Origin of the sequence: Halomonas sp. MS1, from assembly GCF_024182575.1 — a bacterium.
Taxonomy (GTDB): domain Bacteria; phylum Pseudomonadota; class Gammaproteobacteria; order Pseudomonadales; family Halomonadaceae; genus Vreelandella.
The window spans coordinates 3,627,180-3,684,850 of record NZ_CP098926.1 but is presented as its reverse complement, the minus strand read 5'-3'; the positions used below and the strand labels follow the sequence as shown (position 1 = coordinate 3,684,850).

The window sequence follows — 57,671 nt, the reverse complement described above, 5'->3', positions numbered from 1 at the left end:
ACCGGTGACGCTGCCATTCGCTTTCAGGCTCGTTCAACCTGAGCACGGCATCAATCACCTGCTCTTCCATGTTATAGCGACACCTAAAGCCCAAGTGCTTCATCAAGGCGCGCATGGGATGGTTATCTACCATAATTTTGCCGATCATTTCGAGCGTACCAATGTTGGTGCAGTAATCGATCATCTTGTTCATTAACAGGCTACCAATACCCAGCCCCTGCAAGTCGTCACGGATAATGACCGAAAATTCCGTGCGAATATTATCGGGATCATTCCATACCCGAACGACACCCAACATCTCTTTACTCCCGTCATCGTGCTGATGTTCGGCAATAAAGGCCATCTGTCGGTCGTAGTTGATATGCGACAGAATCGACAAATCACGCTGGGTTAGGTTGGATTTATTGTGGAAATAACGAAAACGAATGCTCTCCTCTGATAACTGTCGGTGGAACGTCGTAATCAGAGGCGCATCTTCCGCGCGGATGGGGCGAACCTCTACCCGCCATCCATTTGTCAGCGTTACCCATTCACGTAGCTCTTCAGGGTAAGGCATGATGGCAAAACGCGCCGGCGGCCCTAAATCCATGGCAAAATCCACTGCTAACATCCCATCACGATTCAGCAGCAAAGGATTGAGTTCAAGCCCCCTCAAGTCGCCCAAGTCAGAAGCCATTTGGGATAGCTTGACCAACAGTTGGCAGAGCCGCTGGATATCTCGTTCGGGGTCGGCCGAATGCTCGCGAATCAATGAAGCCGCATGGGTTCTACCCACCACGTCAGCGGCCAAGCTCATGTTCAGCGGTGGTAGCGCAATCTGACGATCCGCTAACACGTTCACTTTATAGCCACCTATCCCGAAAACAATCAGTGGACCGAACACAGGATCACGAGTGATCCCGGCACAGATCTGCATTGAGTGTTTACCACGCTGCATTGGCTGCAAACAGTATTCGCGAATAGCATATTCGGGGAATTTGTCGCGCACTTTATCGCCTAGCTGACGGATCCCTTCGGCCACTTGCTCCGGCGTTTCTAAATCTTGCAGTAGGCCCGCGGATATTTTATGGGGGTGTTTCCGGTAGCGGTAAGGGCGGCAATTGCCCTCGTGAATGACTTTTAGCGCCTTAGGCCCTGGGAAATGATCCGCCATCGCTAAGGCATCTTCCGGATTAGCCAAATAGACACTAGGTGCGGCAGGAATGCCATAGGCTTCTAGCACTTGGGCCGTTTCGGAATGGGTCAACGTTTGTCGCCCCTCCGCTTTGGCATTTTTAATCAGCGCGCGACACTCCGCACGAATCTCTGCGCTGGTGGAAAAAGGTAAGCTAGGCGGAATTTCATGCAGCAGCGCCTGAACACGCTGATAGTCCACCATATGCATAAATGCTTTCACTGCCTTTTCCGGCGATGTATAGGTGGGTATACCCGCCAAATTGGACACATGCCTAGCATTCAGGGCTTCCTTCAGCCCCATCCAACTCGTTAGTAAGTTACGTTTAAATGTCTTTCGATGATCAATCAGCGCCTGAGCGGTGGCCAATGAAGGCGCTAAACGAGTAGGCGCGTGAACCACCAGTACGGCATCCACATTTGGATCGGCAGTGACAATTTTTAGCGCTTCTACAAAACGCTCTGGCGTCGCGTTGCCGCCTAAATCCACTGGGTTCTCACCGGGTTTGCTCATATCTACCTGGCTTTTATGCAGCACCCGCTGGGTCTCTTCGCTAAACTCCGCCAGTTTACCGCCCGCACTTATCAGTTTATCGATCGCCAGCATGGCAGGCCCTAAGCCATTGGACACAATAGCCAATCGGTCGCCGCGAAGCGGCTTCATGCGCGATAAGGTTTCCAGCGCATCCAGCAATTCATCGTAATCATTGACGCGAACAACGCCCGCCCGTGCAAAGGCCGCGTCAAACACCACATCACGATTAGCAATACCTGGTGTGGGGGCCATACCCGAAATATCTGACTGCGGCGTTCGCCCACTCTTGATGGCGACGACCAAGCGGTTACGCGATGCATCACGCACGGAGGTCATAAAGTGCTGAGCATCCATCACGCGCTCAAGGTGCAGCAGAATCGCTTGCGCTGGGGAAAACTGATTCACATAATCAATCAAATCTGGCAATAGAACATCAACACTGTCACCGACCGTGATCAAGTGTGAAAAACCAACATCGCGGCCTGCAGCCCAATCGATCATGGCATTTGCCAACATGCCCGATTGCCCTAAATAGGCCACTTTGCCCGCTTGAACTGGCTGGCTGGCATAGGAAGCATTCAGTTTCTTCCCAGGCACAATCAGCCCCATGCACTCGGGCCCTAGCACCCGGATACCCGACTCTATCGCCGACTGCAACATACGTTGCCGGATTGAGCCTTTGTTGCCCGTCTCACGATCAAGGTAGGCACCACCGGAAAGCACCAACGCAGCTTTAACGCCAAACTGCCCAAGTTTTTTGATAAGACTAGGAACACCATCGATTGGGGAACAGATAACCGCTAAATCAGGGATTTCTGGCAGTTCATTCACGGTGCGGACGCAATCCACGCCGAAGACTGTGTCATATCCTTTCAGATTGACCGCCCATATTTCCCCCCTAAAACCGCCCTCTTGGAGATTACTGAGCACTAAACCACCCAACGAGGCTGGCTTTTCAGAGGCACCGAACACGGCCACTGTGCGCGGTTCGAAAAAATGATGCAAAAAACGTGTGCTCACGAATGCGTCTCCCCTGAAATTAATAACCACTGTGTACGACTTATTGACACTGTCGCGCAAGCCCCTGAGACGATTAAGGTGGCGATATTGTCTTCGGAGCGCTTGCATGATTACTGCCTACCTTACTCACCCAGACTGCGCATTGCACCATATGGGGCCTGAGCACCCTGAAAGCCCTCAACGGCTTGAAGCGATTCGTGCGCGCCTATCTCTAGCAGGCCTTCTTCAACAAACCATGCAGGCGGACGCCAAAGAGGCGTGTGACGAGGCGTTAGCAAGAGTTCACCCAACAAGGCACCTTAATGCGTTAGCAAAGTGTCTGCCGAAAGAAGGCATCGTTACACTCGATAGCGACACAATGATGAACCCCGATAGCCTAAAAGCGGCCAGAGTGGCCGCAGGAGCCGTCATTCGCGGAGTTGATCAAGTGTTTAAGCGCCAAGCTGACAACGTATTTTGCGCAGTACGGCCGCCAGGGCATCATGCAGAAGCGGCTGATGCGATGGGGTTTTGCTTCTATAACAACATTGCCGTCGGTGCGGCCCATGCAAAAGCAAAATATGGAGCTAAACGCATCGCAATACTCGATTTTGATGTTCATCAATGCAACGGCACGATTGATATCTTCAAAAATGATCCAGAGGTACTGGTGTGCACGAGCTTCCAGTATCCGTTTTACCCCTGGCGATATTTACGCAGTGAATGGCAAAATGTGGTCAATACGCCGCTGGAAGTAGGCACTGATAGTAAAGAGTTTAGACGCATTATCGAACGACAGTGGCTTCCCGCTCTCCATGCGTTCAAACCAGACTTAGTCATGCTTTCTGCAGGCTTTGATGCTCATCGCGACGACCCTATGGGAGACATCTGTTTAGAAGATGAGGACTTTTATTGGATAACCCACTTAGCAATGGAGATTGCAGCCCTCTATGCAGAAAACCGAGTAGTTTCAGTACTTGAGGGGGGATATAACCCGAAAACGCTCGCTAGCGGTGCAGAAGCTCACTTAAAAGCGCTATTGGGTTTGCCCTTTACGGATGTTCCATGACGTATGCCACTCACTATTGTGAAACGTCATGCGACGGCGACCTTGATACAGAGCGTCTGTGATAACATGCGGTTTTATTGACGTTTACTCACGTGGCTTTTTATGACCGCTACTACTGAAGAGCATGCTGCGCTGCGCATAGCCTCTGGGCGAAAGCCCTTTGTCGAACCTTTACGCCTGGGGGAACGTTTAAAACAGATTCGCCTTGCTAACCAGTGGACATTGGAAGACGTCAGCCAGCGCACAGGCTTAGCACGTTCAACACTCTCTAAGATCGAAAATGACCAAGTGTCGCCTACGTTCAGTGTGGTTCAAAAACTTATTACCGGCCTGAACATCGACCTGCCCCAGCTATTTACGCCGCCGAAGCGTGAGCGCTATACCATGGGGCGTAGAGATCTTACCCGTAAGGGCAAGGGCCAAGTGCACCCTACCCCTACCTACGAGCATGAGCTGCTCGGACATCAGCTTGCTCAAAAGCGCATGATTCCTTTTAAGACCATTGTTAGAGCACGCAGCTTTGATGAGTACCATCAGTGGGTTCGACACGACGGTGAAGAGTTTTTGATGATTTTAGAAGGCGATATTTTGTTATACACAGAATTTTATGCGCCACTCATGCTCGCCGAAGGCGATAGTATTTATTTTGATAGCGACATGGGGCACGCTCTTGTTTCTACCAGCCCAGAAGATGCGGTCGTACTTTCTGTTTGCACACGAGGCGACTCGGTCTAACGCCCACATATTCGTGCTGCTAAAACTAACAAAAATAGCTATAAACAGTTTGTGGGCTTAGGAAGGCCAGCGATGCGAGCAATACGCTTTGGTGGACTCCCCGGAAACAGCGTCATTAGATAAATTGAATTCCCCTTCTCATCACCCAGCGCCTGTTTTGTGGCTTTCACTAAGGGCCGCATTGCAGGCGCCATTTCATACCGACGATAAAAATCGCGCACCAGCTGAATAATTTCCCAGTGTTTTTCTGTGAGAGTTAACCCTTCATCCTCAGCGAGCAACTGAGCAACCTCATCGCTCCACTGATCCTGTTTAACGAGATATCCCTCAGGATCTAGTTGGATCTTTTGCGACGAATCAAGATAACGGTATAAACTTTGATTACTCATATTCAATACCAGGAAATGATCTTTTCATTTTGCTCAGTCAACCTAATAAAGCCATCCATCTCTATCAAAGGCAGCCCATGGCTTGTGGCAACAGAGTGAACCCCTCTTGCAATAGCATCTTCAGCTAGCAAAAAAATCGACGCTGTATTGACTGCCCAGCCTTGCCATTCAGGATAGAGCGCAGCCTGCACGCCGTCTTCTATCAGCACAACAGAATCGCCATTGCTGAGTGCGTTGAGCATTTGCACAGCAGCATCGCTATGGGGAGGTTTATTCAGAATATGCAGCATAGTTATTGGCTACTCTGCTAAAAATTGAGCGTAAAATTAAAAATTAAGAACATAATTATAACGCTGGAACAGGTCTGGCACGTCTGAAGCCGGGACTAGGGTAACTCCCTCAACCAGCTGATCAGTGGCTATATTGAAGGCTTGTAGGGTCTCGGTAGGGACTAATAGGTTTTCTATATCGTACATTTCTAACATATTAATTGTCGGTAGCGTGGCTTTTTGGCCTGGCGCGCCAACCTGTTGCTCTTTGAGTAACGCGAATATCCCCTGCCCTAAAAACAGCAGATCAACCGCTTGCCCAAAGGCAGCAGACACTAGCGCAACATCCAGCCCTTCCCGCAACTCATTTGAGCTATAGGGCGCATGTCGTATAACGATAAGTCGCTCATTTGCTTCAGCCATCTTAGTCCTACCTATCTACTCCGGTCGCCCTGTTTTCAGCCCTGTTCTCACTACTAAGCAAACGTAATCAAACGATCACAGCGCTGCTGTAGCTCAAGCAGTTGCCCTAGCCCCGTTAATTCAAAGGGTGGCTCAAGATTGAAGTTCACTTGCCCGTGCCGCTTTGCTTCTGCTTCACTCACCACACCACGGCGTAACGCCGCCGCGATGCATACATCTAATGCCACCCCGTGCTGATGATGCAGGTCAACCCAAGCGTCTCGCATATTGAGCTCATCCTGTGGAGGAGTCATTAGTCGAGAGGCATTATGAACGCCATCTTGATAGAAAAAAACGCCCTTGATGTGGTGTCCTTCATTTAGCACTGCTTGGGCAAATCGCAGCGCGGAATGAGGGGCGGCACTACTATACGGCGCCCCCATGACCAATAAGCCATACTCCATCGGATTATCTCGATACAGTCCGCCCTAAAAAAAACAGACCCTAGCAAGTAGGGTCTGTCGCGATAGTACTGCAGGGGTTGATCAGTCGTTGCTCATAATGCCTAAAATCGAGAGCAGACTGATGAACAGGTTATAAATGGAAACATAAAGCGTAATAGTTGCGAGAATGTAGTTGGTCTCTCCCGCCCGGTGAACAATTTCACTGGTTTGGTAGAGGATCGCCGCTGATGCAAACAGCACAAAACCAGCGGAAACCATCAATGAAAGCGCAGGAATGTTGAAGATCAGCCCGGCTACCATGGCCAAAATCAACACAATGGCACCAGCCATTAGGAAATTACCTAAAAAGCTGAAGTCTTTCTTGGTGGTTAATGCAACCGCAGAAAGGCCGATAAACGTCAAGCCAGTCATTGCCAATGCATTCATTATCAAAGCGCCACCGTTAGGCAACGTAAGATAGGCGGAAATGATTGGGCCAAGCGTGAAGCCCATAAATCCGGTGAATGCAAAAGTCGCCAACAAGCCAGCTGCCGAATTGGCCGTTTTGTGAACCAGGAACATCAGCCCGTATGCACCGATAAAGAACACAAAAATGTTCATTTGTTGGATGCCCATTGCGACAGAGGCACCAGCGGTGACCGCAGAGAATAGCAATGTCATGGCCAATAGCGCGTAGGTGTTACGCAGAACTTTATTAGCGCTAACACTACTTACTTCGCTGCGCGCTTGCGCTCTCGCCGTGTTCGAATCGTTAAAAGCCATTTATCTATGCTCCCTAATGGTAATACTAACAACGGACAAGGATGCCGTTACCAAGTTCCAGACGCAAGTATTTGTCTTCCACGCAAACAACTGCTTTTTAAGGCACTTGCTCCTCAAGCGTTGACTATGCTTAACATTCCACACCACTTTGGACATAGAAATGCGCTATAAAATTCCCCTGACTGTGCCACATTTGGCGTGATTACCTTCGCTTCTTCTGCTTACAGCTTCACTGCTGGCGGTGAAACGTTATCGTCGTCTTCTTCCTTGTGAGGTAAATGCTGCATTGTCGCTGCTTGACGCGCATCCTGAGCGTTATAGAGACGTGCATCGATCACGTTCAGCACCGCCAACTGTGCAAATAGCACGGCAAAACAAATGATCAGACCTTTTAACATGGCACTGTTCCTTAGGGGGCTAACAACTTAGAGGGCTAACAACATCGTCGTTGGTAGCGAATAATAGTCCTCGGCGGAAAGAAAGCAACGGGGTTTGGTAAAATCACCATTTGCCCTATCAATTTACTCTAACAATCCGCAAATTCTTCAGTATCAACATCAGCTTGTTGCGCGTCGCTATAACGAGCGCCAGCGACTTGGCTCGGCAACAGCATACCGTTGAGCTGAGTCACTGTTGCGTCATCCAACACGACCGTTTCAGCGCGTAAGTTCTCGCGTATATGCGTCACTGAGCAGGAGCCAGGAATAGGCACAATATGATGCCCCTGGGCGTTTAACCAAGCTAGCGCCAGCTGTGCGGGTGAGATCTCAAGACGCCTAGCCATTGTCTTAACGTCATCCAACAAAGCTATATTGTGAGGTAAATTGTCTTTACTAAAGCGAGGCATTCCGGCGCGCATATCCCCTGTCGAAAACTGGGTACTTTCTTCCACTGCCCCCGTCAAAAAACCGCGCCCAAGTGGGCTGAACGCCACTAAGGCGGCACCGAGTTCCGCACATGCATCCTTCAGAGCAATGTCGGGATTACGTGTCCAGAGTGAGTATTCTGACTGTACTGCTGCGACTGGATATTCCGCATTACCTTTACGAAATGTTTCTGCCGATACCTCAGATAAGCCAACCGCACCAATTTTACCCTCCTCCACTAGTCGGCCCAGCGCCCCAACACTCTCTTCAATAGGAACACTACGATCTAGGCGATGCAGGTAGTAAATATCCAAATAATCCGTTTTCAGTCGTGACAGACTCTCTTCACACTGGCGACGCAATGTGTCAGGGCGACCATCGATAATGCGCTTCCCTGTTTCAGCATCCAATGCCATTCCACACTTGCTGGCGAGAAACAGCTGGTGCCTTTTTGTTTTTAAAGCGAGCCCCAACAACCGCTCATTTGCTGTTCCACCATAGAGCGTCGCCGTATCAAAATGGCGGTATCCCATCTCAAAGGCTTCTTCCAATACCCGAAGCGCCTCTGTTTCTGGCACATACTGCCCATAGCCATGGGAAAGATTCATGCATCCCAAGCCAATACGAGGAGACGAGACACCGTTTAATCGGTCAAAGAACGCGGACATAGCAACCTCTGGGGTGATTGACGTTAATTAGATAGTAGTGCGCTAGTGTTATGCGTTTTACCCTGGCTACAAACCTGCGACTGCAGCCAGTCAGGCAATCGGTGTTCAAGATAATAACGCGGCCGCCACGGAGGCCCCTCTATAAAGCCCACATGGCCACCCGAGGCATGAAGCTCCAGGGTGACATAGCTTGGCAGAGTTTCCGCATTAGGAACGCTCTGTGGGTAGATAAAAGGGTCATCTAGCGCATGCACAATGAGCGTTGGAATACGAAGGTGCTCCACGAAGAAAGCACTGCTACAGCGGTGGTAATAGTCATCGGCGCTTTCAAAGCCATGCAGTGGCGCAGTAACGCGGCCATCGAAGTCCCAAAACGTCTTCATACCTTGTAATGCTTCAAGCGCCGCTAAACGCGCCAGTTCTTCCCTTCGCTCTTGGCGTACAAACGCCTGCTGCTTATGTTCAACATACTGGCGCAGGTCTCGCAGGAAGCGGGCCTGATAAATCCTGGAGAAGCCTTTACTTATTCGGTCTGCGCAGTGGTCCAGCCGAAACGGTACCGATACCGCTGCCTTCAACGGCGTATTGCTACCCTCTTCGCCCAAATACTTGAGCAACACATTGCCACCCAATGAGTAACCAATCGCGGCAAACAATTTGTTTGGATAGCGTAACGTTAGTTGCTTAACCACATCCGCCAAGTCCTCACTCGCGCCAGAGTGATATCCCCTGGCGCGATGGTTTGGCTCACCAGAGCAGCCACGCCAATTGACAGCCACGCTCTGCCAGCCGCGCGCCGCTAACGCTTGTTGTTGCCCTAGTATATACAGTGAAGAAGAGCTGCCAGTTAGGCCATGAAGCAGCAGTACGCAATTCGCCGACTCACCCTCAGGGCCATACCAATCAAGATCGATAAAATCACCATCTTGAAGCGTCATTCGCTCACGCCGACGTTGTAATTGAGGCGATGTCCGCCATAGCGGGCTATAGAGCGTTTGCAAGTGTCCGCCAGGCAGCCAGCGCGAAGATCGAAATGGAGGCATAGGTGAAGACAGGGTTGAAGACGAGCTTGAAGACATGGAGGAAAAGCGCCAGCAAAAAACAGCTGAGTAGCTTAGCAAAATTTGTAAGCAGATTTGGTTGTGGCAGAAATATCGCCTTGGATATCAGCCTTGGGGCTGACACTGGCCCGCCTAAAGCAGTCGCCCCTTGTATGCAGCGTTTTCATAGATGCGACAATACGCCATGCATCACTGGATACTTTCAACTTACGTCGCAGAGTGGTTTCAACTACTATTATTAATGATTAAAGAAATATAGCCATAGCCTTTAAGAATATAGCTCCTGCGACAACTACTGATTTTCAATACTTTCATGCCACACGATCTAGGAGGTCGCCATGGAATTAGATCCTCTGTTGCTTTCAAGGCTACAGTTCGCTTTTGTTGTCTCTTTTCATGCCATTTTTCCGGTGTTTACTATCGGTTTGGCTTCCTACATCGCGCTACTGCATGGACTGTTTTACAAAACGGAAAACCCCGCTTGGGATCGCTTGGCGCTCTTCTGGACAAAAGTGTTTGCCGTTGTGTTTGGCATGGGCGTCGTATCAGGCATTGTGATGTCGTTTCAGTTTGGTACTAACTGGAGCAACTTTGCCTACGCCACATCTAACTTCTTAGGCCCTGTCCTCAGCTATGAGGTAGTAACGGCCTTTTTCCTAGAAGCCGCTTTTCTAGGTGTGCTGTTATTTGGTCGCAATAAAGTACCTGAAGGTGTGCATTTATTTGCTGCCATCATGGTTGCTGTAGGCACGTTTATATCTTCTTTCTGGATACTTTCTGCCAACAGTTGGATGCAAACCCCGGTAGGTTACGAGCTGATCGACGGTCGGTTCCATATCACTTCCTGGATGGAAGCACTCTTTAACCCCTCCTTCTGGTATCGCTTTGTTCACATGGGCATGGCTTCCTTCCTAACCGGCGGGTTCGTCGTTGCAGGGGTTAGCGCCTGGTTCTTACTGCGCAAGCGTGATGTTGAAGCTAACAAAAAAGCGCTATCCATGTGTTTGTGGTTACTGCTGATATTAGCGCCTGCGCAAGCGGTAGTCGGCGATTTTCACGGTCTGAACACCTTGGAGCACCAGCCAACGAAAGTAGCCGCCATGGAGGGTAACTGGGAAACGCAAACCCATGTGCCGCTTCTGCTTTTTGCTATCCCTGATAAAGAAGCCCAGACCAATCATTTTGAAATTGGCATCCCCAACCTTGCCAGCTTGATTCTGACGCACCATGTCGATGGTGAAGTTCCCGGGCTTAATGCAGTACCAATAGAAGAGCAGCCTCCTGTCATCATTGTATTCTGGGCTTTCCGCGTCATGGTAGGCATTGGCGTGCTGATGATTGCTGTTGCGCTGACTGGGTTGTTTCTGCGTCGTAAGGGGCGTGTCTATGAAAACCCACTTTTCTTAAAAACGCTTACCGTCATGATTGCATCCCCCTTCCTCGCGGTTCTGGGTGGCTGGATTGTTACCGAATCAGGACGTGCGCCTTGGTTAGTGTATGGCGTCATGACTCACGCGGAAGGGTTAACGCCGTCCCTTACTGGCGGCATGGCACTGTTTACCTTGATTGGCTATATCGCGGTTTACAGCGTGGTGTTTTTCACCGGTATTTATTATCTAACGCGAGTTGTGCGCAATGGCATGAAAGAAGAAACACAGGAAGAAGTTGGAGGCGAGGTTGAACGCCCGAAACGCCCCCTATCCGCAGCACACACCCCCTTTGATGATGACTTGGAAGGAGCCAACACATGAGTATTGATCTTTCACTCATCTGGGCTGCCATTATTGGCTTTGGCGTCATTATGTATGTCTTAATGGATGGCTTCGATCTAGGGTTGGGAATTTTGTTTCCCTTCGCGCCTGATGAAGAGTCACGCGATGTGATGATGAACTCTGTTGCTCCCGTGTGGGATGGCAATGAGACGTGGTTAGTACTGGGCGGTGCTGGGCTGCTCGGCGCCTTTCCATTAGTTTATTCTGTGTTTTTGCCCGCGCTCTATATCGGTGTTTTCCTAATGCTGGCTGGCTTGATTTTTCGCGGCATCTCGTTCGAGTTTCGCTTCAAATCTAAGAAAAATCGCCGTTGGTGGAACCGCGCATTTTGTTGGGGTTCTGCCATTGCCACCTTCGCTCAAGGCGCGGTCGTCGGCGCTTACATCCAAGGGTTTGCTGTCGAAGACTTTCGCTATGTCGGTGGCGCACTGGATTGGTTGACGCCCTTTACTGTATTGACGGGGCTTGGACTAATGGCGGGCTACGCACTGCTTGGTTCTACGTGGCTGATACTGAAGTCAGAAGGCCATGTCCAGCAGTGGGCCTATCGCATCACACCAAAATTACTCTTAGCGGTATTGGTGGTATTTGGCATTGTTAGCCTGTGGACACCGCTGGTTAGTCCAGAAGTGCGTGACCGCTGGATGAACCAGATCCACCTAATTTGGCTGTTCCCCATTCTTGCCATGGTCTGCGCTGGAGCTCTTTATCGTGCCGTAAAACGCCAGCAGGAAGGCTTACCGTTTGTCTCAACACTGGGCCTATTTATCTTTACCTACCTAGGCCTCATCGCCAGTAAATGGCCGGTTATCGTACCGCCCAACTATACAATTTGGGATGCCGCTTCAGCACCTGAGTCGCAATTGTTTTTGCTGATCGGCGTGCTGTTTGTAATCCCTATCGTATTGGCCTACACCGCCTGGTCTTACTGGGTATTCCGCGGCAAGGTAAAAGTGGGCGAAGGGTACCATTGAGGCTTTACCAGCTAATCTGCTGATTGCTTGTCACAAATTGCTTGTCACAAAAAAAGAAGGGTGCCATTTAGGCACCCTTTTTTTACTTCTTTGGACGTGAGACCTCACTGAGTGCGATCTAAAGCTTGACCGTAGGATCAGCAAAACCATGCGGCACATAAAGATTATGCGGGCCTAAGCGGCTAACGTCTGTTTCTCCACATAGCGCCATTGTGGTATCAAGCTCTTTATGAATAATCTGTAGCGCGCTGGTGACGCCCTCTTCACCGGCAGCCCCTAACCCATAGGTAAAAGCACGCCCAATGTAGGTTCCCTTGGCCCCCAGCGCCAGCGCTTTCAGCACGTCCTGGCCCGAACGGATACCAGAATCGAGATGAACTTCTATCTCGCCTCCCACTTCATCGATAATACTTGTCAGCATTCGGATCGAGCTCATTGCTCCATCAAGCTGACGTCCGCCATGATTAGAAACAATAATGGCATCAGCGCCTATCTCTACGGCACAGCGCGCATCCTCAGGGGTCATAATGCCCTTCACAATCAGCTTACCGCCCCACCACTCTTTAAATTGCGCAATACGCTTCCAGTCCAGCGATACATCGAAGGCTTCTGCTGTCCACGCTGACAATGAGGAAGGGTCAGTAACTCCTTTGGCGTGCCCCACAATATTGCCAAATGAGCGACGCTTGGTTTTCAGCATCTCCAGACCCCAAGGAATTTTCGTCGCCATGTTGGCAATCGATTTTGCGGTCAATTTAGGGGGTGCAGAGAGTCCGTTTTTGAGATCTTTGTGGCGCTGCCCCAGTACTTGCAAATCGACAGTGACCACAACAGCTGAGCAGTTAGCCGCCTTGGCACGCTCAAACAAGCGGCGCATAAAATCATCATCTTTTAAGGTATACACCTGGAACCAGAACGGCTGCGTAGTGTGTTCTGCGACGTCCTCAATCGAGCAAATCGACATGGTCGACAGCGTAAACGGCACACCAAATTTTTCAGCCGCCCGTGCTGCTTTAATTTCGCCATCTGCCGATTGCATTCCCGTTAGCCCTACGGGTGCAAGCGCAACCGGCATAGCCACATCTTCACCCAGCATAGAACTTCGCGTAGAACGCCCTGACATATCGACCGCAACACGCTGTTTTAAATGAATATGCTGGAAGTCACTGGTATTTTCACGGAAGGTTTGCTCTGTCCAACTGCCTGACTCAGCGTAGTCATAAAACATTTTTGGCGTGCGGCGGGCGTAATGGCGACGCAGGTCTTCAATGTTGGTATAGATCGGCATAACACATCCTTAAGAAATATTGTTCTCATTAGTATCTAGAACAGACGGCCTCTATATTGTTCTCCAATACTGCACAAGTAAACGCTCTGTTTCGCTCTCTTTACTCAGCAAACTATTTCAGCATAACCAGTAGAGATTTGCAGAAATGGCAGGGCATTAAAAGGAAACAAGTTACTCGCTGAACGCCAAAATTTGCTCCAACAGAGCACGCTTACGCGGCAGCAAGCTCACTTCTAACCCTAGCGGACGGAATACACGATTCTTAACCTCTAGGGTGACATTGTTTTTATCGCCTTCCAGATCCGACAACGTTCGTCGACTGATGCCCACCAAGGCGGCATAACGTGTTTGGTTTAATCCCAGCACATCGCGGCGTAACGCACGCAATAATGCTCCGTCGGTGATTTCCCCCGCATAGAAGCGTTTCAACAGAGCCACCAGGGCCTCTTCGCGATCATCAGAATAGCGCTTCATAGCAACCCCCAGCGCTTGAGTCGAGTGTTGATAGTGCGTAGGCCGACTGCAGGCATATCAAGGATTCGGGGTGGAACTCCACGGGCAGCCAAGCGTTCATCGACGCCCTCTAGCTTCAATGCAAGCGCACGGAGCTCTTCCATCACTCGTTCTGGATCGACAACGTCTGCCAGGGTGTCGGCAATTCCTCGCCAATCGTACTCCCCGCCAACTTCCAGGGGCGTTCCCCATTGCGTTGTCCGTGTCACCCCCTCGGGGTCAGCCTTCATGGGCGCGAAGTCATATACGGGGGCAAGTTCAATGCCTTCGGGGCGCTTCAATAACGCCGTATTCCGGCCATGATTGTCAGAGTTGCCGAAAGCGATATTCAACAAATCACGCTTAATCCACTCCAAAACAAAGCGCTCACCCTCGAAAACGGCGCCTTGTTCTTGCACGCGATATTGAGCCCTCAGCAAACTAATCAGTTGGCGGATTGTTTCGCCATGATGCAAAAAGGTGCCCGGCGCGGCGCCTACCAAGGAGTAGACTGACTCCAGCCCATAGCGAACCCAAGTGCCGTCGAGGTACTGCATGTCGAAACGGGGTAGCCACAGGGACGGGTAACGCTCTCCCTCCACCAAACGCATCTGTTCGGTATCTATCGTGGCCACCCCTAACGATGCAAGCTCCTGATAGTAGTGATATTCAGCTCTCAAGATGTCGCAATCGTCAGTTGAACGTTTACCGCGTGGAAATTTCACCAGCATGGGTAGGTCAGGTCGATGGTTTTCATCCTGCCAAGTATCAATCCAGACGTGGTCGTCGTTCGTCAATCTGAGCAGCAATTTTGGCGCTTCACCGCCAGCCCCAGTGGCACCACCACTGGCCGCCCCCATCTGCTGGGCATACTCTAAAAAGTCCACCTGGCGCTCTACAACGCTTTGCAGCGGAAACCGTCGCTCCTCTAAGGCTTTCTTTACAGAGAGGTCAGGCACTGATTCTTTGATTCGTAAGTTGCCGACCGGCGCGATAGTGCCACGTGCCAGCAATTCAGCATCCTGTTGCCCAACCGGTAAATCGTGAAGCCCTAAATAATCCACCCAAAAACGTCGGCTAGCGCCCGCCGGCATAATGTCTTCCAAGAAACCAAACCAGTGTGGCGATTCATGGGTCAGCATTAACTCGATAGGCAACCGCATACTGCAAGCGTGCAAGTCATCTTGAAATAGCCACTCAACGGCATAGTCAGTCGCATAGCGCAGCCGAGATTCCCCGCGAGTACCCTGCTCAGGGTCAGGCAACGACAATTCAGCCGCATCATGCCACGCTTGTTCAAAATGAACCTGTATCGTTAACTTCACGAATCACCCATGTCGAAAGCCGCTGATGTCCGAAATTACTGATGCGCAGTAAAGTGCTCAAAAACTCTTCCACCGATTACTTATGAGCAGTTTAGCGCACACAATAACTACAAAAAAGAATTAATGAGCACTATAGTGCACACTGAATTATCCACACGAGCGCCATATTGGAGCCTAATGTGAATATTACCCATTTAGAGCATGTGTTTATCGCGCTGCTGATTCAAATGGCTCTACTTCCTTTTGCAAACGCAAGAGTCACCGGCGCCATCGCAGTAGCACTGTTGCTTGGACGTGAAATTGCACAACATGAATACAGGTTAGCCGTTCAACGTGGTTGGGAATGGGGGCAAACATTACCGGTGGGCATATTTGAAGGTGTTTGGCGTGGCTGGACGCTGGATTCGGTATTAGACGTTGTTTTACCTGCCCTGGCATGCACAGTAGTGGCCATTACGATCAAAATCATAAAGCCAAACGGCTAAATCGCGAAAGCTAAGTGTTTAGGAACGACAAAAGGCCCTGACTCCTCAGAAGCTTTTAACAAGCCTTTATAAAGCACTTTACCTATTACGCGAATCATGCAAAATTGCTTAATCAACACCTTATATAAAAACGAAAAAAGGAAAGTCTATGCTCCGCAGTCACATAGGAATAGCAACGGCGCTTACATCACTGCTATTTGCCGTTCCAGCCTACTCCGACGATCCACTTCGCCTCGCTGTTGATGTTCCCTTCGAGCCTTTTGAGTATCGCTTGCCCGACGGCACCCTAACAGGCTTTGAGGTGGAGCTGGGTGAAGAAGTATGCCGACGCATCGAGCGTGAGTGCGAATGGGTAGAGCAAGGCTGGGACGGCATCATCCCCGGCTTATTAGCACGCAAATACGACGCCATCATGTCCTCAATGGCAATCACCGATGCGCGCCGCGAGCAAGTGCTGTTCTCAGAACCCTACTACAGCAACCCTAGTGTCTGGGTGACTCAGGAAGGCAAAGAGATCGATATTGAGGATCACGACGCCCTTGAAGGCATATCGGTAGGCGTTCAGCGTGGCACCATCCGCGATGAGTACATCACCGACACCTATGGCGATCTCGTTGACGTACGGCGCTATGCAACAGGCGAAGATCTCGCGGTAGACATTAGAACAGGTCGTTTAGACGCAGCTTTTATGTATTACCCATTAGCGCTGTCATCGCTTGAAGTTAACGCTGAAGGCAGTGGGATTGTTACCAGCTCGCCACTGATCCGCGAGCCCAAGCACTATTTCGGACATGGCGTGGCGGCAGCCTTCCATCCTCGCAATGAAGCCCTGGCGGAGCAGTTCAATGAGGCACTGCGAGAAATCAAGCAAGACGGTACCTACGACGAGCTAATGAACAAATACGTCGACTACGACATCAAAATCTAAGACTGTCACTATCTCACCAACTATACCCCCAGGGATAACACGCTATGCTTACCCCTGGGGTCGTTGTATTAAGTAGAGAACAACCTAAATCTAATTCCGAGACAGTGCTTCATTAAGAATGGGCACTTGTACTCTACTCAGCCCAGCTAATCGCCACGTCTCAACGGGCTCGCTGCCTTCTGGCCCCTGAATTGAGCCCCAAGCCACTCGAATCGACGTTGTGTAAACAGCCCCGTCTCCCATCACAATATTCGCGTCAATTAAATACCGCCGCTTCTGCTCTTGCATGACGTCATCATCAAAATCCGAGGTTACTTCAATCTCCGCAATACCCGCATCGTTACATGCTTCATGGAAGATAGAAAATTTCTCTTCATAATAGGGATCCGGCTCAATTTTCCGTTGATGCATCCCAAGGTGCCTTTCTATATCACCATCACAGATTGCTTGAACAACGAGCTCAACCATCCCTGTTGCCGTCTCGCTATACACTCCATTCGCCTCACTAGCCTCACTAGCCTCACTAGCCTCACTAGCCTCACTAGCCTCACTAGCCTCACTAGCCTCACTAGCCTCACTAGCCAGCGTAGAGGAAACTAGCAGCAGAGAAAGCGCCGCAGCGGTCGAAATAGAGAATAAATTGATTTTTTTAAACATGCTTACTTCCCTTTTTTAGCGCTACTCAACGTGACTTAAGGTCGAAACCAGCCCATCGCAATCACTCACAATCCTTAAGATGACAGTAGCTTAGGAAGCGAAACCTGTCACAAAAAATCACCCCACATCTCACTCAACTAAAAAAGCGCTTGAGAGCGCTTCGATGGAACGTTATGAGTGAATAGGCCGTGGGGAGTAGTGAGCGAGGCCTAGCGGTTGCTTAGGTGAGGATAAGAGCCGGTAAAGGCTTTACATGACACTTGGGCGTATCTTTTGGCATAGGCAGTGAACGGCCATAAACGGCGCGAGGAACGAGCGTCCGGCGACCGAAGGGAGCGTATTTGATGGTTTGGTTATGCATTAACCGCTCGTTCTACCTGAGAGAAGCTGCTGCAAACTACTATTTTATGAGCTTGAGCTTTGGAAAACGCATAAAACCGCACCAGATTGTCCCGGTCGTACTTTTGGTTCCAAGATATCAATTCAATAAGGTTTGCAAACGTTTCGTCTTTTTCGTGGCTGCGTGAAAGTTTGTAGCCCAAAAAGCGCCGCAGAACCCTCCATTGCCTCAGCAACACTGGCGTATTGAGAACAATTATCTTATCGGCGCCCTCAAAGGACTTCTCTAGCCATTTATAATAGACCCCTTCAATTATCCAGGTTTCATTCGACAGGATTGAGTCTAAGTTTCTTTGCCGTGCCTCGTCGCTAGACCTAATGTAATCCGTATGGTTTCGGTCCCAAAATATGTCATCTAAATCGTGCTGAGGCAGACCATATTTCTCTGAAAGCCTTCTAGCAATATATGATTTTCCGCTTCCCGGACCACCAATTATGTGCAGTTTTTGATATTTCATAGCTTCATTGCATAACAGTTTATTAATGAACATGCGTGGTTTTCTGGTAACAATCATTCTGACTAAACGGCCGTAATTTATTGAAACTTATAAAAACGCAGCTCGCCTGAGCGATGCGTTTTGCCAGAAAAATGCGCATCAGTATACAACGCCTTATCATAAACAATTGTTTTACCGAAACTCACAGCATGCTGCCCCAGAAATATGAGTGCTCATATTACAACTGTCAGTAGAAAAACGCGCAGTGGTCATGGTTGGGCTAAGCTGGCTAAACTAGGTTCCGTCGTTTGGGGTAGGCGCGCCACACCCACGTGATGGAAAAAAGGCCACTTCCATCACTGAGAATCCCCTAAGGAAGATGTATCGCAAGCCTTCCAGAGTGCTTAGCAGGTCGAGCACTGCACAGTAGAACTTTTCCCTCTGGTACTAATATGCCTTCTGGATAGGTCACCTCCCCCTGATCCAATAAGCAGGCGCACTCTCCACAGCTACCGCTGCGACATCCATAGGCAGGATGAAGTCCCGCTTTTTCAGCAGTTTCCAAAAGAGTCTCACCAGGTTGCCAGTGAGCTACCACACTAGAATTGGCAAAGCTTACTTCTACCGCTTGTTCAGCGGATGGTACTGCGTATGTTTTTGCTAGCGCCGAAGGGCCGAAGGCTTCTGTGTGTATCTGATTGGGTGCGAGCCCTAGAGCCAACGCCTCCTCATGGTAATGCTGGACAAAGGCAGCGGGGCCGCATAAGTACAGCTGTACTTCGGAAAGGACTTTATCAGCCAGAACCTCCACCAGCGAAACCCGACCTGGAATCCAGCCGTTGGGGACATTGGCAGATCCGGTAACGTGGCGCTGTAATCGTAGCCCCTGCTCGCTCAAGTCTAGTAGCTCTTCACTAAAAGGCGCCTCACTGGCATGTCGCACGCTATGAATTAAGGTTACGGGGCCCCGGTCTGCGCCGGTTAGCTCATGCGCCAAACTCAGTATCGGCGTAATACCGATGCCACCTCCCAGCAGCACCCAGTGAGCACGGTCTGAGCCGCTAGCATGTGCAGTAAACGAGCCACTCGGCAGGCTGACAGACAACTCCGAGCCCACCTGCAGCGCACTGTGTAAGTAACGCGAGCCCTCGCCGTCGGCCTTAACACTGATGCGATAGTCGGCCTGCTGGCTATCGCCCGAAAGCGTATAGCTGCGTACCAGCGGCGTACCACCCAAGCGCGGTACACGTAGCGTGATGAACTGTCCCGCTGTAAATGGAGCCAGCGCTTTGCCTTGCTGGGAACTCTGCAAATAGAAAGAGCGTATCTCGGGCGTCTCCTGCACCACGGCGGTTACTTGAACGCGCTGCAGTGTGGAGGGAGCAAGCGATTCCCAGGGCCCATGGGGCTCAACCTCAGCGGCCACTTCATTTGCGTGGCTACGCCAGTGCAACGCCCCTGGGCGCCAGACAACATGGCGTGGCGTCAGACACCAGTAGCGTTCAGCGCCGGGATACCGCGCCCCTACGGTATCCTCGTCCACAAGCCGCGCTTCACCGGAGAGGTGCAGCACATCTCCACTGGCAAAATCCGGTATTACTAAGGCAGCGCGGCCGCTGGACAGCACGTTGCCTAGCGTATTGAAGAATCGATTGCCCGCAAAATCGGGCAGAATCAGATCACATCCCAGGCGCCGAATAAATCCCGGTTGCCCACCACGATGAGAGGCGTCCACCTGAACGCCTTGGTCGGTATGGGCGTAACTGCCCACGAAGACCGTGATCGCACGATCAATATGCTCAAGCACTGGCGCCGGTAATTGACCTAGGTTCGCGTCGCGCATGGCTAGCACGGAACCCGGCTGGGGCTGTACTGAGTTCATCGTCGACCAGTCGTGAATGTACTGCGGGCAATTACCGAAGGCATGAGCCACTTCCAACTGCCATTGACCTGCTGAACCCCGCAGTACTCCGTTGACCCGGTTACGACGGCGCGTGTGAAGCTCGATACCCAGTAGCCCAATGTTGGCGCCGTTGATAAGCAGCGGTGTAAGGGGGTCATCTGCTGGCGGTGATAACGCTAGATCCAACCGTGATTCGTCCGGCGCATCAACGAATCCTGGAGGGCCTTCCAGCAGTGAGACCCATGGCCAGCTGTCACTATCCACCGCCGCTGCTGCCACAAACGGCAGTTGAGGGAAGAAGTGCTGGAGCTGCGGTGTCAGAAAGGGACGCATCACCTTGCGGCCCACTTCTGCCATCTGCTGTTCCACACCGACCACCCGTTGCAAAGCAAGTTCGCCTTGATGCCATGGGCTGCTGGTGATGTCGTTATTCACCCTTGACTCCTCGCGAGCAGTTCGCCCGCACCGATTTGGAATGCTGCATCGGCTGGCCTAGCGGACCAACCCCACCTTGGTCACGCCCATAGGCACGAACCCATCCAACGACTCGATACGCTGAAGCCAAGTGCGAATATGCGGGTAAGGTTCCAGCGAGACATTCCCTTCAGGCGCATGGGCGATGTAGCTGTAGAGCGAAACCTCCGCCAGGGTGGCCTGCTCACCCGCTAGGAAAGGCTGATTTACTAAGTGGGCATCTACAATTTTAAAAAGCTCATGAGCATCAGCAATCAGCGGTTCAGGGTCGAAAGGAGCATTAAACACCGTGACCAAGCGAGCCTTCATAGCGGAGTTCGCAAGCGGCCCAGCCGCCACCGACAACCAGCGCTGCACCTGTGCTTGAATTAGCGGGTCGTCAGGCAGCCAGCGACCGGCCCCATAGCGACGCTCCAGATAGACCAGAATGGCATTGGAATCTGCCAGGATAACGCCTTGATCATCAAGCACTGGCACCTGTGCGAAGGCATTCAAATTCAGGAAAGGTGGCACTTTATGCTCGCCTGCGGCTAGATCAACATCGATAAAGCTGGCAGACAAATCGAGCAGAGAAAGCATCAGCTCAATGCGGTGGCAGTGGCCAGAAAGAGCGTGGCGATAAACCTTGATAGCATTGGACATTGTTGGGCTCCTTGAATAAGCGCTTTCAATAGATGAGTGTCACCACTATTGAGTGACGTCACTCATTCTGCGCCAAGCAAAGAGATGCAAGAATAGCGATCATGAACAACACAAAATTGCGCTAAATGAAATAATTACTCCACCAACTGCGCCCGCAGCCAAGGAGTTGCCAGCTCAAGGAACGCCATAACGCTGGCAGGCGCTCGAATACCAAGGGTGTAGGTTAGCGCCAGAGTGTCAGCCTTAGGCCAGAGGGGTTTGGCGACAGGTTCGAGCAGCCCCTGCGCGCAAGCACGACGCGCTTCTAGCGCGTAGCAACGTACGATGCCCGCACCTTCTATAGCCGCCTGCAGCCCTGCGGCACTTGCGCTAACGCTAAGCCGGGGTTCAAAGCGGAAGGATTGGCCTTCAGCCAAACGCCAAACAGGCGCCTGCCCTTCCCGATGACAGTGAATAAGCGCATGGTGGGCCAAGCTGTTGAGGTTTTCAGGACGCCCTGCCTTATTCAGATAATGAGGGCTGGCAAACAAGCCAATGCGCAAATCACCTAGGGCCCTAGCGTAAACGCTCCCAGGTAGCGACCCACGCATAAGGCGAAGATGCACAGGCGCATCGCTCTCTATATGTATGGGATGTTCATCAGCCAGCAAGTAGACCTTCAGCGCGGGATGCTGCTCTTGCAATTGCAGTACCACCGGCAATAGGAGTGGTTCCACCAACGTTTGGGGCGCTTGTATACGTAACGTATCCTTGAGCTCGCGATGCTCTAAGCGCGCACTGGTTTCAGCATCGGTAACTGTGTGGATCAGTGTGTCAGCGTATTCGCGCAAACGCTCGCCAGCCGGGGTCAATGTGCTGCCTCTCGTTGATGTCGTGACTAAAGCGACGCCTAAGCGCTGCTCCTGCGCACGCAGCAAACGATGGATCTTGGGCGCTGAGAGGCTGCCCGCATCAGCGGCGGCCTGCACGCTGCCGTGTTGGGCAACGGCAGAGAGCGCCATTAAAGCCTCAAAGCGCAGCACCGACTCAGGTGGGAGCGCCATGGTTAGGTACGATAGCCGAGCGCCGGATCGGCACGCAGCCGCTCGGCAAGAAAGTCAACGAAGGTACGCACGCTGGCAGCCCGCCCACGGCCTGCTGTCACCCAAATATTAATGGGAATGGCAGCGGGTTCGAAATGCCTCAATACGCGCCGCACTCTACCTTCGGCTTCACTAGTAGCCACTTGGTAAGAGAGCAGTCGTGTGAGCCCCGCATCTGCCTCGACCGCTGTTAACGCAGCGTGAATAGCGCTGATGCGCAGCCGCGGCGATGGCGTCACCTCAATGCGTTTGCCTTGCTCTTCGAACCACCAGTGCCCGCTCAAGTTTCCGCCTTCCGCCACCACCGTGGGCAGTGCTTCCAGCTCCAGCGGGTGCGTTGGCTCGCCGTACTGGGCCAACCATGCGGGGCTTGCGCAAACCACTTGCCGCACCTCACCCACCGGCACGGTCAAGTTTTGGCAGTTCTCTGGCACGTGGCCGATGCGTACCGCCACATCGATGCCTTCCTCCTGCAAGTTAACCGGTCGATCGATCAGTTCGGCGCGAACCTGCACATCAGGATACTGTTCCAGATAGTCTACGATCTGCGGGGTAACGAAATACTCGCCGAACAGCACTGGCGCAGTGACGTGCAATAGGCCGCGTGGGGTGAGGTAGCTACCGGTCGCAGCGGCTTCAGCCTCCGCAAGCTGGGCAAGTACCTGGTGGGCATCCTCAAGATAACGACGCCCCGCTTCCGTTACGCGCACCTGCCGCGTCGTGCGTTGTAACAACGCAACACCCAAACGCGCTTCAAGCGCCGCCACTACCCGAGTCACCCGAGGCGGCGACAGCGTAAGCTGCCGTGCAGCAACCGAAAAGCTCTCCAGTTGTGCCACCGCCGCAAACACGCGCATCTCTTCGAATCTATCCAAGACAGCTCCAGGGTCAGGGGAAGGAATAGCAAAAGGTATTGAGTCTCAAATACCAGTACAACATTATGGCTCTTGAACGGCATGTCATCAAAAGTACAACAGCGTTTGATACTGACGGCCACATGTAATGGAGAGGTGCTCACCGCTGGGTGGCCTGAGATCGAATAAATACAGGTGCTTGTGTGCGCTTCGATGCGACGCTATGCACGTCTTTTAATTAGTTTTAGCTTGCTGGCGCTTGATGGGTAAGATCGTGGAAGTTAACGCCTGTGGATTTAATCACCGCGGTCATAGTTCGAAGTGTTGGGTTGCCCTTGGGGGATAAGGCGCGATAAAGGCTTTCGCGTGATACTTTGGCACGCTCTGCTACCAGCGCCATTCCGCCTTGAGCTTCAACGACATGACGCAGCGCCATTAGGAAAGCTGACTCTCCCCCCTCTTCGTCCAGCTCATCAAACGCTGCGCGCAAATCGAATGGCTTTCATCGGGTGCACCATGGTCTCCACCAAAACACGAACTGATGTTATGTATAGAATGGGGCAACATTTCATACAGTATTTCTTTAACTGCTAATATAGCCGGACTTCTTATTAATAAAAAATAGACGATACGCTACTGCGTTGCCCCCCTCTCCTGACAGGTGCTGTGCATGACACTGACATTAAATGGAAAATCTACTCAAAGACATCGTGTTAAACGATTATTTTTTCGTCTTATTTCCTTTCCCTTCACTACGCTTCGTGGGCGCCTAGTCATTGGTGCCGTAGTGCTGTGGAGTCTGCTTTGCCTCATTGTCTTAACGTTTGGCTGGAAGGCGGGACGGCTCCTGGTTAATGAGACGAATAACCAGCATCTGCGGTATGAAGCGGAACTCATCAGCAACTCTATTACATTTCAAGTGAATGAACGAGTCAGAGAACTTGAGCGTTTGGCGGAGAGGGTTATGCTGCCAAGAGAAGGGGCTCTTCTTGAACATCATGCTTATACAATGGAGCCTCTCTTTGAGGCACTGCTAGTCTACGATCTAAACAGTAAAATCGTTGACGAGTGGCCAGCCGGCGGAGGTGCCAAAGGCTATAGTTTTGCCGATCGGGAATATGCACGCTTTATGCACGCATTTAAAACCCCATACGTCAGCGAGCCTCTTATAGGACGCATTTCGAATACACCGCTGGTGCTAATGCTAGTTCCCATGCATGACAACCAAGGACGCTACACAGGTTTTTTAGGTGGTTTAGTCAATATAAAACAAAGTCGACTGTTCAAAAATTTTGAGCAAATCCGTCTGGGCGACAACGGCTATGTCACAATTACGACCGCGTCTGGACAACGTATTTACGCCCCAGGTCAACAAGAAGCTATCGTGATATTACCCGATAACATTTCACCAGTCCTAGATAAGGCGCTGGATGGATGGGAAGGCGAAAGTGTGGGCCGCTCGCTATCAGATGAGCCTCAACTGGTAGCTTATCGACAAATTTGGCCTGCTAACTGGATCGTTGGCGTACATCTACCACAAGACCAAGCCGAAGCCCCCCTTATTGCAGGCATGAAGAAAATCACTGTTTATGCCTGGGGCGTGCTCATCCTTATCTTACCTCTAGTATGGGGAGTGATATGGATAACGCTACGCTCCCTAGCTCACCTTGCTCAGCAAGTTCAAGAGCTTCAAGATGGACGCCGCTCTGTACTTAATATTCCGACCAGTGCGATGGAGCTTCGACGCGTCATAGATGTGATTAACGCGACAGAGTCTGCTCGGCAGACCAGTTTAAGTGACCTAGTTGAGCAGGAGGCAATGCTAAGAGGGACGCTATCCGCTTCGCCGTTGGGCATGTTTGTTACGGATCAGCGTGGTCACTTGACGTTTATCAATGATTCCTTACATCAGCTATTGGGAGATGACGCCCCTAATAGTCTAAATGACTGGAGCGACCGAGTTCACTGCGATGATCGCCAAGATGTTAGATCGGCTTGGCTGCGTAGTCTTGTAAAACAATCGAGCTTTGCGCGTCAATTTCGCTTCGTAGGTACCAATCAAGAGTTGTACTGGTTAGATATACATACAGCCGCTATTCGTGTAAACGATAAGTTCATAGGGACCGTCGGCACGGTGCGCGATATTACCCAACATTACAATGATTATGCTCAAAAGAACTGGGAAGCAGAGCATGACCCTCTGACCCGCTTGCTTAATCGTCGTGGGCTTAGGAGGCACCTAAAAGAGTTGTTTAATCAATGGCAAAGTACGGAAAAACCGACAGCAGTTATTCTTTTCGATTTGGATCATTTTAAACCGGTGAACGACCAAGGGGGCCACGCCCTCGGCGATCAAATGCTTCAACAGATAGCTAGTGTTATACAGAACGAAGTGCGAAGCAGTGATTATACAGCTCGCCAAGGTGGGGATGAATTTGCCATTTTGCTGCCAGGCTGCACACCAGAGCGTGCCCCCAAGATTGCTGAGTCCCTACGCGCAAGCATTGCCGCTTGCTCAATTGAAGGTAATGGACGTCAATGGAAAGTTACCGCAAGTATAGGTGTGAGCCACTTCCACAAAGGCGATAAGACTATCGATGATGTTCTATCTCGCGCCGATGCGGCCAGCTATCGAGCTAAGAAGAGTGGACGCAATAAAATTGAAGCGTCGGAGGTGAAGCCTAAATTTTTAATAGTCGTTTAGACTATTGAGATAGTAAGAGCGTTGGCCATTCTTTGGCCAACGCAACCTATGTATGCCTCACCTCACCCATCGACAACCCCTGCCACAACCTCTTACGCGCACGCTTACCCGCCACCTGCAACGCCTCCGCACTCTCAAAGTACCATACGCCTTCATTCAGCCCCAGCGCCCTAAGCAATACCTCCTGTCGTTCCACCATCTGCCTCGCCGTGACCATCCACTTGCTGGCGCCCATCTTCTCAGGACACACCCGGGCAGCCTGTAATAGCATCGCCGCGGCTGGGCGTTTGGGTAGTTGATCCAACAACCAGGTACAGGTTTTGTGCCACTGGCTTTGAGGGTGGTAGTTCAACACGGCCAACATAGCCTGGTCACTACGTCCACCGCCGCCCAGTATCTCTCCCGCTAGAGCCGTAACACTGAACGGTTGGAAGCCAGGGTTGTCGTGGCGATAATCAAGTTGTAGCTCCAGCATGGTGTCAATGATACGGGCTACGGCAGCGTTGCGAGCAGCCTCATCGGTCTTTGCAGCTTCCACCAATCGCCAGGGGTTTTCTATCCGCCTCCTATCGTCAAACTGCATGCTGCTCCCCTTAAGCTGCGTCATCACCCCTTCCTCCATTCACTACCGCTCTCCAGCGCCAGCCTTTCACCGACTATTTGCGTGCGTGGCCAACTGGCGTACTCCCTCAACACCGATTTCGCCTTATCAAGTCCACGCGCCAGCACGGCGCAGTAGCCTTCGTATTCGCTACCTTCCAACCAATCGAACTGGCTAGGCGCCAGCGCAGCGTCACGCGGTGGCGTTGCTTTAAACTCCAAGTACAAGCCAAACCAACCGCCGCGAGCTTGGCGCACGGGCAAGTTAAAGACTCCTGACTTCACGCCCTGGCGTTTAAGATCGCTGGCCGTTTTCTTGTTGCGTTGCCCACCGTTGGTGAAGATGATCGAGAAGTATGCCCACCTGGCACCCCACCGCGCACGCGATGCGGTTAACCATTTGGGCCAGCGCTCGAATAGAAGCACCCCCAGCCGAAGTGACTCAGGATTCCCAGACACAATCTGGACACACTGAAAGACCGGTGAATTTAATGGAGGGCATGCTAGGAAGGAAACGCAGAGTCTAGAAACGAAAAAAGCCCCGTAAAAACGGGGCTTTATAATCGAGGTGGCGGAGGGACAGGGATTCGAACCCTGGATAGGCTATTAACCTATGCCGGTTTTCAAGACCGGTGCATTCAACCGCTCTGCCATCCCTCCGGCTTATGGGTGCGTATAATAACAGCTTTCCCTTGGAAGTCAACGCCTTTCCGATTAATTAGTAGAGCCTTAAGCCAACACGGGTAATGTTACCGCCTTCCATTTCACTAACCACCCAGTGAATGCCATGCCAGTCGACATCGTCGCCTACTACTGGGTGGCCGCCGACGCGTAGCGAGATAAACTCCGCAAGCGTCATGTCCTGCTCACCGGGGCTTAAGGTTAAACCGTAGGCTTGAGCTATATCCTGCATTTGCGCTTCGCCATCCAAGGTAAAGGTACCAAAGAAGGCCCGCTCTTGTTTGAGCTTTGCATCGCCGTTGAATAGGCGATTGAGCGCGACGAGGTCTTCGGTGCGACCAATGACACAAATGACATCATCAAGCTTTAGCCGCGTACTCCCTTTGGGGTGAAGCATCACGTGGTTGCGAAATAGCGCCGAAATCAATGCGCCCGAAGGGAAACGCAGTAGCCGGATAGGAACATCTTCTAAATCTTCGTTTTCGACCACGTAAACAAACATCTCAAAATCATTATCCGGCATTATGCCTAGCGGCCCTCGGCGGTTTGGCGTGGTACCTACGGGTACTTCTACTTTCAGCCATCGCGCCATAAGTGTTAGCGAACCGCCCTGAATAAGCAGCGACATCAGTACCACCGCAAACGCTACGTTAAAGTACAACGAAGCATTTTCCACCCCGCCGATTAACGGGAAGATAGCCAACACGATTGGTACCGCGCCCCGCAAGCCAACCCAGGCAATAAAGAAGGTTTCTCGCCAGCGGAATTTGAAAAATGGCTTAATAGTGATCAATACCGCCAGGGGGCGCGCGACAAAAATCAGTGCTAGCGCAACGAGTCCTGCTGGCAATGCCACGTCCCAGAGCTGGCTTGGAGTGACGAGTAAGCCCAGCACCAGGAACAAACCAATTTGGCTCAGCCAAGCCAACCCGTCGTGTACCGGAAGAATAAAGTTAAGATGGCGCCCAGGCTGATTACCAATCATCAGCCCTGCTAAATAAATGGCCAGGAAGCCGCTGCCGCCTAGCACGCTGGTTAACCCAAACACGCTAAACCCAAGCGCCAGCGCTAGCATGGCATAAAGGCCCGGGGCTAGATCTAACCAACGCAGCAGCTTGGCGCTTAGCCAGCCACCACCGATACCAACAACTAAACCAATACCAAACTGGGAAATGAAGAACAGCAGTGTTTCGCCAATGCCGCCAATATCACCAACCAACAGCTCGACTAACATCAGCGTGAGGAAAATGGCCATCGGGTCGTTGGTACCCGATTCAATTTCCAGCGTGGCCCCTACCCGCTCGTTGAGATTAACCCCACGGCCGCTAAGCATCGAGAACACGGCTGCGGCATCGGTGGAGCCAACAATTGCCCCAACAAGTAATCCTTGTACTAGGGAAAGATCAAACACCCACATGGAAATGACACCAACAATAGCGCTGGTGATAAAGACGCCAAAGGTGGCTAACGAGAGCGCTGGCCTAAAGCCGACACGGAACGTTTTTAATCGAGTGCGAAGGCCGCCATCCAGCAGAATCATTGCGAGCGCTAGATGGCCAATCGTGAACGCCATGGTGTAATCGTCAAACTCAACCCCTAGCAGGCCCTCTTCCCCCGCCAGCATGCCAAGTCCTAAGAAAATCAGTAGCAGCGGCACTCCCATCATTGAAGAAAGACGGCTCGCTAAAATGCTGAGCGCCATCAGGGAACCGCCTACTAAGAAGAACGTGTAAATTGCGTCCATGTCTCTCCGTCTCACCATCAATGCCGTTCTATTATTACATGCCACTGTACAATTTACTGAGCTTGTTAGGCTTGTCGCTTACAGGGGCTAGCCAGATCCTTCATCTCACAGCTAAACTCCGGCGTCATACCATCGGGAGTTAAGGTTATGTTGAACGCTTTTTGGCGTGTCGGTTCACTTGTATTCTTCACATTAAGCATTTTTTTATTATTTTCAATTTCAGCCACTTACGCAAATGAAGACAGCGAAACAGTTAGTAGCAGTGAGCCGCTTACGCTTGAGAGCGAGGTATCATTGCCCATTGGGCTATGGCCACCTATAGACAATGACGCAGCAGAAGATGAGCCGGAAGAAGCGCCCAGTATGGCGCTTATACCACCACCGCCATTAGAGCCGCCCCCCTTAAAGCAGCTTCGTCTAATGCTCGATTGGTATGTCAGCCCTCAGCACGCGGCCTTAATTGTGGCGAAGCAGCGTGGCCTGTTTGCTGCCCAAGGACTTGAACTTGAATTATTAACCCCCGCAGACCCATCCATCGCGATCAAACTGTTGACGGCGGGAGAAGTTGATCTGGCGTTAACGCGTCAGCCGCTGTTGCATTTACACGCTCACGATGGTGCCGCTATTACCCGTATTGGCACGCTGATTGAGACACCACTCAATGCTGTCATCGTGGCGGGTGGCGCCCCAACAGGCGAAACTACCGATCAACTTGCCGGTTTGCACTATGGCTTTTCCACCCGCGAAGGGCGTGATGTGCTGGCAGATCAGCTGGTGCCTACCTCCTTTCGCCAAATCGACGATTTCGCCCCGCCGGAAAGCGTCCATTTTGATGCTGCCGGCGCCCTGCGAGAAGGCCGTGTTGATGCCATCGCCGATGGCTTTTATCACACGCTGCCACAACAGTTGGCGTCAGATGGCATTGTCACCCACACCGTGCGTTACAACGATGTTGACGTGCCGCGTCATGATGGTTTGATACTGCTGGCACATAGCGACTCAGTCACAAAACAAGCAGCCACTTGGTCACGTGTTCTTGTGGCCTTGGAAGAGGCGAGTAATTGGATTATTGAAAACCCGGATGCAGCATGGTCGTTGCTGATTGATAGCTACCCTGCACTGGATAATGCGATTAACGAAGCCGCCTGGGACGACCTATTACGCCGCATTGCCATTAGCCCGGCGGCTCTTGATGCCCGACGCTATGCATCATTCGAACACTATCTTGAGCAAGCAGGTATTATCGAAACAGCTTTGCCAGTTGCCCGACTAGCCGTCAATCCTCATACGTTGACCGATGTACGCTGAAATAAGGTAGTAATAACGCAAGCGCCATGAGCAACACGCCACTGATATTTATTGATGTTGAGACAACGGGCACCCGTGCGACGCGTGACCGCATTACCGAAATTGCGGCATTAAAGGTAGTCAATGATCACATAACGGATCGCTGGGTCAGCCTGATTAATCCTGGCACCAGCGTGCCTTCTCACATCAGCCAGCTAACCGGCATTTATGATGACATGCTGATTGATGCGCCCTCTTTTAAGACCATTGCGCACAGCTTGCGCGAATGGCTCGGTGAAGACTGCCTTGTAGCCCACAATGCACGCTTTGATGCCAGCTTTCTGCGTAACGAGTTCAAGCGTGCCAGTATTACCTATCAGCCGCACCTCCTCTGCACACTGCGTATTTCCCGCCGCTTAATGCCTGAACTGCCCAAGCACAATCTCCGAACCTTATTGGCGCATTTCAACATTCCACAAGTCCGCCAGCATCGGGCAGAGGATGATGCCACTGCGCTTTGGCAGCTGTGGGAAACCTGGCAACAACAGTATGACGCTGCCAGCTGGCAAGCCGCTCTTGCCGATGAGCAGCGCCACCGAAGCCTGCCCGCACATTTACCCAGTGAGCAACTAACCGGGCTTCCTGCTTCACCAGGGGTTTATTTGTTTTATGGTCACAACCGCCTTCCCTTGTACGTTGGCAAAAGCATTAATTTACGCAGCCGCGTGCTTGGCCATTTCCAGCGCGACCACCAGGACGACAAAGAGATGCGCCTTGCCCAGCAAATACAGCACGTTGAGTGGGAAGAAACCGCTGGCGATTTAAGCGCCCAGCTGAGAGAGGCTCAACTGGTCAAAGAACTGATGCCGATTATGAACCGGCAGTTACGCCGTCAGGGGCATTTAAAAACGTGGTATTGGCCAACCGATCAACCTTGCCCAACACTGGTCAGCGGCAAAGCCATCAGCCAGCCTCAGCCGGGAAAGCTCTTTGGGCTGTTTCGAAGTGCCAAAGAAGCTAAAGATGCGCTGCGCAATATTGCCGAAACACATCAGCTTTGCCCGCAAGTGCTCGGAATAGATAAGGGAACAGGACGGTGTTTTGCTAATCAGTTAGGCAAGTGTCGAGGCGCTTGCTGTGGACAGGAGCCACTTGCAAGCCACACGCAGCGCGCTCAAGAAGCACTAGCATCTTTTCAAGTAAAAACATGGCCTTGGCCGGGGCGAATCATTATTCGCGAGAAAAGCCGTAAAAATGGCCCAACTAGCCACCATGTGGTCGATCACTGGTGCTATTTAGGCAGCGCCACGACCAAACAGCGTGCCTTGGGGCTAAAGGGAGTCGCTGCCAAATTTGATGTGGATACCTATCGCATCCTAAACCGCTTTTTACGCGAACCAGAGCGGCACAACCTGACGGTGCTGCCACTCTAGCTCTCCGTTACTTAGCGTTGCCTTCAGGCTACGCGTGGGCGGCCATAAATGCATCAACGGCTTGTTGGAATGCTTCTGGCTGATCGGCGTGAAGCCAATGCCCGGCGTTTTTAAGTGTTACTACTCTTGCCCGGGGCAGTACTTCGCGTAGTGCTGGCAGCATGTCATCGGCGACGTAGTGCGAATCAGCGCCTTTAAGCACCAGTGTCGGTCCTTCGAAAGCGCGGTCACCATCAGGTTTGCCGATAATCGCTTCATAACCACGTTGAATTTCATCCAACCCAACGCGCACCTCCATCTCACCCTGCTCATTGCGCACTAAATTGGTGGCAAGAAACAGCCGAGTTGGACGGGAGTCAACATGTTCGGCCAATAAGGCGTCGGCTTCACGGCGGTTAGTGGGTTTAGCCGCTTTTACCCGCTCGAGTGCAGCAAACACATCGTCGTGACCGTGCTGATAAGCCACCGGAGCGATATCCGCTACCATCAGTGATGCGCAGCGCTCAGGACTCATACGCGCCAGCGTCATAGCCACCTTACCGCCCATTGAGTGACCCAATACATGCGCGCGTTCGATCCCAAGCTTATCGAGCGCCGCCAACACGTCTTGGCTCATCGCGGTATAGCTCATACCTTCTGCATGAGGTGAACGACCGTGGTTGCGAAGATCCACAGCAATGACCCGCCTACTGCGCTGCCAAACCTTTAAATGCGAACGCCAGTTATCGGCGCTACCCAACAAACCGTGGATCACCACAAGAGGTAGTTGATCATCGCTACCAGATTCGTCGGGCAAATCGATCACATAAAGATCAACACGGGCATCATCAGACATGCGGGCTCCTCAGTCGTTACGCTTGGATTTATGCTTGGTCGTTAAGCCTAGCCGTTATGCGGTACGGGGTGATGCGTCAGTTTGCCCTGTCCACACGACTAGCCGACGCGTTAGCCACGCTAACAACAGACCATATAAAGGCAGGAAGAATAATAGACTAATGCCTAGCTTAATGGCGTAGTCGACCACGGCTATTTCTACCCAATGTTCGGCCATAAAAGGGTCTGGGCTGTTATAAAATGCGGTCGCAAAGAAAGCAAAGGTATCCGCTAGATTGCCCAATACAGTAGAGCAAACGGGAGCTACCCACCACGCCCACTGACGAAGACGATCAAACACTTGAACATCGAGTAACTGGCCTAGCACGTAAGCAAGGAAACTAGCCAACGCGATACGGGCAACAAATAAATTCCATTCACCCAAGGCTTCGATACCGACAAAGCTTCCCCGTGGAAAAATTACCGAAACAACGTAGGAAACCACCAACGCCGGAAACATGACCCGCAGTATAATTGAGCGAGCCGGCCCTTTCCCGAACAAACGAACCGTTAAGTCCGTTGCAAGAAAGATAAAGGGGAAACTGAACGCGCCCCAGGTGGTATGGAAACCAAACAGGGTAAATGGCAATTGAACCAAGTAGTTACTGGCGGCAATGATGCCAATATGAAACGCGACCATTACCAGAAGGCAACGGCGGTGCTGGGTGTCGGTTAATGCAAACATGCAGGTTGGCCTTTTTTTGCAAGTCCGAGGGGTTAGGGAACCCTCATTTAAGCGCGGTTAACGCCACTGGGGCGCGCATTATACGCCTTCCGTTAGGTAATTAAAGTCGCCCACCTGCCGGGGCGACTCTATTTATCACGCTATTAGCAACGTTTTAACCTAAACGTCTAGCGACTTAGCTTGGTCCGACGCGCCGACAGAACGCTCGCGCATCGCCGCATGCACGTCTTCTAAGCTAGTCGGATCATCAATAGTTGAGGGAATGCCGAACGACTTACCGTCGGCAATATTACGCAGCAACTTGCGCAAAATTTTACCCGAGCGGGTTTTAGGCAATCGATTGACGACCAACACCTGCTTAAAGCAAGCAATCGGCCCAATGTGCTCGCGTACTCGACTGATCAGCTCTGCTTCAAGCGTTGCTTCATCGCCATCGAAACCATCTTTAGTGATCACCAGCCCGATGGGTAGTTGGCCTTTTAGCTCGTCGTGAATACCAATCACGGCACACTCAGCCACCGCAGGGTGCGCACCGACGATTTCTTCCATTTCGCCGGTAGAAAGTCGATGCCCGGCAACGTTGATCACATCATCGGTTCTACCCATGATGAATAAGTACCCGTCTTCATCGAAGTAGCCACCATCGCCAGTCAGGTAATAACCTGGATAGGCTGCCATGTAGGCACTATGAAAACGTTGGGGATCATGCCAGATACCGGAAAGGCAACCAGGTGGAAGCGGTTGCTTAATAACCACGCTGCCCTGCTGCATTGGGTCTGTTTGCTCACCGTCACGATCCAAAATTTGCACGTTAAAGCCAGGTACAGGAAAGGTAGCCGAGCCTGCTTTGGTGGGCGCAGACTCAATGCCAGGTAAGTTTGCCGCAATAGGCCAGCCGGTTTCAGTTTGCCACCAATGATCGATTACCGGTACATCCAGCAGGTCATCAAGCCAATGAAACGTCGGTGGGTCTAAGCGCTCACCGGCTACATATAAGTGTTCAAGACTGCTGATATCGTAATTAGCTAGCAGCTTGGCATCAGGGTCTTCTTTTTTGATTGCCCGGAAGGCAGTCGGTGCAGTGAAAAAGCTTTTAACCTTGTACTCGTCAATCAACCGCCAAAAGCCGCCTGCATCAGGTGTTTTAACGGGTTTCCCCTCATACACGATTGTGGTGCAGCCTCTTAGCAGTGGCGCATACACAATATAAGAGTGTCCTACTACCCACCCTACATCCGACGCCGTAAACATCACATCGCCAGGATTCAGGGCATAAATTGCTTCCATCGAATAGGCTAACGCTACCGCGTATCCGCCTGTGTCTCGCATAACCCCCTTGGGCTTACCTGTCGTGCCAGAGGTATACAGGATATAGAGTGGGTCGGTCGCTTTTACGGGAACACAATCAGCAAACGGCGCATCCGCTACCAGTGCTTGCCAATCATGGTCGCCTTGATGGAGTTCCGCTCGATGGGCTTCACGTTGAAAAACGACGCAGGCATCCGGTTTAAAACTGCTGAGTGAAATGGCTTGATCAACAATAGGTTTGTAAGGAAGTACTTTATCAACTTCAATGCCACAGGAAGCAGCAATCACTACTTTTGGCTCAGCATCTTCAATGCGCACCGCCAGTTCATGGGGTGCGAAACCTCCAAACACAACCGAGTGAACCGCCCCTAATCGGGCACAGGCATACATTGCGATGAGCGCCTCAGGCACCATCGGCATGTAAATAACCACTCGATCCCCCTTTGTCACACCAAGGCGCGCAAGCCCTCCGGCAAACTGCGCAACACGATCACGCAACGCTTGATAGGTAATGGTTTGCTTTGACTGGGTAACGGGAGAATCCCATAGGATAGCAGGCTGGTCACCCCTGCCTTGCTCGACGTGGTAATCGATCGCCGCGTAGCAAATATTCAGCTCGCCATCGTCAAACCAACGGGCATGTTGCTGATCGTCATAGCTAAGAATTGTGGAAGGAAATTTGAACCAAGGTAGCCGCTTGGCCTGCTCAGCCCAGAATGTTTCGGGATGTTCAACTGAGTGCTGATACGTTTGCTGATAGAGGCTCATGGTGGGACCTGACTTTATTGTGTTATTGAAAGTTACCAATTGTTGACACTTTATAAAGTAAGCAGCCGCCACACCCTCATACTATGGGATAAATCGCGACTAAAGCGCTATACACCCAGCATCATTGTCGACAAAACACCACACCACTACCATTGATAGATCGTTAAACCAGCGTTTGGACAAATACCGCTAAATTACTGATCATTCAACAACTGATCCTCGCGACGCGACGATGCCTAAATAACCTATAACAACGCTGTCACAACCGTGTAGGCAAGGAGATCCTCATGTCTGCTTCTACTAGCGCCGCTGCCCGTTTACTGGAACATGATTGCCACGCCATCGAGGCGGGCACTAATCTACTTAAAGCATTGGCAAACGAAAAACGCCTCCAAATACTCTGTCTTCTGGCAGAAAAAGAGCTCTCAGTCACTCAAATCAATCAGCAACTGGAGCTAAGTCAGTCAGCGTTAAGCCAACACTTGGCAATTTTGCGCCGCGATCAGTTGGTCGACACTCGCCGCGAATCGCAAACCATTTACTACTCATTAAGTAGTGAAAGCGCCAAGGCAATCATTGACACCCTGGCGCACCACTACGCCGCCTAACTGCCAAACAGCTATTAACAGTAGCTATCGACTATCGACGCTGCCAACCAGCCGCATCGATTAAACCAAGCCCTTTAACAATGGCTTGCTCGACGCCCGCCGACATAGCCAAGCCTACCTTACGGCTGAGGGTTTTCGGCGGTTCAAGCTTCACGCTGTACACCTGAGCCTGCGCCATGCGCTCTACCAAATACGCCTCACTGGTACCAATGCTGTCGGTCAGTTTCTGTTCTAACGCTTCACTGCCGTACCAAATTTCACCCGTCGCTAGTGCATCAATGTCCATGTCAGGACGATGCTGAGAGACATACTCTTTAAACAACCGATGGGTATTTTCTAAATCATCAATAAACTTCTCACGACCCTCTTCGGTATTTTCCCCTAGCACGGTCAAGGTTCGTTTGTATTTGCCCGCCGTCAGCAGTTCGACATCAATATCATTGCGCTTTAGCAAGCGATGAATATTAGGCACCTGAGCCACAACGCCAATAGAGCCAATCACCGCAAACGGCGCAGCTTTAATATGGTTAGCTGTACACGCCATCATATAGCCGCCGCTGGCGGCCACTTTGTCGATACATACCGTTGTGGTTAAACCTGCCGCTTGAAGACGATCAAGCTGCGCTGCCGCTAAGCCATAGGCATGCACGAGCCCGCCCGCCGACTCTAACCGCACGACAACTTCATCTTCGGCTGCGGCAACATCAATAATCGCAGAAACTTCCTGAGCAAACTGCTCAGTTTGCGAAGCCTTGAGATCACCATGAAAGTCCAACACCCACACCTTCTGAGCGCTCTGAGCCTCTCCTTTGCCTTGCTTGGCAGCCTTATGCTTTGCTTTCTCTTCTTGGCGAAACGCTTTTACCAGTTTTTTCCGTGCACCTTGTTCTGTCGTAGTAACGCGTAGCCTGCGGCCACGAGAGCGCCGCTGGTCATTGAGAGACTCTACGTTTAGCTTAAGGCTATTATCCCCACTCTCCTTATTACGCAACACTAACGCCAGCACGATGCCCACCATTGCCATCAACAAGGTGGCTTGAATCAAAAACGTGCCCATCTCTACCATCCAGTCACTCATACCTTCTCTCCTACTCGACAATCTAGCTTGATTAAAACACTTGTTTAAAATAACCTCGTTAATAGCGTCGTGAGAAACTAACTCACCTAACGCCTTACACCTGCTTGGTTAACGACCAAATAATTTTTGGGAATTTATAATGTCATCGAACACGTTAGATAAACTTCAGTCGCGCTTTAATCCAGAAGCTGCCAAAGGAATGGATGAGGTATTTCAATTTCATTTCTCTGACGCGGGCAGCCATTACATGGTGATCCAAGATGGAACTCTGGACGCACACGAAGGCGAACACGACGATCCTTCTGTAAGCCTAAGCATGAGTTCAGATACGCTTAAAGGCATCATGAGCGGCGATATCAACGGCATGACGGCTTTTATGACGGGTAAGCTGAAAGCTACCGGTAATGTCATGCTGGCCACTAAGCTGACCAGCCTGTTTCCCAGTAAATAATGCCCGTTCTCGCCCGCGAGCATTCAACGCCAGCGGGCGAGATGCGCTTCGATAAGTTCACGCGAAATTGAGTACGGTGGTGGCAATGAAGGTAACTGCCTTGGTGAAAACCAAGCGGCATCACTAATCTCCACACCATCGATATGAATGCGCCGCGTCGTCGCTTCTGCAAAAAAACCAAACATTAGTGAATGCGGAAATGGCCACGCTTGGCTTTGGTGGTAACGAAGGTTTTCCACATGCACGCCCACCTCTTCGTATATCTCACGATGTACCGCTTCTTCAGCAGACTCTCCAGGCTCAATGAAGCCTGCAAGTGTTGAGTAACGTCCGGGCGGGAATCTTGGGCTTCGTGCTAACAGCATCGCCTCCCCACTGGTGACTAGCGTGATAATGCAGGGTGAAATGCGCGGATAGTTACGATGCCCACAGGCGTGACAGTGCATCGCAAATTCAGCTTCCAACTTGGTTGCCTTCTCACCGCAACGCCCACAAAAACGATGGTTCTCTAACCAAGCACCGACCTGAAGCGCCGTCGATAGTAGGCTGAACCAGGAGGCAGTCAACTCCCCTAGCCACTGCCGTCCATCTATCCAGTCCTCACCCGGCTTACTTTCCACTAACAGCGCCACCGGCTCATCGTGCCAATAACACAGCGGCTGCATCCGCTCGTCCCACGGTTGAGTCGGCTGTAACGGCGTCAACTCACCGCCTTCAGCCAACGGTGCTGGCGCTAGATGACTACGGGACACGCGGATAACACGACCTTCTCGCGCATAATGGGGAATTTCTCGTCTAAGCATCGGCACTATTACCTTCAGACCAACCACCCTCGAACCAACGCAATTGATGCGCCTGACATTTAGCTTGGTGAGCGGCGCGCTCTTCCTCACTAGGCCGGACGACCCTCAGTTGCCCTGGCGTCAACGCTAAACGCTGTACCGACAGCCCTTCATTGGCTTGATTATTTTGCTGCTCACCTGACGATGCTTCTGAATCAAGCGTAAGCGCCGTTTGCCCGCCGGTCATCGCCAAATAGACGTCGGCTAGGATCTCGGCATCAAGCAATGCGCCGTGCAACACGCGATGACCGTTATCAATGTCGTAACGCTTGCATAACGCATCGAGACTATTACGCTGGCCTGGGTGCATCTGACGAGCCATCACCAACGTATCAAGAATGCGGCAATGTTCACTAACAGGACCTAACGCGGGGGACCGTCTCCGCTGGTTTAACATGGTCAACTCGTGATCGATAAACCCCACATCGAAGGGGGCGTTATGAATCACCAGCTCGGCGCCTGCTATAAATGCCCAGAAGTCATCGGCTATGTCGGCAAACACCGGTTCATTCGCCACCTTGGCGTCATCAATACCGTGAACCGCCACGACCTCAGCATCAATATGCCGTTCAGGATTGATATATTGATGATAGGAGCGCCCTGTAAACCGCCGGTTAATCATTTCAACGGCACCAATTTCCACTAATCGGTGACCATCTTTTGGGTCAATGCCGGTTGTTTCCGTATCCAAGATCACTTGGCGCATGCTGCTCTCCTGTTATGCTCATCAATGGCTTCGTTAGCCAACGCATCGGCGCGCTCATTACCGGGGTGCCCGCTATGCCCTTTTACCCAGTGCCACTCGACACGATGCCGCTGTGTCTCCTCGTGAAGGGTCTTCCAAAGCTCAGCGTTTTTAACCGGTTGCTTGGCCGCAGTCTTCCAGCCTCGCTTAATCCAATTGTGAATCCATTGAGTAATTCCTTGGCGCACATACTGGGAATCGGTCCAGAGAGCCACTTCACACGGCTTATTTAGCGTTCGCAACGCCATAATGGCCGCCATTAATTCCATACGATTGTTAGTGGTATCTGCTTCGAAGCCTTTTAACGTCTTCTCATGCTGCCCGCTTGACAGCAATACCCCCCAGCCACCTGGGCCCGGATTTCCTCGACAGGCCCCATCGGTATACACCGTAACGCGAGGCAACCCATCGGTTGCTTGCTTACTCACTTTCACTATCCTTTTCTAGACGACGTTGACCTGAGTGGTATCGCGCAGAAACACCGGTTCGTGTAGCTCCCAGAGAAGTGGGAGTGATCGGTGCACGCAACCCAAATTTAAGACGCTCTACCGGCGCATGGCGTTGTCGCCGCTGCGCTTGAATCATGTAACTTTCACCCAACGGTAAATTATGCCTGCGTCCCAACGCTTCCCAGCGCTCTCCACAGGTGGTGCTCATCGGCCCCCGAAAACAGCAGTAGTCTACGCGTTCTACGTCAAAATCGACAAACGCCAGCCAATCGCGCAAACGGCTAGCCGTCCGCCACTGTCCGCTCCAAGGGAAATTCCCTTGCTGCTTACGCCAACGCTGGGTTAACCCGTTCAATCCTAGCGGATTGAAACCAAACAGAACTAGCACACCGCTATCGGAAGTGACCCGGGCAGCCTCTTGTAATGTGTGATGGGCATCTGGCAAATGCTCTAGCCAGTGATGAATAACCACCACCTCTAAACTGCGGTCTGGTAAGGCAAAGTGATCTGGTGGGCAGACTAACGTGGACGAAGCCTCCGCCATTGCTCTCGTCGGTGACCAGCGAATGATATGAGGAATTGCCGACATCGTCATCAACGTCGGCCCCATACTCATCTCTAAACTGTGGCCACCTTTGCGCCCTTCAACCAGCGGCCCCAAACACGCTCGCTGCGTTTCCCATAGCGAACGGCCAGCCTCTGTTTGCCAGTACGCTTGGCTTTCCGCCATCTGCTGGGCGAGCCGAGTTGCCGTTGACGAAGTTGACATGAACAGCGCTTCCCTCCACAGTAAATGCTTTTTAACGTTTTGAACGCCAGCGTTAGCGCATTCGAAAGCGTCTAATTTAGCGTCTATTTTTTTGAACTAAAGGATCTCGCCCATGATGAGCGTGACACCGATTCCCGCACTTAGCGATAACTACATTTGGCTATTAAGACAGGATACCAGTCAAAGCGTTTGCGTGGTGGATCCCGGTGAAGCAGCACCTGTCATCGAGTTTCTTGAGCGTGAATCCTTAACGCTTGATACGATTTTAATCACTCATCACCACCATGATCATACGGGTGGCCTTACAGAGTTGATTAAGCGCTTCTCGCCCCGGGTTATTGGCCCCGCCAATCCTACTATTGAAGGTATTAATGAACAGGTAGGACACGGCGATGAAGTACGTATTATGGGGCGTCTTTTTGAAGTCATGGCCACGCCAGGGCATACATTAGATCACGTGAGTTACTTCACTCCAGGAATTCCTGCACTACTTTTCTGCGGCGACACGCTGTTTTGTGGTGGGTGTGGCCGCTTATTTGAAGGGTCGCCAGAGCAAATGTTTGCATCTCTTCAAATCTTAGCGGAACTCCCAGAGGATACGCTGGTCTTTGCAGCGCATGAATATACGCAAGCGAATCTAACATTTGCTCGTGCTGCAGATCCTGATAACGAAGACGTTAAATATGCACTGCAGGAGTGTGAGAAGGCTCGGGCATTAGACCGGCCTACCTTACCCAGCACGATAGGACGCGAGCTGAAGATCAACCCCTATTTGCGCGTGAGCACCGACAGTGTGCGTCAAGCAGTAGGTACACATGGGGTCAATGATGATGATCTCGCCACGTTCACCACTTTACGCGAGTGGAAGAACCGTTTTTAAGAACGCTATCGAGTAAAAACGAACCGACTATGACTTATCGAACGATTCGCCAGCGCTTATTACTAAGCGCTGGAAGCACTGTTATTGTGAGCCTATTTTTAGCCGCAGCGGCCAGCTCTCAAGCCTCTACTACCGATGCATACCAATCTAACAGCGCCCTCAATGACGCGCCCGCTTCACCCGACTTCAGCCCCAATGCCTTTCAGCATCACTTCTGGGAAGCACTTGAGCTACAACCCCAAGATGCCTGGAGCACATTACGTGACAGCTTCCAGTGGCAGGAAAAAAATCTCCCCGCCGATGCTCAAGCACGTGTCGACAAGTGGATAGAGTACTACCGTTCCAGCCCGCAAAATATTGTCGCTATTACGGAACGAGCAACCCCCTGGCTTGCCTGGATCACCCAGCAAGTAAGCGAGCGTGGCCTTCCTGGTGAGATCGCGCTGATTCCGTTTGTTGAAAGTTCATTCGACCCCAGCGCCCGGAGCCATCGAGGAGCCGCTGGGCTTTGGCAGTTTATGCCGGGTACCGGAGATGCATTAGGTCTGGTTCGCAACGGCAACTACGATGGACGTTTAGACGTCGTGACGTCTACCGCAGCAGCGCTTGATTACCTGGAAATGCAGGCAGATGAGTGGTACGAGGGTGACCTGATGCTCTCGCTGGCCGCTTACAACGCCGGCGCTGGCACCGTTAACCGTGCGCAACGTCAAGCTCAGGGCCAAGGCCTTGCAGGCGACTACTGGGAACTATCACTGCCCCACGAAACGATGCAGTACGTTCCCAAACTTAAAGCCATTGCGACGATCATCAACAATCCAGAACAGTACGGGGTTTCGCTTCCCGACATTCATCCTGATCCCGCTTTTGCCAAAGTTCAGCTTGAGCAGCCAGTTAGCCTGGCACAGGCCTCTCAGCTTCTGGATGTTAGTCAATCCGCGCTGGCCGAGCTAAACCCTGGCTTGCTAAATGGCAGCCTTGACCCACGCAGCGCCCAGACGTTACTTGTGCCTGAAGAAGTCGACACTCAGATGTTAGCTCAGCTTTCGCAATCAAACAGTACTGCATTAGCGTCAACCAGCACACCAAGCGTTCACCGCGTTGAAAGTGGCGATAACCTTTCAGTGATTGCGTCACGCTATAATGTCACTCAACAAGACTTGATCAGGTGGAATGCGATTGAACGCCCAGAGGTACTGAAGCCTGGTCAACTGCTGACGCTTTCAGGACGGTAATGTGGGGAATCTAACCAGGCTTTGTTAACTAGGTTTAAAACGCAGTCTTTATTAATCTTTCTTGGCCATGCCTCAGTTACTATTAGCGCCGCTACTGTGACTCAGCAGTTGTGTCTAAGGTTCTAAGCCCAGGTCTAAGTTAAGGTGCTAAGCCCAGTTTCTAAGCCTTCGTTGCTACAGGAAGTTACCAATGCCACGCGGTGTGTTGTTTACCAAAGTACTTTTGTTAACCAGCGGCTTGCTGTTGAGCCTGTCGCTGTTGGCTTCTGAAAACGACGTCGAAAACAACACCGCCACCCCCGTCGAGACCGTACACGGGCTATCTCTCTACAATAGCCCGCAGCTACCTCCCGATTTTGCCTACTTCCCCCATGTTAATCCGTCCGCCCCCAAGGGCGGAACGATTACCCGTACCGCCGTGGGGGGCAGTTTCGACTCTACCAACCCGTTTATTATTCGCGGCACGCCTGCTACCGGTATTTCTCAAATTTATGACTCGTTGATGGCCAGTAATCCTGGCGAGCCCTTCAGTTTGTACGGGCTGCTGGCAGAAGGCGTCCGCCTGGATCCGGAACGTCGGTGGATAGAGTTCGATTTGCGCCCAGAGGCTCGCTTTCAGGACGGGGAGCCGGTAACGGCCTATGATGTGGTGTTCTCACTAAACCTGCTGCGTGAACAAGGTAACCCCTTCTACAGTAGCTATTACGCCGGTGTCGAACACGTTATCGCCTTAAACGATCATCAAGTGCGCTTTGAATTTAACGACACTGAGTCACGCGAGCTGCCACTGATTGTGGCCCAGTTGCCCATCTTACCCCGTCACTACTGGGAACCCCGCGACTTCAGCTCTCCGACTCTGGATGCACACCCTGGGTCAGGTCCCTATCGCATTAGCGAGGTAGACCCTGGACGGCGAATTGTCTATCAGCGAGATGACAACTATTGGGGTAAGAATTTGCCCGTCAATGTGGGTCGCTACAACATCGACCGTCTTGTTTATGAGTACTACCGCGACCGTGATATTGCCTGGGAAGCCTTCAAAGCAGGCCTTACCGACTTCAGGACTGATGCACGCGCTGCTACTTGGGCCATTGGCTATGATAATTTTCCTGCCTACCGAGACGGCTTAATTAAACGGATTACCGTGCCTGATGTTAACCCCTCCATGATGCAGGCGTTTGTCTTCAACTTACGCGAAGAAAAGTTTCAGGACCCAAGGGTGCGAGAAGCACTGAGCCTCACGTTTGATTTCCCCTGGCTCAACACCAATATTTTCTATGGCACCTATCGGCGCACGGAAAGCTTTTTCCAAAATTCTGAAATGGAAGCTACTGGAACGCCATCAGAAGAAGAACTTGCGCTACTCGAACCTTTTCGTGAAGCGTTGATAGACTCCCATCATTCAGAACGACTGTTCACCGACCCGCTGCCCATTGAACACCCCACAGAGCTGCGTGAACGCCTGCGGCTTGCGCTTGATCTGCTGCGCGAGGCTGGCTACCGCGTAGAAGATGGTGTGTTGGTGCACGGTGAAACAGGCCGACCGCTTACCCTGGAAGTACTGCTCTACGATGCTGGCCTGGAGCGTGTTGTGCAACCCATGCTACGCAATATGGCACGCCTTGGGGTTCAAACGTCGCTACGCATTGTCGATATCAATCAATATCTTAACCGAGTGCGCGACTACGATTACGACATGGTCATCAGCCACTTCCCTCAGTCTAATAATCCTGGCAATGAACAGCGCGATTTTTGGACCAGTGCTGCCGCGGAGGCACCCCAAAGTCGTAATCGCATGGCCCTTGCCCACCCTGCTGTCGATGCGCTGGTGGAGCAGCTGATTCGTGCCGATGACCGTGAAACGCTAGATACCATTACACAAGCGCTTGATCGCGTGCTGCGCTGGGGCTTTTATGTCATTCCGCACTATCATTCAGGCGAAACGCGGATTGCTGTGTGGGATAAATTTGGCTACCCAGAACCGTTTCCAGCTTATGCCATGGATATAGACGCTTGGTGGGTAAACACCGACCGAGAAGCAGAACTACAACGCCGTCATCGACGCCGCTGATTCCGCCAACCTAGATTCATCAAACATAGATTCATCAAACATAGATTCATTCAACATAGATTCATTCAACATAGTTATAACAGCTTACCGGCAATAACTTTTGGCCCCCAATTACTCATGGAGCGCGCTGTGGCACGTTATACCTTACGCCGACTGCTACTGATGATCCCGACCCTGTTCGGCATCATGCTGCTTAACTTCATGATTGTTCAGGCTGCCCCTGGGGGACCCATTGACCAAATGTTGGCCCGCTTTGAAGGGGCCGATGCCATGGCAAGCACACGCCTGGATATGGGGGGCGCTGATGTACAAGTTAGCGATGACTCTAGGGGCGCGCGTGGAATCGATCCACGCTTTATCGAGCAATTAGAGCAGCAATTTGGCTTTGACAAACCTGCTCATGAACGGTTTATCGGCATGATGGTGGACTATCTCACCTTCGATTTCGGCACCAGCTTTTTCCGTGACCGACCGGTGATTGAACTGATGATCGAGCGCCTGCCTGTCTCTATTTCATTAGGCTTATGGACAACGCTGCTGGTCTATCTCATTTCTATTCCTTTAGGCATCCGCAAAGCGCTACGACACGGCTCTCGCTTTGATGTCTGGACCTCAGGTCTAGTGATCGTAGGCTATGCCATTCCTGGCTTTTTGTTCGCCATTCTGCTTATTGTCGTGTTTGCTGGTGGCACTTACCTGGATTGGTTTCCTCTACGCGGCTTAACATCGCCCGATTTTTCCGAGCTATCCGCTTGGGGCAAAATTAAAGACTACTTCTGGCATATCACCCTACCGGTACTGGCTGCCGCGATTGGCAGTTTTGCCACCCTCACCATGCTGACCAAAAACAGCTTTTTGGATGAAATTCATAAGCAGTACGTGCTGACAGCCAGGGCCAAAGGTGCCGACGAGCAGCGTATTTTGTATGGCCATGTTTTCCGTAACGCCATGCTGATCATCATTGCGGGGTTACCCTCTGCAATGATTGGCATTTTCTTTACCGGCGCACTGCTCATCGAGGTAATTTTTTCCTTGGATGGCCTCGGCTTATTAGGCTTTGAGGCAGTAATGCAGCGAGACTACCCCGTCATTTTCGGAACGCTATTTCTGTATACGGTGATCGGGCTGCTACTAAAGCTAATATCCGACTTGACCTATGTATGGGTAGACCCACGCATTGATTTTGCGTCGAGGGAGTCATAAACATGACATTTATCAGCTCGCGTCTTTCGCCGATTACGCTGCGTCGCCTAGCAGCATTTAAAGCCAATCGCCGCGCCCGAGTATCGCTGTGGCTATTTGGCGTTCTGTTTATTGTCAGCCTATTTGCTGAACTCATCGCCAACGACAAGCCTCTCGTAATGAAATATGACGGGCAATGGTATATACCGCTACTGGTCGATTATCCGGAAACCGAATTCGGTGGTTTCTTACCCACCCGTACCGACTACTTAGACCCCTTTGTCCAACAGCAAATTAGCGACCACGGTTGGGCGCTATGGCCGATGATTCCCTACTCCTACCAAACCCTCGATATGCTAATGACACGACCTTCGCCTGCACCGCCAGATAGGCGCCACTGGCTGGGCACCGATGATCAAGGGCGTGATGTATTAGCGCGAGTCATTTACGGGTTTCGACTATCGGTTGCCTTTGCTCTGGCGCTCACCGCAGGCTCCTTGGTCCTGGGCGTGGTGGCGGGCGGTGTGCAGGGTTATTTTGGCGGCAAAGTAGACCTCATCGGACAGCGCATCACAGAAATCTGGTCTGGGTTACCGGTGCTATTTCTGCTGATTATATTGGCCAGTTTTGTGCAGCCCGGTTTCTGGTGGTTACTGGGCATCATGCTGTTGTTTTCGTGGCTGGGACTGGTTGATATCGTACGCGCCGAGTTTTTGCGTGCACGCAATCTCGAGTACGTGCGTGCAGCCAAGGCCATGGGACTCCCTTCTCGGCTGATTATGTGGCGCCACGTGCTACCTAACGCGATGGTAGCCACGCTGACGTTTATCCCCTTCCTGTTCACTGGTGCCATTGGCACGCTCACCGCGCTGGACTTTTTAGGCTTTGGCCTGCCACCCGGCGCACCTTCACTTGGCGAACTAGCGGCACAGGGCAAAAACAACCTACATGCTCCATGGCTTGGCATCACCGCGTTTATGACGCTTGCCATTATGCTCTCACTACTGGTGTTTATTGGTGAAGGGCTTCGCGATGCCTTCGACCCACGACATGTGAAGCAGCAACAGTCACCCGCCCAGGAAACCAAGCATGCCTAGTCACGCAAACAATGCCCAACCACTACTGCGCTTAAGCGAGTTTTGTGTTTCCTTCGATGGCAATGTCGTTGTCGATTCCCTCTCTCTCACTGTCAATGCGGGCGAAACGCTCGCTATCGTGGGGGAATCTGGCTCGGGCAAGTCGGTCTCTGCCCTGGGCGCGATTAATTTACTGCCTGACAACGCTAAGATAAGTGGTCAGCGCTGGTTAGAAGAGACCGATCTTAATCAACTAGGCAAACGTGATTGGAATGGTATACGCGGTAATCAGGTGGGATTTATTTTCCAAGAGCCGATGACGTCGCTCAACCCGCTTCACCGCATTGGCAAGCAAATAGGCGAAACCCTTCGTTTACACCAGGGCCTTAGCGGGCAGGCTGCACGTATACGGGCCAAGGCACTGTTAGAACAAGTCAAACTACCGCGTCCTGACGAACTGCTTGACGCTTGGCCACATCAACTTTCTGGCGGTCAGCGCCAGCGGGTAATGATCGCCATGGCCATTGCCAATAATCCGGCACTGCTGATTGCGGATGAGCCAACGACGGCGCTCGATGTGACCGTTCAGCAAGAGATTTTAGCCCTGCTGAAAGAACTCCGCGATCATCACGGTATGGGTGTGCTGTTTATCAGTCACGACTTAAATTTGGTACGCCGCCACGCAGACCGGATATGTGTCATGTATCAAGGGAAAATCCAGGAAACCGGTAGCGTTGCCGATGTATTTAATAATCCCCAAAGCGACTACACCAAAGCCCTCATTGCCGCCGAACCGGAAGGCCGGCCTGCAGAGCCTGCCGATGCCACGCCGCTTTTGACCACACGCCAGCTTAGCGTGAGTTTCAAGCGCCCGAGAACAGGACTTTTTCAGCGCCAGCCACCCGCTTTTGAAGCCCTGAAAGCCACCGACCTAACCATCGCTCCTGGCGAAACGCTGGGCATTGTCGGCGAATCAGGCTCTGGAAAAACGACGCTGGCGTCAGCGGTTATGCGATTAGTCGCTAGCCAAGGTGAGGTGATACTGGGCAATGCCACGTTGAGTCAGCTCTCTGGCGACACGCTTCGACGCCAGCGCCACCGGCTACAAATGGTTTTTCAAGATCCTTACGGAGCGCTTTCTCCGCGCATGCCGGTATTTGATATTGTCAGTGAAGGCCTGCAGTTTCATTACCCTAACTTGACCAATGCAGAAGTCACCGAACGCGTGCATCGTACGCTGCGAGAAGTGGGTCTGCCGGAAAGCTGTGCTGCCCGTTACCCTCATGAGTTTTCGGGGGGACAGCGCCAGCGCATAGCGGTGGCACGGGCAATTATCCTAGAGCCTGAGCTACTGGTACTGGACGAACCAACCTCAGCGTTAGATCGAACAGTTCAAAAACAGCTGGTCACGCTGCTGCGCGAACTTCAGGCACGCCGCCAACTAAGCTACCTGTTTATCAGCCATGATCTTGCCGTGGTGCGCGCTATGGCCCACCGCATTATGGTGCTAAAAGATGGCGACGTAGTAGAACAAGGGGATTGCCTTGAAGTGCTCGCCGCCCCGCAGCATCCCTATACCAAAGCATTGATAGAAGCTGCCCACTTGCACTAGCTACCTGGTTAACATGAACGTTTGTCTCGGCACTTTCCAAGCTGGCCACGCATGAACGCAGAAGCAAGATAACGGTATAAAAATTCATTGTTCATAATAAAAACGCCCCGGCCTTTGGCACGGGTATGTGCTGACCGGGGCGTTTTATCCACTAGCAGTGACGCTAAGTGTGTTTAGAAGCTGGCAATTTCTTCAGGCGTTAGCTCCCGCCATTCACCAGGTGCTAGGTCATCTGGCAACACCACATCGCCAATCGAACGGCGATGAAGCGCATTGACGTGATTGCCTAGGGCTGCAAACATGCGCTTCACTTGATGATAGCGCCCTTCAGTAATGGTCAATTCCGCTTGCTGAGGAGTAATAAACCTCAGCACGGCAGGTTGCGTTGGCGTTTCTTCACCATCCAGTAGAAGTCCTTCCTCTACTTGGTTAATGGCCCACTCAGCGGCGCTACCTTCCATAGGCTCCGCCAACTCTGCAATGTATACCTTGGCACAGCGATGGCGCGGCGAGGTGACACGATGGGACCATTGGCCATCATCAGTGAGCAATAACAAGCCGGTGGTATCTACATCCAACCGCCCTACCGGCTGCAGTCGCTCTACTTTGGGTAGATCAATGAGGTCAATCACCCTTGGGTAGAGCCCACGGCGGGCAGTGCACTCTACTTCCAGCGGCTTATGCATCATCAGGTAACGCAACCCAACCAGCGCTAGCGTCTCACCATTGAACTTTACTTCGTCGTTCTGGGTGTCAATTTGGGTCGCCGACTGCTTGATGGGCTCGCCATTCAGGGTCACCTCGCCATTTTTTAACGCCCGCTTTGCTAGGCTGCGCGTCAACGGGGTTGTTTCACTCAAAAAGCGATCAAGGCGCATTATTGACCCACTCCTGGCAGAAGCGAAAAGCGGTCGGCATCTTGCCAGGCAGGAAATTTTTCTCGAAAAGCATCTAGGTCCGTTTTATTTAGCGTCCCCGTTTCAATAAACGGAGAGTTTGCAGGGTGGTCGATCAGCGGTTCCCCTTTGAAATCGACCAGCATGGAATCGCCGCTATAGGCGAGTCCTTTGGCATCTTCACCGACGCGGTTGACACCCACTACGTAAACTAGGTTTTCAACTGCACGCGCTTGTAAAAGCGTGCGCCATGGGTGACGCCGGGGTGCAGGCCAGTTCGCCACACACAGCGCGGCATCATACTCGAAATGTTCGCCCTCTGCTGGCTGCTGGCGCATCCAAACGGGAAACCTCAGGTCATAGCATACGCTCAATAGCAGCCTGAAACCTTTCAGTTCAACGATCTTCCGGCCATTGCCCATACCATAGCGTTCATGCTCTCCGGCCATACGAAATAAATGGCGTTTATCGTAGTACTGCAAGTCACCGCTGGGGGTAGCCCATACCATACGGTTGAAGTATTGCCCTTCATCGACAATGGCCACGCTGCCGGTCATTACACAGCCTCTCGCCTTGGCCTGCGTCTGTAACCAGGCAACGCTCTGGCTCGCGTTCATGGGCTGGGCCATTTCCCGTGAGTTCATTGTGAAGCCAGTCGCAAACATCTCTGGCAACACAATTAAATCGGTATCGCGGCTATCTAATTCGCCTAATAGCCGCTCAAGATGCGCATGGTTGGCCTGAGGATCTTCCCAGCGCAAATCGCACTGCACTAAGCTCGTTTTCAGTTGACTCATGCCATGTCTCCTTTGCATCAGTGTGTTCGTCAATTATGTGCTAGATTAGCATTTTTAATTAGTGAGGCTGCTATGTTTCCACCCGCATCAAGGGACCCTGAAGCGGTCAAGGGCGTTATGTTTGGCTTAACGGCCTACATTATGTGGGGCTGCTTCCCACTATTTTTCGCTCTGTTTGATGGCATTCCCGCATTTGAGATCCTGATACATCGGATTTTGTGGTCGTGCCTTTTCCTGGTCGGGCTAATCAGCATACTGCGCCGCTGGGCGCCAGTGGTTAGCGCACTTGTTGAGCCTAAGCGCTTGGGGCGCGTACTCGCTTGCGCGTTACTGATTGCCTTTAATTGGGGCCTCTATATCTATGCTGTTGAAAGCAAGCAGGTATTACAAGCCAGTTTAGGCTACTTTCTAACGCCGCTGGTCAACATTGCCTTGGGCGTACTGGTGCTACGCGAAGTAATGGCTCGCCTCCAGCTGGTTGCGCTTGGTTTGGCAAGTTTAGCGATTGCAATCCAGTTTGTGATGCTGGGTGAACTGCCGTGGATCAGCCTGTTACTAGCACTCAGCTTTGGTAGCTACGGATTATTTCGCAAGCAAGTGCCTCTTGATGGGCTTTCAGGCCTGTTTGTGGAGACGCTGTTGCTATTCCCACTAGCACTAATAGCGCTCACTTGGCTCAGTTGGCAGGGGGAGTCTCACTTTATTCATAATGTGCCGATGAGCGCTCTGCTAATAATTAGCGGTGTGTTAACTGCCCTGCCGTTGATGGCCTTTGCTGGGGCTGCACGACGCTTACGGCTGGCAACGCTAGGGTTTCTGATGTATATCAATCCCAGCATTCAGTTTTTGATTGCAATCATCATCTTTGGCGAGCCTCTAGGGCTCATCCAGTTAGCGACCTTTGTGATGATCTGGGCGAGCTTAGCGCTATATTCCTGGTCCTCTTGGCAATCACGCCCGCGCCAGCAGGTGACTTCCTGAGGCTAATTCTTCCACTGGTTTTTCAATACTCACTGCACTGGTGTCATTTGTCTTTTCAGGCTGGTAACCCACGCGAAAGCCTCCCCAGTGCTTACCATTAATGTAAATGGGAACCGAAAGGTCGTGCATTATTTCACCAGTGTCACGCTTATAGGTTTGTAGCAACAACGGTTTCTCATGGGCGCCGCAACGACTGCCCGTCGGATCATCAAAAATGCGTTTGCTGCGGCAATACTTGAGATCGTGATCGTAATCACCGGTGGGCTCGCGGCTGACGGCTGCGTTATGGGTAGGCACATAGCCGTTGCGGTCACATGCAATGGCGTAACTCAACCCATACTCAGTAAGCAAAGGTTCTTGCAAGCTGGGTAACTGTAAGTCCGTGAATGCATCAAAGCCTGTATGGTAAAGCGGTGGCTGTGTCCCTGGCATGACCTTGTAATCAGGCTGGAACAGCGACGTTTCTGACAACTCACCGGAGGCAATCGCTTTCTCAAACGATTTACCAATACGGTTAGCCGCTTGGCGAGCAACGCTAAACACATGCTGATGACGCCCCTGTAAACGCTGCTGCGCCAGCTCGCCATCAACGCCTTCTGCAGCGTCCATTAACGCCCGAGCTTGCTGGGCTAAATCGCGCATATCGCGATTGCCCTCATCTACATCGTCTTCAAGCTGACGTAAGCTATCAGCAACTGTTTGGCTATGGACTTTGGTGCTTTCCATTGCTTCTGCGACGCTGGTGATTTCCTGCTCAACTTGATCGAACTGTTGCGTGATAGTGGCAAGACTGCCGCCCACCTGCTGCATCCCTTGAGAACGCTCTCTGATACGGTTCATCAGCGCTCCCATCGTACCAACAACACGTTGGCCACTCTGGTGCATATCTTTAACAAGCTCATCGACGCTTTGTGTCGCCGTTGACGTCTTTAGTGCCAAGTTGCGCACTTCGCCCGCGACCACCGCAAATCCTCGTCCATGCTCGCCCGCTCGAGCTGCCTCAATAGAAGCATTGAGTGATAACAGATGCGTTTGTTCTGCTATTCCCTCAATCATCGACGTCACGTTGCGGACGCGCTCAATTTTGTCATTAAGCGCAGATAGCATTTCCAGCGCCTGATCAGAGCGCTCGGAAACATCACTCATATCGCCAATAATATCAGCCAGCTCATCATGATTATGATGACTTGCCTGACGAGCGCTCTCGGCAAGCGAGGCGACATGGGTAGCACTGGCACTCACTTGCATGATGGCAGCATTAATAGCGTTCATACTCGATGACGCGTCACTGGCCATGGCTTCCTGCTTAGTGAGGCGTTGCGCCATAAGATCAGCGTAATGAGAAACTTCTGCCGAGGCGATAGCCGTGCTACTTGCTCGGTTCATCAACCGGTAGGCCATCGCGCGAAGCGAACCATAGTCGCGAATGGGCTTGAAGCCACGAATGGGTTTCGTCAAACGCGCTTGATCAGCTGAGTAAACCAACATCATCGTTACGAGCATTAAACCTGCACCAGTTCCCGTCGCTAACAGCAGCGCAACATAGGGAAAAGCACCAGATTCAGTCATCATCCAAACAGAAACACCTAGCACTGCCAAGGGCACTAATAGCCAAAGTAGTCGCATGTGGGGTACTCTTTTTTATTTGACGTTATTGAGCAGTCAATCAATAAAAATAAAGCAGGAGCGATTAGCCACTTTTCAGTCAGCTTAACGGGTTATGCTAATGAATGAAGTAGCACTTTCGGGTCAGAACATGCTTTTGTTTGAAAGCAAAGGCCATCACTGCCCACTCAACACGTTAAACTGATGGACTCACCAGTGGTTGGGGTTTAAAAAAACGAAGCTGACGCCAGGAGCTTATGTTCAAGCGCTATTTTCCTATTCTTACATGGCTGCCCCACTACCATAAGCGCCTGCTAGGTGCCGATATATTAGCGGGACTCATCGTAACCGTGATGGTGATTCCGCAGTCATTAGCCTATGCCCTACTTGCCGGTTTGCCCGCGGTAGTAGGCCTATATGCCAGTATTTTGCCGCAACTTCTGTATACCTTTTTAGGCACCAGCCGTACCCTGGCCGTAGGGCCGGTGGCCATCATTGCATTAATGACGGGCGCTGCACTCTCCTCTGTAGCAACGCCCGGCAGCCCCGACTATTTACAAGCTGCGCTGGTACTTTCATTACTTTCTGGCGGTATATTGGTCGCGATGGGTGCCCTTAAAATGGGCTTTTTTAGCAATTTTTTAAGTCATCCGGTTATCTCGGGCTTTTTAACCGCATCGGGAATTCTGATTGCCGTTAGTCAACTGGGAAGCCTATTGGGTATCTCCAGCAGTGGCTTTACGCTGGTAGAGCGTGTGATAACCCTCTTACCTAATCTCCCCACCTTTAACCCCTATACGCTTGTAATCGGTGCTGGAACACTGTTTTTTCTCGTTATGATGCGGCGTTTTGGTAAGCAGAGCCTTAGTGCTATTGGTTTGCCTAGAGCGCTCGCCGAGTTAATCACCAAGGCGGGTCCTGTCTTTGCGGTGATTATTACCACGCTGGCTGCTTGGCATTGGCAGTTGGCCGACCAAGGCGTTGCCATTGTCGGCGCTATTCCCAGTGGGCTACCTGCGCTAAGTTTTCCCTGGGGAGATACGTCACTATGGCGCGCCCTGTTCATCCCTGCGCTACTGATTAGTTTGGTGGGGTTTGTCGAGTCTGTTTCCATGGGACAAATGTTGGCAGCAAAACGGCGCCAACGTATCTCCCCTAACCAGGAACTGATTGGCTTAGGCGCCGCTAATCTAGCCGCAGGGTTTACCAGCGGCATGCCGGTCACCGGTGGCCTTTCGCGCACGGTCATCAACTATGATGCTGGGGCACAAACACCCGCAGCCGGAGCCTTTGCAGCACTGGGAATAGCGTTGATAACGATGGCGTTTACTGGCTGGCTCTACTACCTGCCGATTGCTACGTTGGCCGCGACAATTACCGTGTCTATTTTAACCCTGGTCGATATCCCCATGTTGCGCCAAACGTGGCGCTATTCTCGCAGTGACTTCGCCGCGATGGCCGTCACCATCCTGGTAACCCTAGTTGAAGGTATCGAAGCAGGCATTATCGGCGGTGTTAGTCTTTCTATCGCGTTATTCTTGTATCGCACCAGCCGCCCCCATAGCGCATTGGTTGGCCGGGTGCCGGACACCGAGCACTTTCGAAATACCGAACGCCACGATGTTGAAACCGTCAGTAATGTGGCGTTACTGCGAATCGACGAAAGTCTCTATTTTGCGAACGCCCGCTACCTTGAAGATACCGTTTATAATTTAGTTGCCAGCTATCCTGAGCTGGAGCACGTCGTTCTTATCTGTTCAGCCGTTAATTTAATTGATGCATCAGCACTCGAGAGCCTGGATGCGATCAATGCGCGCTTAAAAGACTCCGATGTAAAACTTCACCTGTCCGAGGTGAAGGGTCCCGTTATGGACCAGCTCAAAAAGAGTGATTTTTTAGAGGCCCTGACCGGGCGCGTTTTTCTTAGCACTTACGCCGCTTGGCGTGAATTTTCATAAGCATGTTTTCTTAAGCTTACAAAGCACCTTTAACTAACGCTCGTTTGAATGCATCATAGACTTCTAAACAAGTGCATCGATACCAAGAGCGCCAAGGAGTGGGGATGCCAAGCGAGTGGATAGCGTGTGATGATCAAACAGTCACCCTTAAAGGCGAGTGGACGCTTGCCAATTATCGCCTTATCAAAGCGGCGCTTCAGCACAGTGAAACTCACACTGAGCTTGGCAAGCCAACAGATGCGACGGTTTCACTTGACGCAATAACTCGCCTTGATACCGCCGGTGCCATACTCATTGTGGAGCTGATTGGCGTTGAGAAAGCGCAGGCGGTAGCGGATTGGGCAGCAGAACTGCCGAAAGAGCAGCAGGCGTTGCTGGTGCGTATTGCCGAAGCCATGGAAGCACCACTGGACGTTGATCCTCCTTCCTATTCACGCATTAGCCAAGCGCTTGCCAGCGTGGGTCAGCACATGGTGGGGCTATGGTCTCAGCAGCGCCAGTTGTTGGCCTTTATTGGTCTCGTCGTGGCCACCCTCTTCCAGCTGATATTGCGGCCACGCCACTGGCGCTTAACGGCCACCGTGGCCCATATCCAGCAGAGCGGCCTTAATGCCGTCCCCATCGTCGCGCTACTCACCTTTATGGTGGGCGCCGTCGTGGCTTTCCTTGGCGCTACCGTTTTGCAGGATTTTGGCGCCACAATTTATACCATCGATCTTGTGGCGTTCTCATTCTTGCGCGAGTTCGGCGTTTTGCTTGCTGCGATCCTACTCGCGGGACGAACCGCCAGTGCCTTTACCGCCCAAATTGGCGCCATGAAATCCAATGAAGAGATAGATGCCCTGCAGGCCCAGGGGCTTGATCCTATCGAGCTTTTGGTGCTCCCACGGGTAATGGCAATGTTAATTAGCCTGCCCATGCTCGCCTTTGTAGGTATGCTCAGCGGCTTAGCGGGCGGCGCCATGGTCACCTCTCTGTCACTGGATATTTCACTTACCCAGTTTATGGCCACGCTGCAAAAAGACGTATCGGTGACACACTTTTTGGTAGGACTAAGCAAAGCCCCGGTGTTTGCCTTCGTGATCGCCGTAATCGGCTGCCTGGAAGGCTTTAAGGTCAGCGGTAGCGCGCAGTCGGTGGGAGAACACACCACTTCAAGTGTCGTTCAATCGATTTTTATGGTGATTCTAATTGATGCCGTCGCCGCGCTATTCTTTATGGAGATGGGCTGGTGATCAATTCAGATAAACCGACAGAGCAAAATGACTTACCGGTTATTAAGGTTCGAGGCTTGGTGAACCGCTTTGGCACTCATGTGGTTCACGAAAATTTAGATCTGACCCTTGAACGCGGGGAAATCCTCGGCGTTGTAGGCGGTTCTGGTACCGGCAAATCAGTGCTGTTACGCAGCATCGTCGGTTTGAAACGACCCAATGACGGCACGGTTGAAGTCCTCGGCACAACGCTTAACGAGCTTAACGAGGCACAGCGCAGTCAAATAGAGCGACGCTTTGGCGTGCTGTTTCAGCGCGGTGCACTGTTCAGCTCGTTGAACCTGCAGGAGAATATTGCCCTACCGCTCATTGAGCATGCCAGGCTACCCCGTGAAGACGCCGAGCATCTTGCCAGGGTCAAGCTATCGTTGGTCGGGCTTCCGCCACAGGCCGCGCTGCAGTTTCCTGAGTCGCTGTCTGGCGGCATGGTCAAGCGCGCTGCCCTTGCCCGTGCCTTAGCGCTTGATCCTGACATCCTGTTTCTTGATGAGCCCACAGCTGGGCTTGACCCTATTGGCGCGGCGGCCTTCGATCAGTTGCTGGTCACCCTTCGCGATGCGCTGGGATTCAGCGTATTTCTGGTTACCCATGACCTGGATACGCTCTACGCTGCCTGCGATCGGGTCGCGGTACTCTCACAGAAACGTGTGCTGGTGGTGGATGCCATCGATAAAGTGGCGGATACCGACGATGAATGGATTCAAGACTACTTTCACGGCCCGCGTGGTCGAGCCGCTCAGCGTGCTCATACCGCCTTTTCAAATAACGCAAACGTCCAGGAGTGACTGCACATGGAAACCCGCGCGCATCACGTTTTGATAGGTTTGTTCACACTGGGAACCGCCGCGGCAGCGCTTCTGTTTGCGCTATGGATGAGCTATGCCGCCGGAGAGCGTAGCTACCAGCCTTACCGAATTCTGTTTGAGCGCAGTGTTAGTGGTTTATCAATTGGCAGTAAGGTGCAGTACAACGGCATTGAAGTTGGCGATGTTACCGAGCTGACACTAAACCCTGACGACCCACGCCAAGTTATTGCCAGTGTGCGAGTCTATGAAGACACCCCCGTCAAAACAGATACCCGAGCAAAGTTAGCCTTTGCCAGCATTACCGGCAGCATGTCGGTTCAGCTGTATGGAGGCACTCCAGAAAGCCCCCGCCTAGTAAACCAAACAGACAGTATGGCACCGTTTATCAACGCAGACCCTTCACCGATCGCCACGCTATTTGATGAAGGCGAAACAATGATTCAAAACATTAATTCTATTCTGATAAACGTTAATGAACTATTTAATGACGGCAATCGTGAACAAGCCGGCACTATTTTGACAAGTATTGCGCAGATCACAGAGATGATCGCCTCACAACAAACAGCGCTGGATCAAAATATGGCACTGTTCGGCGAAGTGTCACGCCAAGCCACAACGACCCTTGAAAGCATCGATACCCTCAGCCAAGAGGCGACACAGCTATTGCGTCAAGATGGCCAGCAAATGATGCAAAGTGCTGAAAGCGCCAGTCGTGATGTGGCCAGCGCCGCGCAACGAATTGAACAGCTCGTTAACGACAATGCCGGTGCTGTCGACAGTACGCTGCAGGGGGCACAAGACATTGCTCCCGCACTTTCAGCCCTACGTTCTACACTAACTAATCTTGAGCGTATTACTCGCCAGCTTGAAGAGAGTCCCACAGACTTCTTCCTGGGCCGAGATCAGGTAGAGGAGTTTCGTCCATGAGCTTGCGCTTTACGTTTAGCATCGTCCCATTAGCGGCGCTTGTATTAAGCGCCGGTTGTTCAATACTGCCCGAAAGTAATCCCGCAACGCTCTATCGGCTGCCATCGTCTGCCACGCAGTCTGAACACACGGCTGCCGCCACCCTCCCCGTAAGACTGGGCATTGCTACCCCGGGGGCAGGCCACTTGCTTAACAGCAACCGTATTGTGGTCTACCCAGAAGGCAATGTAGTCAATGTGTAT

56 protein-coding genes and 1 tRNA gene (2 of these 57 cut by a window edge) are annotated in these 57,671 nt (G+C 51.8%); 23 read left to right on the top strand and 34 right to left on the bottom strand.

The genetic code is table 11. The features are described 5' to 3' along the window. A protein-coding gene (locus NF683_RS16970; RefSeq protein ID WP_253920501.1) for a bifunctional acetate--CoA ligase family protein/GNAT family N-acetyltransferase crosses the window boundary here: on the bottom strand, positions 1–2,728 show its 5' portion. It extends 20 nt beyond the left edge of the window; 2,728 of the gene's 2,748 nt are visible here — the first part of the coding sequence; the start codon lies at positions 2,726–2,728; the stop codon falls past the left edge of the window. A 106-nt stretch (positions 2,729–2,834) separates the two neighbouring features. On the opposite strand from NF683_RS16970, the gene NF683_RS16965 reads away from it, so the two are divergent. Beyond that, entirely contained in the window at positions 2,835–3,776 is a 942-nt protein-coding gene (locus NF683_RS16965; RefSeq protein ID WP_089038363.1) for a histone deacetylase family protein, read from the top strand. 102 nt (positions 3,777–3,878) lie between these two features. Beyond that, entirely contained in the window at positions 3,879–4,511 is a 633-nt protein-coding gene (locus NF683_RS16960; RefSeq protein WP_038484202.1) for a helix-turn-helix domain-containing protein, read from the top strand. 38 nt (positions 4,512–4,549) lie between these two features. Here the strand turns inward: NF683_RS16960 and NF683_RS16955 are convergent, their stop codons facing one another. The 8 genes from NF683_RS16955 to NF683_RS16920 form a co-directional block, all read right to left on the bottom strand. Beyond that, a complete protein-coding gene (locus NF683_RS16955; protein ID WP_253920500.1) occupies positions 4,550–4,900 on the bottom strand; it encodes a TusE/DsrC/DsvC family sulfur relay protein in 351 nt (116 codons plus the stop codon). Positions 4,901–4,902: 2 nt separating this feature from the next. Then, positions 4,903–5,190 carry a sulfurtransferase complex subunit TusB gene (gene tusB / locus NF683_RS16950; RefSeq protein WP_253920499.1) on the bottom strand — a complete coding sequence of 96 codons (288 nt, stop codon included), beginning with the start codon at positions 5,188–5,190 and terminating at the stop codon, positions 4,903–4,905. 36 nt (positions 5,191–5,226) lie between these two features. Then, the gene (locus tag NF683_RS16945; protein ID WP_193060427.1) at positions 5,227–5,592 is read right to left on the bottom strand and encodes a DsrE family protein; all 366 of its coding nucleotides are present in this window, start codon (positions 5,590–5,592) and stop codon (positions 5,227–5,229) included. 53 nt (positions 5,593–5,645) lie between these two features. Further along, a complete protein-coding gene (gene tusD / locus NF683_RS16940; protein ID WP_089038358.1) occupies positions 5,646–6,035 on the bottom strand; it encodes a sulfurtransferase complex subunit TusD in 390 nt (129 codons plus the stop codon). Positions 6,036–6,116: 81 nt separating this feature from the next. After that, the gene (locus tag NF683_RS16935; RefSeq protein WP_253920498.1) at positions 6,117–6,797 is read right to left on the bottom strand and encodes a Bax inhibitor-1/YccA family protein; all 681 of its coding nucleotides are present in this window, start codon (positions 6,795–6,797) and stop codon (positions 6,117–6,119) included. Between the two features lie 221 nt (positions 6,798–7,018). Continuing rightward, a complete protein-coding gene (locus NF683_RS16930; RefSeq protein ID WP_167457121.1) occupies positions 7,019–7,195 on the bottom strand; it encodes a hypothetical protein in 177 nt (58 codons plus the stop codon). 128 nt (positions 7,196–7,323) lie between these two features. Further along, positions 7,324–8,331: an aldo/keto reductase gene (locus tag NF683_RS16925; protein WP_253920497.1), complete on the bottom strand. Its 1,008-nt coding sequence runs from the start codon at positions 8,329–8,331 to the stop codon at positions 7,324–7,326. 23 nt (positions 8,332–8,354) lie between these two features. Further along, a complete protein-coding gene (locus tag NF683_RS16920; RefSeq protein ID WP_253920496.1) occupies positions 8,355–9,410 on the bottom strand; it encodes a hydrolase in 1,056 nt (351 codons plus the stop codon). 320 nt (positions 9,411–9,730) lie between these two features. Between NF683_RS16920 and NF683_RS16915 the strand changes: the two genes are divergently transcribed. Next, positions 9,731–11,143: a cytochrome ubiquinol oxidase subunit I gene (locus tag NF683_RS16915; RefSeq protein WP_253920495.1), complete on the top strand. Its 1,413-nt coding sequence runs from the start codon at positions 9,731–9,733 to the stop codon at positions 11,141–11,143. Further along, positions 11,140–12,138, top strand: a complete 999-nt coding sequence (gene cydB / locus NF683_RS16910; protein WP_038484179.1) for a cytochrome d ubiquinol oxidase subunit II — start codon at positions 11,140–11,142, stop codon at positions 12,136–12,138. Before NF683_RS16915 ends, cydB begins: the two co-directional genes overlap by 4 nt. 118 nt (positions 12,139–12,256) lie before the next feature. On the opposite strand, the gene NF683_RS16905 is transcribed toward cydB, so the two are convergent. The 3 genes from NF683_RS16905 to NF683_RS16895 form a co-directional block, all read right to left on the bottom strand. Continuing rightward, the gene (locus tag NF683_RS16905; RefSeq protein WP_089038354.1) at positions 12,257–13,426 is read right to left on the bottom strand and encodes an alpha-hydroxy acid oxidase; all 1,170 of its coding nucleotides are present in this window, start codon (positions 13,424–13,426) and stop codon (positions 12,257–12,259) included. A 171-nt stretch (positions 13,427–13,597) separates the two neighbouring features. Continuing rightward, on the bottom strand, positions 13,598–13,900 hold the full coding sequence (locus NF683_RS16900; protein ID WP_253920494.1) for a helix-turn-helix domain-containing protein: 303 nt from the start codon (positions 13,898–13,900) through the stop codon (positions 13,598–13,600). Next, positions 13,897–15,243, bottom strand: coding sequence for a type II toxin-antitoxin system HipA family toxin (locus NF683_RS16895; RefSeq protein ID WP_089038351.1), 1,347 nt, complete (start codon positions 15,241–15,243; stop codon positions 13,897–13,899). The genes NF683_RS16900 and NF683_RS16895 overlap by 4 nt, the downstream gene beginning before the upstream one ends. Before the next feature lie 179 nt (positions 15,244–15,422). Here NF683_RS16895 and NF683_RS16890 point away from each other — a divergent pair, with 179 nt between their 5' ends. Beyond that, the gene (locus NF683_RS16890) at positions 15,423–15,728 is read left to right on the top strand and encodes a hypothetical protein (RefSeq protein ID WP_089038350.1); all 306 of its coding nucleotides are present in this window, start codon (positions 15,423–15,425) and stop codon (positions 15,726–15,728) included. 148 nt (positions 15,729–15,876) lie between these two features. Continuing rightward, complete coding sequence (locus tag NF683_RS16885) at positions 15,877–16,656, top strand: transporter substrate-binding domain-containing protein (RefSeq protein WP_089038349.1); 780 nt, start codon at positions 15,877–15,879, stop codon at positions 16,654–16,656. Positions 16,657–16,746: 90 nt separating this feature from the next. Here NF683_RS16885 and NF683_RS16880 read toward each other — a convergent pair whose 3' ends face one another. The 7 genes from NF683_RS16880 to NF683_RS16850 all read right to left on the bottom strand — a co-directional run bounded on the left by NF683_RS16880 (position 16,747) and on the right by NF683_RS16850 (position 23,594). Continuing rightward, positions 16,747–17,313, bottom strand: coding sequence for a hypothetical protein (locus tag NF683_RS16880; RefSeq protein ID WP_253920493.1), 567 nt, complete (start codon positions 17,311–17,313; stop codon positions 16,747–16,749). A gap of 353 nt (positions 17,314–17,666) precedes the next feature. Beyond that, positions 17,667–18,170, bottom strand: a complete 504-nt coding sequence (locus tag NF683_RS16875; protein ID WP_253920492.1) for a P-loop NTPase family protein — start codon at positions 18,168–18,170, stop codon at positions 17,667–17,669. A gap of 349 nt (positions 18,171–18,519) precedes the next feature. Further along, positions 18,520–20,487, bottom strand: a complete 1,968-nt coding sequence (locus NF683_RS16870; protein ID WP_253920491.1) for a 2Fe-2S iron-sulfur cluster-binding protein — start codon at positions 20,485–20,487, stop codon at positions 18,520–18,522. A 57-nt stretch (positions 20,488–20,544) separates the two neighbouring features. After that, entirely contained in the window at positions 20,545–21,168 is a 624-nt protein-coding gene (locus tag NF683_RS16865) for a glutathione S-transferase family protein (protein WP_089038345.1), read from the bottom strand. 134 nt (positions 21,169–21,302) lie between these two features. Further along, complete coding sequence (locus tag NF683_RS16860; protein WP_253920490.1) at positions 21,303–22,211, bottom strand: LysR family transcriptional regulator; 909 nt, start codon at positions 22,209–22,211, stop codon at positions 21,303–21,305. Between the two features lie 2 nt (positions 22,212–22,213). Further along, positions 22,214–23,125, bottom strand: a complete 912-nt coding sequence (locus NF683_RS16855) for a LysR family transcriptional regulator (RefSeq protein WP_253920489.1) — start codon at positions 23,123–23,125, stop codon at positions 22,214–22,216. A gap of 223 nt (positions 23,126–23,348) precedes the next feature. After that, on the bottom strand, positions 23,349–23,594 hold the full coding sequence (locus NF683_RS16850; RefSeq protein WP_253920488.1) for a helix-turn-helix domain-containing transcriptional regulator: 246 nt from the start codon (positions 23,592–23,594) through the stop codon (positions 23,349–23,351). Positions 23,595–23,774: 180 nt separating this feature from the next. Between NF683_RS16850 and NF683_RS16845 the strand changes: the two genes are divergently transcribed. Continuing rightward, complete coding sequence (locus tag NF683_RS16845; RefSeq protein WP_253920487.1) at positions 23,775–25,808, top strand: sensor domain-containing diguanylate cyclase; 2,034 nt, start codon at positions 23,775–23,777, stop codon at positions 25,806–25,808. Positions 25,809–25,854: 46 nt separating this feature from the next. Here NF683_RS16845 and NF683_RS16840 read toward each other — a convergent pair whose 3' ends face one another. The 4 genes from NF683_RS16840 to NF683_RS16825 all read right to left on the bottom strand — a co-directional run bounded on the left by NF683_RS16840 (position 25,855) and on the right by NF683_RS16825 (position 28,833). After that, positions 25,855–26,391: a hypothetical protein gene (locus tag NF683_RS16840; protein ID WP_157698016.1), complete on the bottom strand. Its 537-nt coding sequence runs from the start codon at positions 26,389–26,391 to the stop codon at positions 25,855–25,857. Positions 26,392–26,414: 23 nt separating this feature from the next. Then, positions 26,415–26,867, bottom strand: a complete 453-nt coding sequence (locus NF683_RS16835) for a VRR-NUC domain-containing protein (protein ID WP_253920486.1) — start codon at positions 26,865–26,867, stop codon at positions 26,415–26,417. Positions 26,868–26,977: 110 nt separating this feature from the next. Then, positions 26,978–27,068 (bottom strand) — tRNA-Ser (locus NF683_RS16830). Positions 27,069–27,126: 58 nt separating this feature from the next. Beyond that, a complete protein-coding gene (locus NF683_RS16825) occupies positions 27,127–28,833 on the bottom strand; it encodes a potassium/proton antiporter (protein ID WP_089038280.1) in 1,707 nt (568 codons plus the stop codon). Positions 28,834–28,980: 147 nt separating this feature from the next. Here NF683_RS16825 and NF683_RS16820 point away from each other — a divergent pair, with 147 nt between their 5' ends. After that, entirely contained in the window at positions 28,981–30,141 is a 1,161-nt protein-coding gene (locus NF683_RS16820) for an ABC transporter substrate-binding protein (RefSeq protein ID WP_253920485.1), read from the top strand. A 26-nt stretch (positions 30,142–30,167) separates the two neighbouring features. Beyond that, positions 30,168–31,553, top strand: a complete 1,386-nt coding sequence (locus tag NF683_RS16815; protein WP_253920484.1) for a 3'-5' exonuclease family protein — start codon at positions 30,168–30,170, stop codon at positions 31,551–31,553. 28 nt (positions 31,554–31,581) lie between these two features. On the opposite strand, the gene NF683_RS16810 is transcribed toward NF683_RS16815, so the two are convergent. The 3 genes from NF683_RS16810 to NF683_RS16800 all read right to left on the bottom strand — a co-directional run bounded on the left by NF683_RS16810 (position 31,582) and on the right by NF683_RS16800 (position 35,187). After that, positions 31,582–32,388, bottom strand: coding sequence for an alpha/beta fold hydrolase (locus NF683_RS16810; protein WP_253920483.1), 807 nt, complete (start codon positions 32,386–32,388; stop codon positions 31,582–31,584). 54 nt (positions 32,389–32,442) lie between these two features. Next, a complete protein-coding gene (locus tag NF683_RS16805; protein WP_089038284.1) occupies positions 32,443–33,111 on the bottom strand; it encodes a 7-cyano-7-deazaguanine/7-aminomethyl-7-deazaguanine transporter in 669 nt (222 codons plus the stop codon). A 159-nt stretch (positions 33,112–33,270) separates the two neighbouring features. Beyond that, positions 33,271–35,187 carry a propionyl-CoA synthetase gene (locus tag NF683_RS16800; RefSeq protein WP_253920482.1) on the bottom strand — a complete coding sequence of 639 codons (1,917 nt, stop codon included), beginning with the start codon at positions 35,185–35,187 and terminating at the stop codon, positions 33,271–33,273. Positions 35,188–35,474: 287 nt separating this feature from the next. Here NF683_RS16800 and NF683_RS16795 point away from each other — a divergent pair, with 287 nt between their 5' ends. Then, positions 35,475–35,795: an ArsR/SmtB family transcription factor gene (locus NF683_RS16795; protein ID WP_083004010.1), complete on the top strand. Its 321-nt coding sequence runs from the start codon at positions 35,475–35,477 to the stop codon at positions 35,793–35,795. Positions 35,796–35,826: 31 nt separating this feature from the next. On the opposite strand, the gene sohB is transcribed toward NF683_RS16795, so the two are convergent. Continuing rightward, complete coding sequence (gene sohB, locus NF683_RS16790) at positions 35,827–36,873, bottom strand: protease SohB (RefSeq protein WP_253920481.1); 1,047 nt, start codon at positions 36,871–36,873, stop codon at positions 35,827–35,829. A gap of 139 nt (positions 36,874–37,012) precedes the next feature. On the opposite strand from sohB, the gene NF683_RS16785 reads away from it, so the two are divergent. Beyond that, a complete protein-coding gene (locus NF683_RS16785) occupies positions 37,013–37,324 on the top strand; it encodes an SCP2 sterol-binding domain-containing protein (protein ID WP_038484038.1) in 312 nt (103 codons plus the stop codon). 23 nt (positions 37,325–37,347) lie between these two features. On the opposite strand, the gene nudC is transcribed toward NF683_RS16785, so the two are convergent. The 4 genes from nudC to NF683_RS16765 are packed head-to-tail and all read right to left on the bottom strand — an operon-like array spanning position 37,348 to position 40,129. Beyond that, positions 37,348–38,127, bottom strand: coding sequence for an NAD(+) diphosphatase (gene nudC / locus NF683_RS16780; protein WP_038484035.1), 780 nt, complete (start codon positions 38,125–38,127; stop codon positions 37,348–37,350). Further along, entirely contained in the window at positions 38,120–38,872 is a 753-nt protein-coding gene (gene dnaQ / locus NF683_RS16775) for a DNA polymerase III subunit epsilon (protein ID WP_253920480.1), read from the bottom strand. Before dnaQ ends, nudC begins: the two co-directional genes overlap by 8 nt. Continuing rightward, a complete protein-coding gene (gene rnhA / locus NF683_RS16770) occupies positions 38,860–39,339 on the bottom strand; it encodes a ribonuclease HI (protein WP_253920479.1) in 480 nt (159 codons plus the stop codon). Before rnhA ends, dnaQ begins: the two co-directional genes overlap by 13 nt. After that, complete coding sequence (locus NF683_RS16765) at positions 39,332–40,129, bottom strand: class I SAM-dependent methyltransferase (protein ID WP_253920478.1); 798 nt, start codon at positions 40,127–40,129, stop codon at positions 39,332–39,334. Before NF683_RS16765 ends, rnhA begins: the two co-directional genes overlap by 8 nt. A 112-nt stretch (positions 40,130–40,241) precedes the next feature. Here NF683_RS16765 and gloB point away from each other — a divergent pair, with 112 nt between their 5' ends. From gloB to NF683_RS16735, 6 genes are all read left to right on the top strand, one after another. Then, a complete protein-coding gene (gene gloB, locus NF683_RS16760) occupies positions 40,242–41,009 on the top strand; it encodes a hydroxyacylglutathione hydrolase (protein ID WP_253920477.1) in 768 nt (255 codons plus the stop codon). A 29-nt stretch (positions 41,010–41,038) separates the two neighbouring features. Next, positions 41,039–42,244 (top strand): transglycosylase SLT domain-containing protein, encoded by a 1,206-nt coding sequence (locus tag NF683_RS16755; protein WP_253920476.1) that lies wholly within the window; start codon positions 41,039–41,041, stop codon positions 42,242–42,244. A gap of 190 nt (positions 42,245–42,434) precedes the next feature. Next, positions 42,435–44,315 carry an extracellular solute-binding protein gene (locus NF683_RS16750; RefSeq protein WP_253920475.1) on the top strand — a complete coding sequence of 627 codons (1,881 nt, stop codon included), beginning with the start codon at positions 42,435–42,437 and terminating at the stop codon, positions 44,313–44,315. A 129-nt stretch (positions 44,316–44,444) separates the two neighbouring features. After that, on the top strand, positions 44,445–45,518 hold the full coding sequence (locus NF683_RS16745; RefSeq protein ID WP_089038292.1) for a microcin C ABC transporter permease YejB: 1,074 nt from the start codon (positions 44,445–44,447) through the stop codon (positions 45,516–45,518). A 2-nt stretch (positions 45,519–45,520) separates the two neighbouring features. Beyond that, the gene (locus NF683_RS16740) at positions 45,521–46,594 is read left to right on the top strand and encodes an ABC transporter permease (protein WP_253920474.1); all 1,074 of its coding nucleotides are present in this window, start codon (positions 45,521–45,523) and stop codon (positions 46,592–46,594) included. Beyond that, positions 46,587–48,185 carry an ABC transporter ATP-binding protein gene (locus NF683_RS16735; RefSeq protein WP_253920473.1) on the top strand — a complete coding sequence of 533 codons (1,599 nt, stop codon included), beginning with the start codon at positions 46,587–46,589 and terminating at the stop codon, positions 48,183–48,185. The genes NF683_RS16740 and NF683_RS16735 overlap by 8 nt, the downstream gene beginning before the upstream one ends. A gap of 173 nt (positions 48,186–48,358) precedes the next feature. Here the strand turns inward: NF683_RS16735 and NF683_RS16730 are convergent, their stop codons facing one another. Further along, positions 48,359–49,063 carry a pseudouridine synthase gene (locus NF683_RS16730; RefSeq protein WP_089038295.1) on the bottom strand — a complete coding sequence of 235 codons (705 nt, stop codon included), beginning with the start codon at positions 49,061–49,063 and terminating at the stop codon, positions 48,359–48,361. Continuing rightward, positions 49,063–49,878 (bottom strand): amidohydrolase, encoded by an 816-nt coding sequence (locus tag NF683_RS16725; protein WP_089038296.1) that lies wholly within the window; start codon positions 49,876–49,878, stop codon positions 49,063–49,065. Before NF683_RS16725 ends, NF683_RS16730 begins: the two co-directional genes overlap by 1 nt. A 72-nt stretch (positions 49,879–49,950) precedes the next feature. On the opposite strand from NF683_RS16725, the gene rarD reads away from it, so the two are divergent. Then, entirely contained in the window at positions 49,951–50,859 is a 909-nt protein-coding gene (rarD, locus tag NF683_RS16720) for an EamA family transporter RarD (RefSeq protein ID WP_089038297.1), read from the top strand. Here the strand turns inward: rarD and NF683_RS16715 are convergent. After that, positions 50,830–52,485 carry a methyl-accepting chemotaxis protein gene (locus NF683_RS16715; protein ID WP_253920472.1) on the bottom strand — a complete coding sequence of 552 codons (1,656 nt, stop codon included), beginning with the start codon at positions 52,483–52,485 and terminating at the stop codon, positions 50,830–50,832. The two genes, rarD and NF683_RS16715, sit on opposite strands and share 30 nt — an antisense overlap. 236 nt (positions 52,486–52,721) lie before the next feature. Between NF683_RS16715 and NF683_RS16710 the strand changes: the two genes are divergently transcribed. The 5 genes from NF683_RS16710 to NF683_RS16690 all read left to right on the top strand — a co-directional run. Then, entirely contained in the window at positions 52,722–54,422 is a 1,701-nt protein-coding gene (locus NF683_RS16710; protein ID WP_089038299.1) for a SulP family inorganic anion transporter, read from the top strand. Positions 54,423–54,526: 104 nt separating this feature from the next. Further along, on the top strand, positions 54,527–55,657 hold the full coding sequence (locus NF683_RS16705) for an MlaE family ABC transporter permease (RefSeq protein ID WP_253920471.1): 1,131 nt from the start codon (positions 54,527–54,529) through the stop codon (positions 55,655–55,657). After that, positions 55,657–56,481, top strand: coding sequence for an ABC transporter ATP-binding protein (locus tag NF683_RS16700; protein WP_089040866.1), 825 nt, complete (start codon positions 55,657–55,659; stop codon positions 56,479–56,481). Before NF683_RS16705 ends, NF683_RS16700 begins: the two co-directional genes overlap by 1 nt. 6 nt (positions 56,482–56,487) lie before the next feature. Beyond that, positions 56,488–57,429 (top strand): MlaD family protein, encoded by a 942-nt coding sequence (locus NF683_RS16695; RefSeq protein ID WP_089038301.1) that lies wholly within the window; start codon positions 56,488–56,490, stop codon positions 57,427–57,429. Beyond that, positions 57,426–57,671, top strand: partial view of an ABC-type transport auxiliary lipoprotein family protein gene (locus tag NF683_RS16690; protein WP_089038302.1) — the 5' end (the start) only. The gene runs 378 nt beyond the window's last position; the window shows 246 of its 624 coding nt (coding positions 1–246); the start codon lies at positions 57,426–57,428; its stop codon lies off the right edge, out of view. Before NF683_RS16695 ends, NF683_RS16690 begins: the two co-directional genes overlap by 4 nt.

Excerpts from the sequence above, each read along its gene's own strand:
- NF683_RS16795 (WP_083004010.1), top strand. The coding sequence starts at position 35,475 with ATGTCTGCTTCTACTAGCGCCGCTGCCCGTTTACTGGAACATGATTGC.
- NF683_RS16955 (WP_253920500.1), bottom strand. The coding sequence starts at position 4,900 with ATGAGTAATCAAAGTTTATACCGTTATCTTGATTCGTCGCAAAAGATC.
- NF683_RS16935 (WP_253920498.1), bottom strand. The coding sequence starts at position 6,797 with ATGGCTTTTAACGATTCGAACACGGCGAGAGCGCAAGCGCGCAGCGAA.
- NF683_RS16860 (WP_253920490.1), bottom strand. The coding sequence starts at position 22,211 with ATGGCGCTCCCACCTGAGTCGGTGCTGCGCTTTGAGGCTTTAATGGCG.
- NF683_RS16765 (WP_253920478.1), bottom strand. The coding sequence starts at position 40,129 with ATGTCAACTTCGTCAACGGCAACTCGGCTCGCCCAGCAGATGGCGGAA.
- NF683_RS16740 (WP_253920474.1), top strand. The coding sequence starts at position 45,521 with ATGACATTTATCAGCTCGCGTCTTTCGCCGATTACGCTGCGTCGCCTA.
- NF683_RS16750 (WP_253920475.1), top strand. The coding sequence starts at position 42,435 with ATGCCACGCGGTGTGTTGTTTACCAAAGTACTTTTGTTAACCAGCGGC.
- NF683_RS16965 (WP_089038363.1), top strand. The coding sequence starts at position 2,835 with ATGATTACTGCCTACCTTACTCACCCAGACTGCGCATTGCACCATATG.
- NF683_RS16730 (WP_089038295.1), bottom strand. The coding sequence starts at position 49,063 with ATGCGCCTTGATCGCTTTTTGAGTGAAACAACCCCGTTGACGCGCAGC.
- NF683_RS16880 (WP_253920493.1), bottom strand. The coding sequence starts at position 17,313 with ATGTTTAAAAAAATCAATTTATTCTCTATTTCGACCGCTGCGGCGCTT.
- cydB (WP_038484179.1), top strand. The coding sequence starts at position 11,140 with ATGAGTATTGATCTTTCACTCATCTGGGCTGCCATTATTGGCTTTGGC.
- sohB (WP_253920481.1), bottom strand. The coding sequence starts at position 36,873 with ATGAGTGACTGGATGGTAGAGATGGGCACGTTTTTGATTCAAGCCACC.
- NF683_RS16875 (WP_253920492.1), bottom strand. The coding sequence starts at position 18,170 with ATGAAATATCAAAAACTGCACATAATTGGTGGTCCGGGAAGCGGAAAA.
- NF683_RS16915 (WP_253920495.1), top strand. The coding sequence starts at position 9,731 with ATGGAATTAGATCCTCTGTTGCTTTCAAGGCTACAGTTCGCTTTTGTT.
- NF683_RS16920 (WP_253920496.1), bottom strand. The coding sequence starts at position 9,410 with ATGTCTTCAAGCTCGTCTTCAACCCTGTCTTCACCTATGCCTCCATTT.
- NF683_RS16930 (WP_167457121.1), bottom strand. The coding sequence starts at position 7,195 with ATGTTAAAAGGTCTGATCATTTGTTTTGCCGTGCTATTTGCACAGTTG.
- NF683_RS16865 (WP_089038345.1), bottom strand. The coding sequence starts at position 21,168 with ATGTCCAATGCTATCAAGGTTTATCGCCACGCTCTTTCTGGCCACTGC.
- NF683_RS16710 (WP_089038299.1), top strand. The coding sequence starts at position 52,722 with ATGTTCAAGCGCTATTTTCCTATTCTTACATGGCTGCCCCACTACCAT.
- NF683_RS16755 (WP_253920476.1), top strand. The coding sequence starts at position 41,039 with ATGACTTATCGAACGATTCGCCAGCGCTTATTACTAAGCGCTGGAAGC.
- tusD (WP_089038358.1), bottom strand. The coding sequence starts at position 6,035 with ATGGAGTATGGCTTATTGGTCATGGGGGCGCCGTATAGTAGTGCCGCC.
- NF683_RS16960 (WP_038484202.1), top strand. The coding sequence starts at position 3,879 with ATGACCGCTACTACTGAAGAGCATGCTGCGCTGCGCATAGCCTCTGGG.
- NF683_RS16695 (WP_089038301.1), top strand. The coding sequence starts at position 56,488 with ATGGAAACCCGCGCGCATCACGTTTTGATAGGTTTGTTCACACTGGGA.
- NF683_RS16800 (WP_253920482.1), bottom strand. The coding sequence starts at position 35,187 with ATGAGCCTCTATCAGCAAACGTATCAGCACTCAGTTGAACATCCCGAA.
- NF683_RS16925 (WP_253920497.1), bottom strand. The coding sequence starts at position 8,331 with ATGTCCGCGTTCTTTGACCGATTAAACGGTGTCTCGTCTCCTCGTATT.
- NF683_RS16945 (WP_193060427.1), bottom strand. The coding sequence starts at position 5,592 with ATGGCTGAAGCAAATGAGCGACTTATCGTTATACGACATGCGCCCTAT.
- gloB (WP_253920477.1), top strand. The coding sequence starts at position 40,242 with ATGATGAGCGTGACACCGATTCCCGCACTTAGCGATAACTACATTTGG.
- NF683_RS16705 (WP_253920471.1), top strand. The coding sequence starts at position 54,527 with ATGCCAAGCGAGTGGATAGCGTGTGATGATCAAACAGTCACCCTTAAA.
- NF683_RS16725 (WP_089038296.1), bottom strand. The coding sequence starts at position 49,878 with ATGAGTCAACTGAAAACGAGCTTAGTGCAGTGCGATTTGCGCTGGGAA.
- NF683_RS16820 (WP_253920485.1), top strand. The coding sequence starts at position 28,981 with ATGTTGAACGCTTTTTGGCGTGTCGGTTCACTTGTATTCTTCACATTA.
- NF683_RS16900 (WP_253920494.1), bottom strand. The coding sequence starts at position 13,900 with ATGAAGCGCTATTCTGATGATCGCGAAGAGGCCCTGGTGGCTCTGTTG.
- rarD (WP_089038297.1), top strand. The coding sequence starts at position 49,951 with ATGTTTCCACCCGCATCAAGGGACCCTGAAGCGGTCAAGGGCGTTATG.
- NF683_RS16715 (WP_253920472.1), bottom strand. The coding sequence starts at position 52,485 with ATGCGACTACTTTGGCTATTAGTGCCCTTGGCAGTGCTAGGTGTTTCT.
- NF683_RS16845 (WP_253920487.1), top strand. The coding sequence starts at position 23,775 with ATGACACTGACATTAAATGGAAAATCTACTCAAAGACATCGTGTTAAA.
- NF683_RS16810 (WP_253920483.1), bottom strand. The coding sequence starts at position 32,388 with ATGTCTGATGATGCCCGTGTTGATCTTTATGTGATCGATTTGCCCGAC.
- NF683_RS16905 (WP_089038354.1), bottom strand. The coding sequence starts at position 13,426 with ATGCCGATCTATACCAACATTGAAGACCTGCGTCGCCATTACGCCCGC.
- NF683_RS16815 (WP_253920484.1), top strand. The coding sequence starts at position 30,168 with ATGAGCAACACGCCACTGATATTTATTGATGTTGAGACAACGGGCACC.
- NF683_RS16825 (WP_089038280.1), bottom strand. The coding sequence starts at position 28,833 with ATGGACGCAATTTACACGTTCTTCTTAGTAGGCGGTTCCCTGATGGCG.
- NF683_RS16805 (WP_089038284.1), bottom strand. The coding sequence starts at position 33,111 with ATGTTTGCATTAACCGACACCCAGCACCGCCGTTGCCTTCTGGTAATG.
- nudC (WP_038484035.1), bottom strand. The coding sequence starts at position 38,127 with ATGCTTAGACGAGAAATTCCCCATTATGCGCGAGAAGGTCGTGTTATC.
- NF683_RS16885 (WP_089038349.1), top strand. The coding sequence starts at position 15,877 with ATGCTCCGCAGTCACATAGGAATAGCAACGGCGCTTACATCACTGCTA.
- NF683_RS16785 (WP_038484038.1), top strand. The coding sequence starts at position 37,013 with ATGTCATCGAACACGTTAGATAAACTTCAGTCGCGCTTTAATCCAGAA.
- NF683_RS16735 (WP_253920473.1), top strand. The coding sequence starts at position 46,587 with ATGCCTAGTCACGCAAACAATGCCCAACCACTACTGCGCTTAAGCGAG.
- dnaQ (WP_253920480.1), bottom strand. The coding sequence starts at position 38,872 with ATGCGCCAAGTGATCTTGGATACGGAAACAACCGGCATTGACCCAAAA.
- NF683_RS16840 (WP_157698016.1), bottom strand. The coding sequence starts at position 26,391 with ATGCAGTTTGACGATAGGAGGCGGATAGAAAACCCCTGGCGATTGGTG.
- tusB (WP_253920499.1), bottom strand. The coding sequence starts at position 5,190 with ATGCTGCATATTCTGAATAAACCTCCCCATAGCGATGCTGCTGTGCAA.